Consider the following 57,632-nt stretch of genomic DNA (forward strand, 5'->3'; position numbering starts at 1 on the left):
TTTATGAACGAGCATATCACGCTTCCAAATTTAGTGGCAAGTGGCAACGAGACCTGAATTTGGTAAGTTGCTAAGGCGAGTGAGTAAGATTTTAAAATTTATTAAACTTACCTAAAAATGGAGATAAGGGGGTTTAAACTTTGCTTCACACTGCATGCAGAGATTTCATTAAAATTTAAACTTAAAGCCGTGTATGTCAGCTCAAATTTTAAAATTTAGCAAATATTTCTAAAATGGCAAAAATTTAAGGGACAAATTTATAGATATAGCATCGTTCCAAGGCGAATCATATTTGAGCCACATTTTATCGCTAGTTCGAAGTCGCTACTCATGCCCATCGAGCAGATAGTTGCGCCTTTTGGTTTTAGGCTCTCGTAAATTTTATATGTTAGCTCAAAGCTCTTTTGCACCTCTTTTGGCTCATCCACATGCGCTCCGATGCTCATCACGCCTTTTAAATTTATATTTTTGCACTCGCTTTGGATGCGCTCATAAATTTCAGCCGCATTTGCGACGCTGACACCTTGTTTTGTATCTTCATCGGCCGAGTTTATCTGAAGCAAAGTATCTAGCTTGTAGCTAAGCCTTTTATCAACCTCCACGGCTCTTTCGAAGCTATCGCAGCTTTGCCAAAGCACTGGCTTTAGGTTTATCATTTGATTGATTTTATTGTTTTGCAGGCGGCCGATCATGTGCCATTTGATGTCAGTGAAATCTTGCAGCTCTAGCTCTTTTTTGGCTAGCTCCTGGACTCTATTTTCGCCAAAATTTCTCTGCCCTTGTGCGTAAAGCTCCCTCACTTCAGTGCATGTCACATTTTTGCTAACGGCTATAAGCGTCACATCTTTGCTTAAATTTTCTATCTTTTCAAGTAGCTCTTTTAAAACTATCATCATAAACCTCCGCTTAATCTCATAATGTCATTAAAGGTCGCGAGCACCATTATTCCAAGCAGCAGCGCCCAGCCGCAGTAGGTAAGCGTAACAAGCACTCGCTCATTTATCTCGCGTCTAAAAATTAGTTCATAAATGTTAAATAAAATGTGCCCGCCATCAAGCGCAGGGATAGGAAATAAATTTAAAACACCTAAATTTACAGAGATGAGCGCTACGATGGTTAGGAGCACGCTAAGGCTGATCTTAGCGGCCTTTGAAGTGACATCGGCGATCTGCACGATGCCTCCGACCTCTTTTAGTGGTATATCTCCAACGACTAGCTTTTCAAAGCTTTTAAAGATGAGCTTTGAAGCCTCAACTGTCTCGCCAAAGGCAAATTTTAGGCTCTCTAAACCTGTGTGATAAATTTTCACCACTTCGACATTTGACTTGATGCCGATTAGAGGTTGCTGAATCTTTTCATTAAAAGGATTTATCGTCTCGCCTATCTTTGGTGTTAAATTTATGGTTATTGACGAGCCGTTGCGGTCTATCAAAATGGCGCTAGGTTCAAGCTTTACGTTTTTACTAATATCATCCCACTCGTTTATCTTGACGCCATTTACCGCTAAAATTTTATCGTTTACTGCTATGCCAGCGCTCTCAGCTGCCGAGCCTTCAACTATATATCCAACTATCGGCGCACGTTTTTCAATGCCGATAAATCCAAGCAAAATGTATATAAAAAAAGCTAGGATAAAGTTAAAAAATGGCCCTGCAAAAAGGATGTAAATGCGTTTTATGGGACTTAGCACGTTGTAGCTGTCAGCGTCGTAGTTTTTGGCCTTTGGGTCGGTGTCGTCTTGCCCTTTTAGCTGCACGTATCCGCCAAGCGGGATCGCGCTTAGGCAGTAGTCGGTGCCGCCAACGTTTTTGGTGTAAATTTTCTCGCCAAAGCCGATACTAAAGGTATTTACTTTGACGCCGAGCATTCTTGCTACTAAAAAGTGGCCAAGCTCGTGGAAAAATATGAGAAAACTAATGGCTAAAACGGTCACTAAAAAATAAAACGAATACGCATAAAGCCCAAGGCAAAGCAGAGCCAGCGTGAAGAGAATGCCTTTCAAAACTTACCTTTAAATTTGATTTTACCGCTCGAGTTTATTGCTGAGCAAAACGGCGATAAATTTCGTGCTCGGGTTTGCGTCAAGCGCGATCTTTAGGCTCATGGTAAGCGGTACTGCTAAAAACATACCGCCGATGCCGAACAAAAATCCCCAAAAAAGTAGGCTCAAAAGCACCACAAGCGTGCTTATACCAAGGCCTTTGCCTAGAAATTTCGGCTCGATAAAGTTGCCGATGACGATATTTACGGCTAGATATAGCGCCGCAGTCCAAGCACAAGAGGCTGCGTCGTTTAGCAAAAGCGCCACCAAAAGCGCCGAGACGGCCGCGATAATAGAGCCGATCGTCGGGATAAAATTTAGCACGAAAGCTAAAATACCCCAAAGCGGCGCGTAGGGCACGCCGATAAAATTTAGCCCGATAAATATAAAAACGCCTGTCGCAAACGACGCTGCGGACTTGATCGCGAGATAGCGCTTGAGATTTGATATAAACGTATCTACGATCTGGTTCGTTTGCGGATTTTTGCTCGCAAAATACTCGACTTTTTGAGAAAATACCTGCACTTCAAAAAGCATAAAAGTAACGAGCAAAAAGACGAAAAAGCTCTTTGAAACGAGCTCGGTGCCGCTCCTTAAAAATCCGCCCAGCACGGCAAAAATTTTATTTATATCAAAGTCTGCGGGCGCGGCGATGCTCTCGGGATCGATTAGGCTGCGGCTCGCTAGCATCTGGTGGTAATGATCGGCAAGGGCTTTAAATTTGCTCTGAAGCTCGGGCATGTAGCTAACTAGCCCGTTTATCGTCTTTATCACGGTGTTTGCGATAAATCCCAGCGACAAAAACACCACCGCCGTAACTAGCGCGAAGGCTAAAACGCGCGGAAATTTGAGCTTTTCGAGCGCATTTATCGCAGGCGTCGCCACGATAGCGATAAAAACCGCCATCAAAAACGGTAGCACGACGACGCTAGCAGTCTTTAGTCCCGCCGCGACCACGACGAAGCTAGCTAGATAGATTATAGCGTTTCCGGTTCTCAAATTTAACTCTTTTTCATCGCTTTTACGTAGGCAAAAATGTATTCAAACCCAGAATAAAGCGTGAGTGCAACAGCTATCCAGAGCAAAAGCTCGCCACCAGGCCAGCTCATCAGTAAAAATCCAACCGCAAACATCTGCGAAACGGTTTTAACCTTGCCAGCCATCGAAGCTGCGACTTCGACGCCGTCACTTGCCATCACGACACGAAAGCCAGTTATAAAAAACTCTCTTACCAAGATAAGATAAACAGCCCAAGCGCTCGCTCTGCCAAGCATCATAAGGCCTAAAAATGCAGCCAAAATCAGCATCTTATCAGCTAGTGGGTCAAGGATAGCGCCTAGTTTGGTCTTTTGATCCCAGCTTCTAGCGATGTAGCCATCAAAAAAGTCAGTCACCGAGGCGATCACAAAGATGAGAGCTGCGAAGTAGTTTATCCAGCTTATATGAATTTGCGTAAAAATTTCTGGTGCATTTACGAGCATAAAAAACATAAGCGGAGCTAGCAATATCCTAAAAAATGCCAGTGAATTTGGTAAATTTAAGCTCACAAATATGCCTTTATGCCTAGAAATTTCACTCTCATTTAAAAGTCGTGCCACCATCTATTATAAATGTATGTCCAGTCACCCAGCTAGCCTTAGACGAGCATAAAAATAGACATGCTCCAGCTAGATCAGCAGGCTGTCCCATGCGGTTTAGCGGGCTAAGCTTTGCCGTCATATCGCGCACCTCTTCGTAGTTGGTAAAGGCTCTTAGCGCATCTGTCTCGATGGGGCCGCCGCTTACGACATTGACGCGGATGTTTTTCTCGCCAAGCTCGGTCGCAGCGTATCTTGCCATCGCTTCAACGGCTGCTTTTGCTGTGCCGTGACCTGCGTAGTTTTCGATATAGACTAAATTTCCAGTTGAGCTTAGGCTAATGATACTGCCGCCGCCCACTTTTTCCATGCGTTTTGCAGCCTCTTGTGCGCCTACAACAAAGGCATTTACAGTTGCTGTGAAGATATTGTTTATACCTCTTGGCTTTAGCTTCATAAATTTAGTGTATCCGCCAGCCACTGCGCGACCTGAGATGATAGCGTTTGAGATGAAAAAATCAATCCTGTCAAAGTCCTCATCTATCTTTAAAAATAGCTCCTTATAAGTCTCTGGCTCAAGGATGTTTAGCGCGTAGGCTCTAGCTTTTATCTTGTAGGTAGCCTCAAGCTCTTTTGCCTGCTCTTTGGCAAGCTCCTCGTTTGAGTTGTAGGTAAAAGCGATATTTACGCCAGCTTTTGCAAATTCTTCGACTATAGCTCTGCCGATGCCTCTAGTGCCTCCACTGATGACTAGCGTTTTACCTTTAAATTCGTTTAGTGTGTCCTTCATTAAAATCCCTTTATTTCGTAATTTTTAATAACTTCTTCTATCTTTTTGAAATTTTCTTTGCTCGGTTTGCAAAGTGGCAAGCGATACTCCAAAGTGTCGATCAGCCCAGCTAGATACATCGCCGCTTTGATCGGTATCGGGTTGCTTTCGCAAAAGAGTGTTTTATTGATCGTATAGAGGTTGTCATTTATCAGTTTTGCTTTTTTATACTCTTCGCTCATCGCAAGGTGCGTAAGCTGTGAAATTTGATCTGGTAAGAGGTTTGCAGTGACCGAGATGACGCCCTTGCCACCATATGATAGGATAGGGTAGTTTATCGCATCTTCACCGCTAATAACCACCAAATCAGGCTCGTGAGCTAGCAGATCGACACATCTATCGATGCTGCCTGTTGCCTCTTTGATGCCAAAAATATTTTTACAATCTTTAAAAAGTCTAAAAACGGTCGCTGGCAAGATATCTACGCCAACTCTGCCTGGGACGTTGTAAAGAAGCACTGGAATTTCTATGCTATTTGCGATAGCTTTGTAGTGCTCGTAAAGCCCTTCTTGCGTTGGTTTGTTGTAGTAAGGAGCGACTGATAAGATACCGTGAGCGCCGTGAGCTTGAGCAAATTTAGCGATATCGATGGCCTCGTGAGTGGCGTTGCTACCAGCTCCAGCGAGCACCTTGACATTTGTGCCTTTACATGCATCTACTGCGATCTCGATGCAAATTCTATGCTCATCATGCGTTAGAGTAGCGCTCTCACCAGTAGTTCCAACTGGCACAACGACGTCTATACCGTTTTTTATCTGTCTTTTTATCAGTTTCTCAAAACTGACTTCGTCTATTTTTTGGTTTTTAAATGGCGTAACTAGTGCTGTCATCGCACCTTGAAGCGAATTTTTCACGTCTATTCCTTTTTTAAGATTATTGTCGTGCTAGTTTTTTCATTGAAATATCTATTTGCTATCTCTTTTAAAAGCTTAGCATCTATCCTATCTATATTTTTTTCAAGCTCGTAAAGTGGCTTTATATCGCCTCTAGCAAGGTATGAGCCGTATAAATTTGCCACCTTGCTCGCGCTCTCAAATGAGTAGATAAAATCAGTTTTTATCAAATTTTTAACTCTTAAAACGTCCTCTTTGTCGATTGGCTTTCTCTTTAGATCATCTATGATCTTTAAAATTTCAGTCTCAACTGCGCTAGCCTCGACGTCTGGGTTGCAAACTGCTAAAAATATAAATAAATTTTCATCAACGCAGCTCATATTGTAAGCGTAAATTTGATTTACAAGCATGAGTTCATCGACAAGGCGCTGCTGTAAGATAGAACTTTTGCCGGTGGCTAGATATTCGCTTATCGCATTTAGCCCCACTTGATCAGCATGCCTAAAGTCTGGAATTTTATAAGCGATCGCTAGCATTTGCGTTTGGCTATCTTTGTAGATGATAGCTCTTTTTGCGCCGTCTTGCTCAGGCTCTTTGCAGTGTAGTTTTGGTATAGCTCTTTTGTTTTTTATGCCGCTAAAGTTTTTCTTAGCCAGCTTAAATGCCTCATCTTTGCCGATGTCGCCACTTATCATCAAAATGGCGTTTTTTGGTTGATAATACGTAGCGTGAAATTCTTTTATATCAGCGATCTTCCAGTTTTCGATATCTTTTATGAAACCTATTGGCGTCCAGTGGTATGAGTGGTAGATAAATGCGTGGTTGTAGAGCCTAAAGTAGAGGTATCCCATAGGGTTGTTGTCTGTTCGCCACCTGTGCTCTTCGTGCACCACCTCGCGCTCTGGCTGAAATTCTTTATCTTTTAGGCTTAAATTTTTCATAAGCTCGGCAAAAAGACCAAGCGTTTTGTCTAAATTTTCATTTGATGCTTTTATGAAGTAGTGAGTGTAGTCAAAGCCCGTGCTTGCGTTATTTACGCCGCCAAAGCCCTTTACGATCTCGTCAAACTCGCCTGCGCGTAAGTTTTTGGTTGATTTGAAATTTAGATGCTCTAGCATGTGAGCGATGCCGCTTTTGCCCATCACTTCGTTTCTGGAGCCAACTTTATAAAAAACATCGACGCTTATCACTTTTGAGCCAGGATTTACTGGTACGTGATAAATTTCAAGTCCATTTTCTAGTTTAAATTTATTAAATTTTATCAATCTCTTGCCCTCTATTTTTTAACATTTGCGCCGACTGCTTCGCTGATAGAGGCAAAGCCATCTCTTTTTAAAAGCTCTAAAATTTCTAAATTTATATCTCTTGCGATCATCGGCCCTTTAAAGATAAAACTTGTAAAAATTTGGACCAAATTTGCTCCCATTTTTATGCGCTCATAGGCCTCTGCACCGCTATCTATGCCGCCACATGCGATAAGCGTTGTCTTGCCATAAAGCTCATCTGCCACGGCTTTAAAGATATCTTTTGACTTTTTGGCGATCACCTTGCCGCTTAGTCCGCCAAAATCCTTTAAATTTGACGAGTGAGAGAGCGAATAATCAACGCTTGTATTTGAAACAAGCACGCCGCTAGCGCCGTTTTCTACCGCACAGCTACAAAGTTTGATCGCATCTTCGTGGCTCATGTCAGGAGCTATCTTAAAGATGATGGGCTTTTTAGTAAGTGGCAAAATGACGCTAAAAAGCTCTTTTATAAAGCTCTCATCTTGCAAAGCCCTTAAATTTGGTGTGTTTGGCGATGAGACGTTTATGACAAATGTGTCGCAAATTTCACTAAATTCTCTTACTAAAATTTCATAGTCTTTTATCGCATCTTCGTTTGGTGTAACCTTGTTTTTACCGATGTTTGCCCAGATTGGTATGGTAAAAGGATAGATCTTTTTTACTCTATTTTTGATAGCCTCGCAGCCTTCGTTGTTAAAGCCCATCGCATTTTGGATGCTCTCTTCGTCTATGAGCCTAAAAAGCCTTGGTTTTGCGTTGCCAGGTTGTGGTTTTGGTGTAAATGTGCCAAATTCTAAATGTCCAAACCCAAGAGCTGTGAGCGCTTCAAACATCGTGGCGTTTTTATCAAAGCCACCAGCTATGCCAACTGGGTTGTGGTAGGTGCTTGAGAATAAATTTTGTTTTAGCGCGTTGTCATCGACCACGCATTTGTGCGCCAAAAAGCTTAGCGAGCCAGGGAAGATTTTATTTGCCCCGACCATCGCTACTTCAGCGATCTTGTGGGCAGTTTCAGGATCAAATTTGAAAAATATAGATTTTAAAGTATTGTAGTTTAAGCTCATTTTAACCTCTTTAAAATGCCTAAAATTTCTGCAAATCTTAGCAAAAATCGCCTTAAACTAAGGCTTTGCCCTTAAGCCTTGCATAAATTTCATTTCTCTTACTAAGCTCCTCGTCGCTTCCACTATCAATGATCTTGCCATCACTCAAAACTGCGATCTTATCGGCATTTTCAACCGTGCTTAAGCGGTGAGCGATGACAAAGATGATCTTTTTGCTTCTTAGATTATTTATCGCTTTTGTGATCTCTTTTTCGCTCTCATTATCAAGTGCAGAAGTAGCCTCGTCAAAGATGAGGATTTGTGGGTTTTGATAAAGCGCTCTTGCTATGGCGATGCGCTGTCTTTGACCGCCTGAGAGGTTGGTGCCAAATTCATTTAAGATAGTGTTTATGCCATCATCAAGCTTGCTTACAAACTCATAAGCATTAGCCAGTTTTAGTGCGTTTATCACGGCATCTTCGTTAAATTCTCTGCCGTAAGCTACGTTTTTAGCAACTGTGTCGTTAAAGATATAGACGCGCTGGGTTACAAGGCCGATATTTTGGCGAAGTGAGTGAATTTTGATATCTTTTAAATTTATGCCATTTATCAAAATTTCTCCGTCATTTACGTCGTAAAATCTCATAAGCAAATTCATAAGCGAGCTTTTTCCGCCGCCACTTGAGCCAACAAGGGCTATAAATTCTGACTTGCGAGCCTCTAAATTTATCCCTTTTAAGACCTCTTTGTCGCCGTAGCTTAAGCGGACATTGTTAAATTTGATCAAATTTATCTCTTCATTTAGCTCATTTTCGCCATCTTTTATCTGGCTTACTTTATCCATCAAGAAAAACGTCCTCTCGCTCGCTGCGATGGCATCTTGCATCTTATTGTAGATATTTACGATGCGTTTTAGCGGGGTGTAGAGCATAAAAAGCGCTGTTAAAAATGAAAAGAATGCGCCCATATTTATATGCCCGTCGATGACGTCTTTGCCGCCTATGATGATAACAGCTGCCACACCTATCGAGCCTATGGTCTCCATTAGCGGGCTTACTAGCTGCTCGATCTTGACGCTTTTTAAATTTAGCCTAAAAAATTTATTATTTTCATCAACAAAGCGTGAATGCTCGTATTCTTGGGCATTATTTGCTTTGATTATCTCGATATTTGTAAAAATTTCACTAAGCGCAGATGTGATGTCTGATGTTTTTTCTTGCGACTGCTTTGAAATTTTCTTCATCCTTTTAGCAAGGCGTGAGATCGGATAGATCGCTACTGGCATGACGACAAGAGCGAAAAATGCCAGCTTTGGACTTTGATAGATGACGACGCAAAGAAGTCCGATGATGGTTATAAATTCCCTCGTAAGTTCAGGGATCATGCTTGAGACTATCGATCTTATGCGGTCGATGTCGTTTGTTGTTCTGCTGATTAGCTCGCCAGTTCTAAATTCATTGAAAAAATCCATATCTAAATTTAAAAGGTTTGCAACCATCTTTTCGCGAAATCTTCTAATCGTATCTTGCCCGATATATGCCGTAAAATAGGCCTGCATGAAGGTTCCGATGTTCTTTATAACGTAGATCGCGATGATGGCGCAAGGCAAGATGTAAAGTAGCTTTTCGTTTTTCTCAACGAAAATTTTATTTAGCACAGGCTCCACAAGATAGGCACTTACCGCCGTTCCGCCACTGGCAAGCCCCATGCCGATGATGGCAAAGATGAAGTGTGGGATATAGTCTTTAAAGTAAGGACCAAAGCGCTTTAGCACATCTTTTAAGCCAAAATTATTCATTATTTCTCTCCCAAACTGCGCCATTTGGCGTATCCATGATAGAGATATTCATTTTTGCTAGCTCATCTCTTATCTCATCAGCCCTTGCAAAATTTCTCTCTTTTTTAGCTACCGCGCGCTCATCAAGAAGCCTTTTTATCTGCTCTTTTTGCTCGTCACTTACGCCAAACTGAAAATACTCCACATAGTTTGTGACAGCAATGCCTAAAATTTCGCCTATCAGCTCTAAATTTGCCACCACTTCGGCCTTATAAGCTTTATCTTTTGGGTTGTTATCAAGTCTTTCATTGGCCGTTTTTACAAACTCATCGACGCTTGCAAGTGCTTTTGAAGCGTTTAGATCATCACTTAGCGCCTCAAGTAGCTCACTTTTAAAACTCTCATTTGCTGGCCCTGCTTGCACGCCATCAACCCTTTTTTTGAGGCGGTAAATTTTATCAAGTCTCTTTTTTGAAGCTACTAGATCTTCATCTGAATAGTTAAAATGCGCTCTGTAATGGCTCGTAAGCAAGTAATATCTAAGCACTTCGCCATGAACGTTTTTTAGGGCGTCCTTTACGAAAAAGCTGTTATTTAGACTCTTGCTCATCTTTTCGTTATTTACTTTTATAAAGCCATTGTGCATCCAGTATTTGCTCAAATTCTTGTGATAGGCACATCTGCACTGGCTTGCCTCGTTTTCGTGGTGCGGAAAGAGTAGGTCGATGCCTCCAGCGTGGATGTCGATCTCAAATTTATCATTTTCTTTGTCGCTTAAAAACTCCCTTATCATCGCTACGCACTCGGTGTGCCAGCCAGGGCGACCCTTGCCAAATGGGCTCTCGTACCATTTCTCGTCAAATTTCCAAAGCACAAAGTCTTTTTCATCTCTTTTCTCGCCAAAACTTGCCACGCGCGCGATTAGATCGGTGTTATTGTCCTTGCCGCTAATGCTAAAATATCCACTATCCTTGCTTGTGTCAAAGTAAATTCCATCGCTGGTTTTATACGCTACACCTCTATCCATAAGCACTTTGATGTAGCTAATGATCGCCTCCAAGCACTGCGTAGCCTTTGGTTTAAAGTCTGGATCAAGCACGTTTAAAGCACCCATGTCGCTCTCATAATGCGCTATATATTTGTTTGTGATCTCCTCTAGGCTTTGGCCAGTTTGCGCCATTTTATTTAAAATTTTATCGTCGATGTCGGTGTAGTTTCTTGCAAATTTGACCTTGCAGCCAAGCGCTTTTAAGACCCTTCTTAAAAGATCAAAGCTAACGGCTGACTTTGCATGTCCCAAATGCGCATCGTCATAGACCGTTGGACCACATAGGTAGATGCTTACCTCGCCATCTTTAATAGGGCTAAACTCAACCTTTTCTCTTTTAGAAGTATCAAAAATTCGCATTAAATATATCCTTTAAAAATGTTAAACCAAAATAGAGCAAAACCGCCAAAATAGAGATGGCGGCTATAAATTTAGACTCGATTATAGCTAAAAATCGCTTAGCCCCAAAGGCTCTAACGTATAAAATAAGCTGTAAAAATCCCCCAAGCGAGCTTGCAAATGCAAGGCCAGCAGCTCCAAATTTCTGCATCAAAATGACAGCTAGGATCAAATTTATCACAAGGCAGATGATAGAAATTTTAGCTGCCTCTTTTTGCTTCATATTTGCATAGAGCCAAAGTGAGAAAATTTTAGCCAGTCCAAATGGCGTAAGCCCCACTAAATAGGCACTTAGCACCTTGGCGCATTCAATGGTGTTTGCCCTTACAAAATTCCCTCTCTCAAACAATAGCCAGATGATAAACTCGCTTAGCACTACGCCTGTGATCGTGGCTGCTAGCAGGGCGCAAAGGAGTAGATAAAAGCTCTTTTTTGTCCAAACTAGGGCGTTTGCTTCATCTTTTTGTTTTAAAAGTCTAGTGATCTTTGGAAAGAGTGCCTGAGAGAGTGCGATCGCAAAGATGGCAAGTGGGAGCTGAAAAATTCTATTTGCATAAAAAAGGTAGCTTATCGAGCCACTTACCAAAAAGCTAGCTAGCCAAGTATCCATAAATGCGCTTATCTGCATAGCACTTGAGCCAAGTAAGCCGTGGTAGAAATTTATAAAAAAGCCTTTACTCTGCGCTCTTTTGCCCTTAAAATATCCGCTTAGACCGCCCCAAAAAATTTTATTTAAGGCGTTAAATTTCATAGCGATTAGATGCACCAAAACCTGCAAGATGCCGCCTGCAACGACGCCAAAGCTAAGATAAAGTGCGACCACGCTCTCGCTCTTGCCACGAGCCAAAAGTAGCGAAGCGATCATGGCTAAATTTAGTAGCGCAGTAGAAAACGCAGTCGTTGCAAAGTGCCCTTTATACTGAAGTAGCGCACCCATGAAAGTGACGATATAAACAAGGGCTAGATAGTAGAAATTTATACGCACAAGTGGCACTGCGTCTGTGATATTTTGCTCGCTCAAACCGCTTGCGATGATCTTTATAAAATAGGGTGTAAATAAATTTACAAGAAGCGTCAGAATGCCTATAAAAAGTAGAAATTTGATGAAAATTTCAGCTTGAAAGATCGCTTTTTTCTTGCTATTTGCAAAATTTGGCAAAAATGCCTGCGTAAAGGCACCCTCGCCAAAGATACGGCGAAATAAATTTGGTATCTTAAATGCTATAAAAAAGAGGTCGCTAAATATGCCAGCACCAAGGATAGAGGCCGTTAAAAGATCTCTCATAAGCCCTAAAATCCTTGAAGTCATGATGCCAACTGAGTTTGAAAAAAAGCCTTTTATAAACATCGCCCACCTAGTAAATTTAAAAACGCAATAGTAACAAAAGATGCTTTAAAGCTTACATAACCCAAATTTAATAAAGTTTTAGAGATAATAAGAGCCAAAATTTTATGTGAAATGGATCAAATTTGAGCGAGAACGTGCAAGAAAACGAGAGATTTTTACCGCCAACGCAAATTCAAACTTCTACGCCTTATCTATCGCTTAAAGAGCTAAGCAAACAATATAGCGTGCCGGTGGAATTTGTGGATTTTAGGCTTTCAAACATCCTCACATACTATAAAAACAAAGATAACGTCGAGCCAGTTTTTGTCCCTGAAGAAAATTTAAGCTTTTTTGATGACAACACATTTTATCTCGACGAGACGCTAGAGATCGAGCAGGTCTATGACGTGGAGTTTTTTGACGTTAGACTAAATGCCACGCCAAAGTTGCCAAAGATAGACATCGGCGTAAATTCAACCATCACAAAGGTCATCGCAAAGGTTAGAGCTAGCAAAGAGTGCGAATATGAGCAGCACTACGAAGATAAGCTTTTTGAATACATCGCAAAGCAGCTTATGAAAGCTCAAATTTTAATAAGCATAAGGATCGGCAAGCTAAAAGAAGAACTAAAACAAATCGCCTCAATAATTCACGTAAAGGGCGAGCTTGACAAGGACTACACGCTAAATTTAACCCAGGGCATCAACCCTAAAAAAGCGATCGATGCAAAGATCATCTACTACTACAAAGATAAACTTGATGGGTTAAAAGACGAAGATAAGGTTGATTACGCTGATAGGGGCTTTGTCTTTGGCGTGGCAAAAGATGAAGTGATAATGGAGGAGAAAAAGTCACACGAGGGCGCAAATGGACGCGACGTAAGAGGCAAGCTTATAGAGGTTGCAAAGCCAAAAGAAGAGAGTGAAAAAGAGATAAGCATAAGCGAAAATATCGAGCGCGTAGAAAATGACGAGAGCATAAAATATATCGCTAAAAAAGCAGGCTACGTGGTCGAGAAAAACGGCTCTTTTGATATAGAAGAGCACATAGAGATAAATGAAGCAAATTTTAAAACGACTGGCTCGATCCAAGCAGGCACCGACACAAACGTCACATTAGTAGTTCGTGAGACTGACACGATAAAAGACGCTATCGGCACTGGTATCATCGTGGAGGCTGATGAGATCGAGGTAAAAGGAAACGTCGGCGCAAATGCGATGGTCAAGGCAAATGATGTAAATATCGGCGGACAAACGCACCAAAAGGCTAAAATTTACGCCAAACACGCCAAAATTTCTATCCACATCGGTAAGGTAGAGGCTGAAAGCGTCGAGATAGATAGGCTTGAAGGTGGCACTGTCATAGCAAAAAGAGTGAAGATAAATAGCGTAGTTGGTGGCTCTATAACAGCTCAAAATATCCAGATAGACACGCTTGGCTCAAACTGCACCATCACAGCCTCGCACCTAATTGACGTTAGATATCTAAGAGGCACTGATAATAAATTTATCATCGACGCCAGCAAGATGCCTGAGAGTGCGGAGGCTACGCAAGATCAGCTAAGCAAGATAGAGAGCACCAAGTCTGAGCTGGCTACGCTTCTAAAAAACATAGAGAGCAAGAAAAATGTCATCAACGAGAACAAAGACTCGATATATACGATAAAAGCTAAGATCGAGGAGCTCTCAAAAGCCAAAGTGATACCGCCAGTTACATTTATGAAAAAGCTAAAAGAGTATCAAGGGCTCGTTAATGAATATAACACCTTGCTTAGGATATTTAAAGAGAAAAAAGAGCTTTTGGCTGATCTAAAAGATGAGCTTGAGATCATGCAAAATGGCATATTCTCAGCCAAAGTGATAAACAGAGGCAACTGGATCGAGCTCAATGAGATAAGATTTGTCATCGTCGATCCTCCGCAAAATGTCACCTATATCTCGAAGCAAAACGAGACCGCTCACGTCATCACGCTAGATAAATTTGATAACGGCGGCGAGGTCGAATACAAGATCAAAAAGTCAAACAAACTTGAAGACTACGCGGATATAAATTTCATGGAACAAAAGGTTAAATGATGATAAAAGCAATCGAAGGCGTCGTTACAAAAAAAGAGCCTGCATTTGCCATACTTAAGACAAATAGCGGCGTAAGTTATGGGATTTTCATCTCGCTTTTTTGCTCAGCAAAACTTAGTAAAGGCGAAAAGGCCGAGCTTGCCATAACGCAGATCATAAGAGAGGACGCAAATTTACTCTACGGCTTTTTAGACGCAAACGAGCAAAAGATGTTTGAGATGCTCATCAAGCTAAATGGCATCGGAGCTAGCACAGCGATGGCGGTTTGCTCAAGCCTTAGCTCGCAGGCATTTACAAACGCCATAATAAGCGGCGACGCTGACACTTTTAAAAGCGTGCCAGGCATCGGACCAAAGACAGCTAGGCGAATAATAGCCGAGCTAAGTGATGCAAAACTAATAAGCGACGAAAGCGTGCCAAGCTACCAAAATGAGGCACTTTTGGCACTTGAGGCGCTTGGTTTTAAGCGTGAGAAGATAGTGAAAATTTTGCCTGATTGTAAGAGTGAAAACACGAGCGATCTTATAAAAGAGGCACTTAAAAAACTAGGATAAGGATAAAAAAGATGAATTTAGGCGTGATTTTTGGGGCAAAGAGTTTTGAACATGAGATAAGCATAGTAAGCGCGATAGTTTTAAAAAACGTCCTAAAACAGGAGCTAAAATTTATATTTTGCGATGCAAATAGGGACTTTTACCTGATCGAGCAAAAAGATATGAGGGCAAATTTCTTTAGCTCTGGCAAATATAAAAACTCAAAGAAGCTATCTTTGGCAAAGGGCGGCTTTTACGCGCACTCGCTTTTTGGCGCAAATAAAGTTGAATGTGACGTCGTTATAAATTTGATCCACGGCATGGACGGCGAAGATGGCAAGATAGCGGCACTTTTTGACTTTTACGGGGTCAAATACATAGGTCCAAGGCTTGAAGCAAGCGCGCTTAGCTACAACAAAGAGCTTACTAAATTTCTAGCGCAAAAGGCTGGTGTAAAGGCGCTTGACTATGAGATGCTAACTCGTCAAAGTGAGCCAAAATTTCACTATCCTATTATATTAAAGCCAGCAAGGCTAGGCAGCAGCATCGGCGTGAGCGTCGTGCATGATGATAGTGAGCTTGCCTACGCAAAAGACGTGGCGTTTGAATTTGACAAAGATGTTTTAGTAGAGCCCTTTATAAAAGGCGTCAAAGAGTACAACCTTGCAGGCTGCAAGATCGATGGAAAGATCAAATTTTCTATCGTCGAAGAGCCAAAAAAGAAAGAATTTCTTGACTACGAGCAAAAATATCTAAGTTTTTCAAATGAAAATAAGGTAAAAGAGGCGGAAATTTCTGAAGAGCTAAAACAAAAGCTTAAATTTAACTTTTCTAAAATTTATGATTGCGGATTTGACGGAGCGATCATTAGATGCGACTTTTTCGTGATAGATGGCGAAGTCTATCTAAACGAGGTCAATCCAAACCCAGGCAGCCTTGCAAACTATCTATTTGAAGACTTTGAGAGCACGCTAAACGCCCTTGCAAACTCACTTCCAAAAGAGCGTGAGATAAAGATTGATTATAAATTTATAAACTCGATCACTTCGGTAAAAGGTAGCGGCAAGCTCTAGGCTATTTAGCGATATATAAAGTAGTTTGTGATATTTTACGTAAAATTTTACATAAAGAGCGACAATGGTAACTTTTACAAAAGATGAAATTTATACGGCAACCGAGGTGGTTAGAAATTTTAGCTCAGTGCTTTCTCGTGTGGGAGCTAGCGAGCTAAAGCGCGCTGTCATCGTTAAAAACAATAAATTTGAAGCAGTCCTTTTAAATATGGAGGAGTATGAGCGCCTTTGCGAGGCTGTAAGCGTGCTTGAGAGCATTTACGCTGCTAAAAAGAGAGAAAATGATGGCGAGTAGGGCAGTCAAATACGGCTCAGACGAGTATGAGATCAGCTACGAAGTAGTAAATCCAAAATGCAAAAAGATAGTGCTCTTCTTGCATGGCTGGGGCGCAAACAAAGAGATAATGAAAAAGGCTTTTGGGCACTATCTAAATGACTTTTGTCACGTCTATATCGACATGCCAGGCTTTGGCAAAAGCTCTATTTTTAAGCCTTTAAGAACAAGTGACTACGCAAAGATCGTTGCAAATTTCTGTGACGAGCTACAAATAAAACCAGACATCATCGCAGGACACAGCTTTGGCGGCAAGGTCGCAACACTTCTAAAACCACCATATCTAGTGCTTTTAAGCTCTGCTGGCATAGTTGTCAAAAAGCCATTTATCGTGCGAGCAAAGATAGCAATTTTTAAAATTTTAAAGATATTTGGCTTTGGTAAATTTTACAAACTCTTCGCCACAAAAGATGTGAGCGGCATGAGCAGAGTGATGTATGAAACCCTAAAAAACGTCGTTGATGAGGATTTTACAAAGCATTTTGCTGACTTTGGCGGCAGGGCTTTTATCTTTTGGGGAGAAAATGACAAGGCAACACCCGTAACAAGCGGCGAGAGCATAGATAGACTTATTAAAAATAGCTCATTTTTCCCACTTAGCGGCGATCACTTTTTCTTTTTGCTTCACGCTAAATTTATAAGTGACGAGATAGAAAAAGGGATAAATTTTGAGCCAAATGAAGCAAAAAATGTCGTATTAGATGACGATGAGAGCGGGATCGAGGAGATAAGATGAGTATATTTTTAAGTCTAAGCACAGTTTTATTTATCTTTGCGCTTGCTTTTTATGTGATCACTTGCTTCCAGTGGTTTTCTTATAGGCCTGAGCGCGTACTCTTTCACTTCACAAAGCCCGCTTGGCACGTATTTTTCTTTATAGTGCCTTTGGTACTGTTTTGCACGACTGGCAAGTGGTTTTTTATCTATTTTTACTTTGCGCTTTTGCCAGCTCTTTATCTTTGGCATAAAAAACTTGATAAAAAGCTGGTCTTTACAGCTAGGATCAAGCACTTTTTTGTGATCCTTGCTTGCGCTATCATCTTAAACTACGCTTTAAATTTCATCATCCACAAGGCATTTTTGGCTCCTATGCCACTTTTTGTCTTAGTAGTGAGCCTGTTTTTTAGTGAAATTTTAGAAAAAATCAAATTTCAAGGCTTTAAAAACAAGGCGCTTAAAAAACTGGGCGCAAACAAAGAGCTAAAGATCATCTTGATCACCGCAAGCTACGGCAAAACGAGCATCAAAAATTTCTTATTTGAAATTTTAAAAGATAGCTTTGCCTGCTACAAAACGCCTCGTAGCGTAAATACAATGGCTGGCATCATCAAAGATATCAACGAAAACTTAAGCGAGCAAACGCAAATTTACATCGCAGAAGCAGGCGCTAGGCTAAAGGGCGACATCCTAGAGATCACTAAATTTCTAAATCCACAAATCGTCATCGTTGGCGAGATCGGCGCTCAGCACATAGAGTATTTTAAAACGCTTGATAATATCCGTGCAACTAAGCTTGAAGCACTGCAAAGCACTCGCTTGCAAAGGGCATTTTTACATAGCTCGACAAAAAAAGAGGCAAGCGAAAATGTGGAAATTTACGACGAAAGTCTAAAAGATATAAATGCAAATTTAGATGGAATTTCATTTATGCTTGATGGCAAGAGTTACGCTTCACCCTTGCTTGGCAAATTTAACGCTACAAATTTAGCCGTCTGCATCAAGGTGGCAAGATACCTAAAAATGAGCGATGAGGCGATAAATAGTGCGCTATCTAAGATGAAAAACGTCGAGCACCGCCTAAGCAAGATCGAGGCTGGTGGCAAGCTGATAATCGATGATAGCTTTAATGGAAATTTCTCAGGCATGAGCGCAAGCTACGAGCTTGTAAGCACTTACGCTGGCAGAAAAGTGCTGCTAACGCCTGGTATCGTCGAGAGCGATGCAGAGCAAAATGCAAATTTAGCCAAGGTGATAAATGAAATTTTCGATCTTGTCATCATCACAAGCTCACTAAACGCCGAAGTCTTGTTAAAACACATCGTAAAACCAAAGATCATCATCCTAAAGGACAAGAATAAAATGCAAGAAATTTTAGCCCAAAACACGCACGCTGGCGATCTTATACTATTTTCAAATGACGCACCGAGTTTTATATGAAAAAGATAGTTTTTTTAGCTCTAATCTTAAGCTTAGCCTCAGGCTTTGACATCGACGACTACGACAGGGGCAACGAGGCTAGAAATACCGGAGACTACGCAACTGCGTATGAAATTTTTTATGATGGTTGCGAGCAAAAAGATGTTCTTTCTTGCGAGGCTTTGGGCGATATGTTTGTAAATGAAGAGATAAACGAGCAGATGGATAATGATCTAAAAAAGCACTCAAATATCGAGCTTGGAGTGAGCTATTTTATGAAAAGCTGCGATCTTGGCTATCAAAACGCCTGCGATGACGTACTAAGCCTAAGGGACGATCTAAACATCACCTTGCCATCTGGTGTCTATGAAAACGCAAAGGCTAGATATGATGAGCTTTTTGAAGAGTTTAAAGAGCAAGAAGCGAATAAAACTATCGAAGCTGAAGAGCCAGCTAAAAAGTAAATTTAAGCTTGTGAGATTAAATTTAAACTAATTTTTTCGTGGCATAGAAATTGATCTATTTGCAATAAATTTAATCGATAAATTTACTTGAATGCTAGAGCAAAGCTATTTTGCGTTGCGAACATCTACCGCAAATTTAGCTTTTACTCTAACGATTAGTCAAACAAGCATAAACACGAAAATTTTACTGCTTTCTTCATGATAAATTTCACTCGTCTATCGCCTTTGATATCTTTTCTAAATTTTGCTTTCTTACGCTCTTATCAGTGATAAAAAGATCTATGACCCACCAGATGATTATAATAATTTCAAAAATGTTGATAATCTTAGAATATGTTTTAGCCAAATCCATTAAATATAGCATTTCTTCAGGGGTTATCCATTCGTCCACAGAAATTATTACCTTAGAAAATAAGAAAATAAAAACTATATATAAAATAAAAAGAGCAAGCTTTGCTAGACCAAGGGCAGTTTGTCCTATCATAAAGCGATTTACGCCAAATACTCCAAAGATGAAGCTACCCACCCAAAAGACAATCGTAGGTGATTTTAAGTTAAGCTGTGGGATTTTTGAAACCAGATCATTTATTTTTGTTTCATCAAAAGAGTTGAGCTTGTCTTCTAATGTTTTTAGCTGAGCATGATTTTTTGGCAGCTTATCTTGTAACATTGCTATAACAGAACTTGCGTTCATTTTCTATCTTTTTTGTAAATTTTACTCGCCAGCCAAGTCTTCAGCCACTTTTGCAGCAAGTTTTAGCTTGTCACTATCAAAGTGCGTATAAATTCGCGAGGTGTTTAGGCTTGCATGCCCAAGAGCTTCTTGCACTAGCACAAGGTCTTTTTGCTTTTTATAAAGCATCGTTGCAAAGGTGTGGCGCAGCATGTGAGCGCCGTTTTTCTCTTTTTTGATACCTGCTTTAAATAAAATTTGCTCCACGATACGGCTAACATAAGCCTGCGTGAGCCTTGTGCCTTTTTTATTTATAAAAAGGTAGCCCTCTTTGTTTATGTAGTTTATGGCGATTGCGTTTAGATGAGCTTCGATTAGGTGACGCTTTATCATTACGATGCGGTATTTGTTGCCTTTGCCACGGATCCTAATGATAAAAAGATCGCCATCTTCGGTGATATCTTTTCTCTTTAAATTTAGCGCTTCACTCACACGAATTCCAGTAAAAATGATAGTTTTGATGATGAGCTTGTTGCGGTTTGAGTTTTGCTTAAAGTCGCTCTCCTCGATCGCTTCAAGAAATTTCTTTACCTCCTCTTCGCCCATAAACTCAGGCAGCTTTTGCCCTTTGTTACCACTAACGCCACCCCAGTTTTTTAAATTTATATCAAAAACATGAGCCTTGCCGTCTTCTTCGTTTTGCTTGTCTAAAAAGGCAAAGAAATTTATCACTGAAATTCTGTAGTTTTTCTTGCTCGCATCACTTAGTCCGCCAGTGGTGCTGGCTAGAATTTCACTTAGTAGCTCTTCATCGATCTGTTTTAGACTGCTAAGCTCATAAAATTTCATCGTCTCATATATCTTTTTAAGTGGGTTAAAGTAGGTATTTATGCCAGTTAGCCCCGCATTTCTAGCGCTTTTTACCAGCCCATCAAGCTGCTCTATGTTTTTTATCTCGCGGCTTAGGGCAAAATTTACACTAGCAAGCGCTTTTGGGTCTCTTAGCTCCTTGTTTGAAAGCGAACTAAGTTTAAATTTGACATAGCGAGTTAGCCAAAATATAAATGAGTTTTCAAAACTATCTTTACAGTCAAGTGGAAATTTCATGCTTAAAGCGTTCTCTCTTTTATTACTCTGGCTGTCTCTATGGCGATCTCAAGCTCTTCGTTGGTTGGGATGATGAGCGTTTTTATCTTAGCGCCTTCTTCATCTATGCACCTCTCGCCTCTCACGTCAGAGAAATTTAGCTCGTGGTTTATGTGGATGCCAAGATGTTTTAGATCGTCGCAAATTTTTTGCCTTGTGTTTGGCGCATTTTCGCCGATACCGCCAGTAAATATGAGCGCATCAACGCGCCCCAAAATGGCGTAGTATGAGCCGATGTACTTTTTCACTCGGTAACAAAACATATCAAATGCAAGCTTTGCGCGCTCGTCGTTTTGCATCTTGGCTACGACCTCTCTCATGTCGCTTGAGCCACAAATTCCAAAAAGTCCGCTCTTTTTATTTAAGAAGTTATCGATCTCGTTCCACTTTAAAACGCCGATATTTAGTAGGTAGATGACTACGGCTGGGTCCATATCGCCGCTTCTTGTGCCCATTATGAGACCTTCAAGCGGGCTAAGACCCATCGAGGTGTCGATACTTTTGCCATTTTGCACAGCACAAGCTGAGGCGCCGTTGCCTAAGTGAAGCGAGATAGCGTTAAATTTATCAAACTCTATGCCTAGCATTTTGGCTGCTTGCTTACAGACATATCTGTGTGATGTGCCGTGAAAGCCGTATTTTCTGATGTGATGGGTCTTGCAAACGTCGTATGGTAGGGCGTAGCGGTAGGCGTACTCTGGCATGCTTTGATGAAAAACGGTGTCAAAAACGACCACGTGAGGCACATTTTTGCTCTCTTTCATCGCGTTTTTGATGCCAGCAAGGTGCCCTGGGTTGTGAAGTGGGGCAAGCGGGCTTATCTCCTCGATCTTTTTGATGACGCTCTCATCAACGATCATCGAGCTAAAAAAGCTCTCGCCACCATGCACTATCCTGTGTCCGATGCCGTCAAGCTCGCTTAGATCGTGCAGTGTATGCGAGGTGGTAAAGAGTTCGTTTATCGCCTCAAGTCCGTCGTGGTGGTCTTTTATGAAGCGTTTTATCTCATAAACTTCGCCATTTGCTTTTAGCACGGCTCTTGAGCTGTTACTACCGATTTGCTCGACTAGACCGCTTGCTAGACTTGTTTTTGTCTGCATTTCAAAAAGTTGAAATTTTATCGAGCTGCTACCTGAGTTTAAAACTAAAATTCTCATATCACTCTCCTGCTTGTATCGCGCTTATTAAGATGGTATTGACCACGTCTTCAACGAGGCAGCCGCGGCTTAGGTCATTTACTGGCTTTTTTAGCCCTTGAAGGATCGGGCCAACTGCTAGGGCATTTGCACTTCGCTGAACTGCCTTATAGCAGATGTTTCCGCAGTTTAAATTTGGAAATATAAAGACATTTGCCTGCCCAGCGACATCGGAATTTGGCATCTTTTTGCTAGCCACGCTTAGATCAACTGCCGCGTCAAACTGAATTGGCGCTGCAATCTTTAAATTCGCATCAAGCTCGCTCGCCTTTTTGGCAGCCTCTTTTACAAACTCCACGTCAGCCCCGCTGCCACTATCAGCAGTTGAGTAGCTTAGCATGGCGATTTTTGGGCTAAGTCCAAAGGCACTTGCTGTTTGAGCGCTACTTAGTGTGATGCTAGCTAGCTCGTCTGCGCTTGGATTTGGCGTGACGGCGCAGTCTGCAAAGAGTAAAATTTCTTCTTCAAGTGCCATGAAAAATGCCCCGCTTACCACGCTTACATTTGGCTTTGTTTTTATGATCTGAAGAGCAGGCCTTATCGTATCAGCCGTGCTCATCGTAGCGCCACTTACCAAAGCATCTGCTATGCCTTCATGTATTAGCATCGTGGCAAAGTAAATTTTATCTTTTGCAAGTGCGTTTGCCTTGGCTTCGTCCACGCCTTTATGCTTTCTTAGCTCATAAATTTTCTTTGCAAATTTATCCGTTAGCTCATTTTGTGCTGGGTTTAGAACCTTTGCTTTGCTTAAATTTAGCCCCAAAGTGGCTGCTTTTTTTGAAATTTCACTCTCAAGGCCTAGTAAGATGATATTTGCCGCACCTTTTTCTAGCACGATGTGAGCTGCTTTTAAAATTCTCTCATCATCACTTTCAGGCAAAACGACGGTTTTGTTTGCCGCTTTGGCTCTTTTTAGAAGCAAGCTTTGAAATTTAAATGGTGTGATGATCTCGTGCTTGTAGCTTAAAATTTCATCAAATTTATCAGTTATTAGAAGCTTTGAGTTTAAATTTAGTGCCCTTAGCTCGCTTGCGTTTTTATCAAAGACTGGAGCGTTTAAATTTCTAGCTAGCTTTAAATTTAGCTCGCTCTTGCCAAAGACGCTAAAGCCCTCACAGCCAACGACTATGATAAAGTCGCTTCTCTCCTTTAGCTCTTCAAATTTATCTATAAATTTTAAAAAAAACTCCTTTTCATTTAAATTTATTAGATTTTTTTTGTCATTTTCGTCTGGAGTTATCTTAAAGATCTCAACTTTTTTGAATTTTGTAGCTATAATTTCCTGCAAACATGCTAGATTTTTGTCTGAAAAAATGTAACAACTTTTCATTTGTGACCTTTTTGGGAACTTAAATTGCTTAATCTTAGCACAAAGATACTTATTTTAAGGCATTTTATGAACTATAAAAAGATTTGGCTCGTCACATTTGCGGGCATTTTTTACACAGGTTGCACCCCAAGTGCAGATCCTCATATCAATATGAAACCTCCAGTTTATGTCGAGCAACTCCCTTCAAAAGATAGTGGCAGCGGTCAAAGCAACGCCGGCAGCCTCTTTGGCAAGGGCGAAAATCCGCTATTTTCAGATAGAAAGGCGATGAATGTAAATGACATCGTAACCATCGTCATCTCAGAAAATGCAAGTCAAATTTCAAGCGGCAGCAAAAGCACCAACAAAGATAGCACCGTCTCACTTGGCGGCGGCGTTTTCACGGCTGGAGCCGCACCGCTCTCAACTGTGGCTGATAATCTAAACAAATACGGCGACATCGGCTTTAAAGCAGGTGGTGGTAATAAATTTACAGGTAGTGGCACGAGCAACAGAAGCGAGAAATTTACCGCAACCATCTCAGCTAGGATTATCAAGATTCTAAATAACGGCAACTACTTTATCGAGGGCAGCCGCGAGCTACTTATAAACGGCGAAAAACAGATCATGCAAGTAAGTGGCGTCATCAGACCTTACGACATCTCGCAAAACAACGAAATCGACTCAAAATACATAGCCGACGCCAAAATTTTGTATAAAACCGAGGGCGAGCTAGACAAATCAACCAAAAAACCTTGGGGCACAAGGCTTATGGAGGCTATCTGGCCATTTTAATGCAAATTTAAAAGCCTAAATTTAACCCATTTAGGCTTTTAAAAATTTATACTTCAAATCCCTTTTTTCTTAAAAACACTAAATTATATTTTTTAAAAATTATTAAAATTTAATTGATATTTACTTTCAGAAAAATAAAATTTTTGCCATATCATTTCTCAAAAATAGGATAAAATCTCGCTAAATATTATTTTATAGCATATTTTAAAGATATTGATAAAAGGCATTTAAAATTTTATTATTAAAATTTATTTAAATATAACTACTAATATTATAAAATAATTTTACTCTTTTTAAAACAAAGATACTATACATATAAAACAAATTTCTAACGAAGGAGCTTATATGAATAATGACTTGCGTCAAAAGATAAATAGACGCTTAAGCGAACTTAGTGCATTGCCTAAGATGAAAAATGACACTAGTATTGCGCAGCTTTTAAAAGATAAGGGCTTTACTAGGCGTGATTTTATGAAGTGGGCTGGTGCGATGACAGCTTTTATGGCATTGCCAAGCGCGATGACACCGATGGTTGCTCGTGCTGCTGAGCTAAGCGATAGGCTCCCTGTGATATGGCTTCACATGGCAGAATGCACTGGCTGTAGCGAGGGCTTGCTAAGAACTGACGCTCCAAGCATAGATAGCCTTATATTTGACTACATAAGCCTTGAATACCACGAAACTATCATGGCAGCTGCTGGCTGGCAAGCTGAAGAAAATTTAGAACATGCGATAGAAAAATATAAAGGCAGATACATCTTGCTAGTTGAGGGTGGCGTGCCAACAGGAGCTACTGAGCACTTTTTAACAGTCGGACCTCATGGCACAAGCGGCAAAACTCATGCTGTAAATGCCTCTGCTAACGCTGCTGCTATCTTTGCCATTGGCACCTGTTCTAGCTTTGGCGGTATCCAAGCAGCTAAGCCAAATCCAACAAATTCAGTCGGTCTTTCAAAGGTGACTGATAAGCCAGTCATAAACGTGCCAGGCTGTCCTCCAAGCGAGAAAAACATCGTTGGCAACGTGCTTCACTACTTGCTATTTGGCACCTTGCCTGCACTTGATGTTTATAACAGACCAAAATGGGCTTATGGCTTAAGAATTCACGATCTTTGCGAGAGACGCGGACACTTTGATGCAGGCGAATTTGTCCAAAGCTTTGGCGACGAGGGCGCAAAAAATGGCTACTGCTTATATAAAGTAGGCTGTAAAGGTCCATATACATTTAATAACTGCTCACGCGAGAGATTTAACCAGCACACATCATGGCCAGTTCAAGCAGGACACGGCTGTATAGGCTGCTCAGAGCCAGACTTCTGGGATACGATGGGGCCGTTTGAAGAGCCGATGGCTGATAGGCTATTTGACACTGTTTTAGGGCTTGGCGCTGATAATGTAAGTGATAAAATAGGCATTGGAATTTTAGCTCTAGCAGGTATCGGCATAGCGGCTCACGCTGCACTAGCTTGTATGAGTAAAGATAAAGAATAAGGCGAAAAAATGAGTGAAAAAAGAATAGTAATAGACCCTATAACACGTATCGAAGGGCACTTAAGAATAGAAGTCGTAGTCGATGAAAACAACGTTGTCAAAGAGGCTTACTCTGGCTCAACTCTTTGGAGGGGCTTAGAGCAGATCGTAAAAAACAGAGACCCAAGAGATGCTGGCTTTTTCATGCAAAGAATTTGTGGTGTTTGCACATACTCACACTACCGAGCAGGCATAGTCGCAGTTGAGAACGCCCTTGGCATCAAGCCTCCGCTAAATGCCGAGCTAACTAGAACGCTCATGAACGCAGCTTTATATCTTCACGATCATATCGTGCATTTTTATCAGCTCCACGGCATGGACTGGGCGGACGTCGTCTCTGCACTAAGCGCTGACGTGCATAAAGCTAGCGAGGAGGCGTTTAAATACACAAGCACGCCATTTGCAACAGGCGCAGACAAGCTAAAAGAGGTAAAAGAGAGGGTTGAAGCCTTTGTTAAAAAGGGCAACCTTGGACCATTTGCCAACGCATACTGGGGACATAGCACATATAAATTTACTCCAGAGCAAAATTTGATCGTCCTCTCTCACTATCTTGAGTGTCTTAGTATCCAAAGAACAGCAGCTCAGATGATGGCTATCTTTGGCGCGAAAAACCCACACCCACAAAGCCTAACAGTTGGTGGCGTGACCTGTGTGATGGACCTTATGGATCCAGCTAGAATGGGCGAATATATGAGTAAATTTGCTGAGATCAAAGAATTTGTTGATAGAGCTTACTACCCAGACATTTTGATGGCGGCTAAGGCTTATGCAAATGAGCCAAGCGTTCTAAACGATGTTGGCGTATCAAATTTATTCTGCTACGATGAGTTTTTGATCGGCAAAAATGATCATCTATTTAAAGGCGGTATCATCTTAAATGGCGATCTTAGCAAGGTTTATGACATAGACGAAGACAAGATCACAGAAGAGGCGACAAGGGCTTGGTATAAAAATGACAAAGCGCTTCATCCATATGATGGTGAGACTGAGGCAAACTATACTGGCCTTGTCGATGGCGAGAGCATAGACGGCGAAGGCAAGCTAGCTCACAGCAAGCTTTTTGACACAAAGGGCAAATATAGCTGGATCAAAGCGCCAAGATATGACGGCATGCCTATGCAAGTAGGACCGATCGCAAGCATCGTCATAAACTACGCTAAAGGCAACGAGAGAGTTAAAAAGGTAGTTGATGAGTTTTTGGCAAAGAGTGGCTTGCCACTAAGCGCGGTCTTTTCAACTCTAGGCAGAACCGCTGCTCGTATGCTTGAAGCAAAAGTTGTCGCAGAGCACACGATGGACGCATTTAATGCCCTGATCGAAAATTTAAAGACAGATCAAGAGACCTGCACAAAATATGTAATCGATAACAAAAAAGAATATAAAGGAAATTTTCAAGGCAACGCTCCACGAGGCGCGCTAAGCCACTGGTGCCGCATAAAAGATGGCGTCATCTCAAACTGGCAAGCAGTCGTGCCAAGCACTTGGAATGCCTCTCCAAAAGATGCCAAAGGTCAAATGGGCAGCTACGAGGCGTGCTTAGTTGGTATGAAGATCGCTGATCTTTCAAAACCACTTGAGATAATACGAAAAATTCACTCTTACGACCCTTGCATCGCGTGTGCCGTGCATGTTATGGATACGAAGGGAAATGATTTGAGTACTTATAAGATAAATCCAAATTTGTAAGGAGAAAAGATGTCACATAAAAATCCTGACAGGATCAGCGAATACGAATTCTCCATCGGCGTTAGGCTGACACACTGGATTAGATTTATAGCTATCACGCTTTTGATTGTGAGCGGCTACTACATCTCTTATGTCTTTATGAGTCCAGAGATCACGAGCGAGCCTACAAATTTCATGCAAGCAAAGTGGCGTTTGGCGCACCAGGTCGCTGGCTTTGTGCTAATAGCGGTATTTATCTTTAAATTCTATCTATTTGTCTTTGATAAACACAGCAAAAAAGAGTGGATGAGCGTGCTTGACTTTTTAAGTCCAAAAGTTTGGATAGCGCAGATCAAGTACTACATCTTTATGGGCCCACACCCGCATTTAAGGGGCGTTTATAACCCATTGCAGTTTGCCTCATACTTTTTCTTTTACGTGATCTTGGCGCTCATTTGCCTAACTGGCCTAGTGCTTTACGCTCACGTTTATCACAATGGGCTTGGCGGAGCGATCTACGAGCCAGCGAGATACTTTGAAGAGCTTATGGGCGGGCTAGCAAATGTTAGAACGATACATAGAATTTGCATGTGGATCATCATGATATTTGTGCCAATTCATGTTTATATGGCGATATTTAACGCCGTTAAAGGTAAAAATGGAGCGATGGACGCCATCGTTAGTGGCTATAAATTTGTAAAAGAACACTGATGAGAGTGCTTGTTCTTGGCATTGGCAACGTGATGTTTGCTGATGAGGGCATAGGTGTTCATTTTGTAAATTTGATGGCTAAAAACTATAAATTTACAAGTTCTAAAAACGAGCTTACATTAATGGACGGGGGCACTTTAGCCCTCGCTCTAACTCACATAATAAGCGAATTTGACTATCTTATCGTCGTTGATTGCATTAGCGCAAATGGCGCAAGCGTGGGTGATGTTTATTTTTTTGACTTTCTAAACGTGCCAAATTTTATCAGCTGGGACGGCTCGGCTCACGAGATCGAGATGCTTCAAACCCTTCATCTAATGGAGCTTGCGGGTGATAGGCCGACAACCAAAATCCTAGGCATCGTGCCTAGCCGCATAGAGTCATCAAATTTTAGCCTCTCAGATGAAGTGATAAAAGCTTCTAATATCCTAGAAAAAACGCTACTTGATCACTTAAAAGAGCTTGATTTTAAGTGCGAGAAGGTAGCAAATTTCACCTTAAACGACACCCTCGATGACTACGCCAAAAAAGGTTTAAAATGATACTTGCTTTTAAATTTGACTGCTTTAAAGAGCCAGCATTTTTGGCGCCATTTTTACGCTCATTAGCTGGGGAGCTTAAGCACTCTATAAGCTGTAAAAATGATCAAATTTGCCTAAAAGTAAGTGGCTCAAATGGGGAGCTTAGCGCCCTAGCAGACAGAGCAAGCGCCATTTTGCCTTATAGCCTTTTTATAAAGCATAGCGAGGTCGATGTGGCAGATGAGCTTGACGTGGCAGATGAGATTAAAAAGATAAAATTTGGCACGCTTAGCCCATCTCAAGCGGCGGCATTTTTGGCTAATGGCAAGGCTATTTTAAATGAAAGTGGCACGCTTGCTTGGAGTAAATTTGATGGCGAGATAACGCTTGATAATTTTAATGAAAAGCTAAAAGCCTGCCTAAATTTATTAAAAAACGGCAAGGGCATTTGCGTAGAGCAAGATGAAAATTTATATGAAATTTCTCTTGGGGTGAAATTTGATGCAAATTTCTTGATGCCTGTAAATTTAAAACAGCTACCTAAAATTTTCATCGCCGATGATAGGGCGCAGATCGCGCTTGCTAGCTTTGAAAAGCCACTTTTGGCACTAAAAACGACAGCCATTTACAGGCAAAACCACGAGGACGCACCGCTATTTTTTGACGTGATGGCGCCAAATGACCTTTTTCTTTACGCCCTTTGCGAGCAGCTAAATCAAGATGGCTTTAGCTTTTTAAGCGTTACTGTAAAGGAGCAAAAAAACGCCCTTTTAAGGCTAATTTTGCTTGAAAATAGCGCTCTTTTAAGCCCATTTTTTTACACAAAAGATGAGGAATTTGAGCTTGAGAGTTTTGGCGAAGTGGCTTTGGGGCTTAAATTTAGCAAATTTGGCGATGATGAAATTTGCCTGCTTTCAAAATCAAGCAAAACGCAGCTTCTATTTTTACCAAAATTTAGCAGCTTTGAAGAAATTTATGAGCTCATAAGGGCTGAGGATGGCGGCAAAAGGCTACTTGAAAACTTTAGTAAAGAGCACGCCCTGCCAAGCGGTAAATTTAGCTCAAATGCTAGCTTTTTCTCGCTATTTTGCATAGCTGGACGTTTGCTTGGCTTAAGTGATGAGTTTAAAAGAGCAGGGGAGAATTTGCTTCTAATGGCAAGCGATTTTAGCGGTCAAAAGGGCGTTAGGATAGATTATAAGATGAAAGATGACTTTGGTTTAGACGGGGTTAAGTTTGTAAAAAGTATCATTTCATTTATCCTTGCTGGTGCTGGAGAGAAGAATATCAGCTTTGGTTGCACCGAGTCTTTAGCGCATTTTTTGAGCGATTTTAGCTATGAAAAACGAGATAAATTTAACATTAAAAATGTTACTTTAAGCGGGGATTTATTTTATAATAAGGTAGTTAGCAACTTGATAAAAAAGCACCTAAACCCAAATATAAAAACAAATTTTGACCCCGGATTTGGCGTTGAGATCAAGCTTTAGATATGAGATCAAAGGCTTAGTTCAAGGCGTTGGTTTTAGACCTTTTGTCTATACTTTGGCGGACAAATTTAAGCTTATTGGCGAAATTTACAACGATGATGAGGGCGTGAAGCTAAATTTTAGCGGCGAAGAGGCTAGCTTTTTGGCTTTTGAAAAAGAGCTTTATGAGAAGCTACCAGCCCTTGCTAGGATCGATGAACTGCATAAATTTAAGATAGATAAAATTTATGAAAAGCTTGAGATCATCGCCTCAAAGGCAGCGACCAAACAAGCGCCCATTTTGCCTGATTACGCACTTTGTGACGACTGCTTGCGCGAGTTTTATGACCCCACAAATCCACGCTACAAATACCCATTTATAAACTGCACCAACTGCGGACCGAGATTTTCCATCATTAAAGCATTGCCCTATGACAGGGTAAATACGATGATGAGCGAGTTTAAGATGTGCGAATTTTGCGAGAGCGAGTACAAAGACCCGCTTAATCGCCGCTACCACGCAGAGCCGATCTCTTGCCCAAACTGCGGACCAAAGCTCTATCTAAAAGATAAATTTGGCAAAGTGCTTGCCAGTAAAAACGAAGCAGCCAAAGAGGCGGCTAGGCTCATAAACGAGGGCAAAATTTTAGCCATTAAAGGGCTTGGTGGCTTTCATCTAGTATGCGACGCAACAAATGAAGCTGCAGTTTGCGAGCTAAGAGCCAGAAAGCACCGCCCAAGCAAGCCCTTTGCTCTGATGAGTAAAAATTTACAAAACGCTAGAGAGATAGCGCAAATTTCAGAGGCGGAGGCGAAGCTTCTTAGCTCAAATTTAAAGCCGATCGTCTTGCTTGAAGCAAAAAACGGCTCAAATATCGCAAAAAGCGTCGCTCCAAATTTAAACAAGCTTGGCGTCATGCTCGCATTTAGTGGCATACATCTTTTGCTTTTTGACCACTTAGAACACGACATCATCGCAACTAGCGCAAACATCTCAGGCGAGGTTGTGATAAAGGACGAGAGCGAGCTAAGAGAAAAACTAGGTGAGGTTATAGACTTTTACCTTGATCACGACCGAGAAATTTACTCGCCAAGTGACGATAGTATCGCATTTTGCGTTGGAGATGAAGTGATTTTTACAAGAACAAGCCGCGGGCTAAATCCAAATTTCATCCATACAAATTTCAAGCAAAAAGGGACGTTTTTAGCCCTTGGAGCGGAGCTAAAAAGCTCATTTTGCATCTACAAAGACGGCCTTTTGATGGTTAGTCCATATATCGGCGATCTAAAAAACGTGGCGACTTTTGATAGGTTTAAGGACATTTTCACCCTTTTTGAAACGACTTATGATCTAAAAATAGACAAGGTCATAGCCGATCTGCATCCAAATTTTTTAAATACAAAATGGGCAAAGGATCAGGGCTTTGAGCTAGTTCATTTGCAGCACCACTACGCCCATCTACTAAGCGTAATATTTGAAAACGATCTAGCAGATAAAAAGTACCTTGGATTTTGTTTTGACGGCACTGGATACGGGGAGGACGGCAAAATTTGGGGTGGCGAGGTCTTTAGGCTTGATAAAAATAGTTACGAGAGAGTTTATCACTTTGATGAATTTAGCTTATTTGGCGGCGAAAATAGCATAAAAAATATCTATCTCATCGCTTATTCTATTATTTTGAAGTATGAGCTTGAAGACGAGGGGCGTAAATTTTTAGTAAATTTTGATGAAAAGGTGCTTCGAAATTTCAAAATGATGGAGCAAAAGGGGTTAAATTTAGTAAAAACTAGCTCTGTTGGTAGGATATTTGACGCATTTGGTGCGATAATATGTGGCATTTTTAGCTCAAGCTACGAGGGAGAGAGTGGCATGAGGCTTGAGGCACTTTATGATAAAAATTTAGATGCGTGTTACAGATTTAGCCTAAATGACGGAGTTATAGACTTTAAAGACGCCTTTAAAAGTGCTCTAAAAGATGAGCCAAGAGTGGCTGCAACGGCATTTATAAATGGCATGGCTGATATTATTTTTGAAATTTCTAAAAATGAAAAAAAAGAGATTTTACTAAGTGGTGGAGTTTTTCAAAATAAGACTTTGCTTGAGCTTATTTACAAAAAATTTACTGAAGCAAATTTGAAATTTTATATCAATAAAAAATTCTGCAGTAACGATTCTAACGTAAATTTAGGGCAAATTTATTATTATTTATCCACATTTTCTAATAAGTGATGTATAATGATTATAAACGGTAATCAAACGAGAAAGGAGCAAAAAATGGATAGTGTTATACGTTTTAGTGTCTCTTTGCCTAGTCAATTACTAGACGAACTAGATAGAAAAGTTAGCGAACAAGGCTACGCTTCTAGGAGTGAATTTACAAGGGATTTGATCCGTGAAAAGATCGTAAACGATAGCTGGAAGGACGCTAACGAGGAGTTGATTGGGGTTTTGACGCTCATTTATGTGCATCATCACAACGATTTGGTGAATAAAAAAATGGATATCGAGCATGACTCTGATGTGAAGATCATCTGCACAAATCACGTTCATGTCGATCACCACAACTGCTTAGAAACGATCTCGATAAGAGGTGAGGCTAGCAAGATTGAGCGCTTTGCTGACAGGATTGCTGGCTTAAAGGGTGTTAAGTTTTCTAAACTTACAAAGGCCGCTGTGCCTAAATTTTAAGCTAAAAGCTTTTTTGGCTCTTAAATTTAGGTTTTTTGCAAAATAGCTAGCAGCGTTTACTTGGCTGCAGAGCTTGTCTTATTTTGTCTTTTTGGTAGTTTTTAGCAGTTTTTGTGATCCATTTTTGCAAATTGATAGCGGGTTTTGCTATTTTTTGCTTGCCTGATATCTTTTTTGTGGCGAAAGTTTGATGACCGTTTGTTTTTTTACTTGGGCTTTGGCTAAAGCTAAATTTGCAAAAGCCCGCCCAAGTTTTTTGGCTTTTTAAATTTCTCCCTTTTTTGCTTTATTTTTGTTCTGGCATTTTTGGCGCTTGTATGCTATCATTAGCCACAAAAAAATGTCATTTAAAGAGAATGAAAGATGAATTTTTACAATAGAAATTTTCTAGCCAAAGAGCTAGATCGCTGGCAAAAAGAGGATGTGGTCGATAAGGCCACCGCTTTAAAAATAGCAAATTTATATGATATAGATCTAAACGCTCATAGCGAAAGGACTAGTTTTATCTTAAAGTTGGTTGCTTATCTCTTTTTCGCGCTGGCATTTTTTACCCTTGTTGGAGCTTACTGGGAGGAGATACCAAGGATGGGGCGCCTTGTCATCATCTTTGGCGTGCTTGCTCTTTTAAATTTTGGCGGAGTTTATTATCTCAAAAAGGGCAAAGATAAGCTTGGCACGGCTACGCTCTTTTTGGGAAATTTCTGCTACGGAGCAGCCATAGCGCTTATCGCTCAAATTTATAATATTAGCGACGAGCCAAGTGGCGGAGTTTTGCTCTGGAGCGTTGGAGCGATGGCGCTCTCTTTTGCTAGCAAAAAGCCCTTGCTGGTGGCTCAAAGCCTTGTTTTTGCGACGATCTGGTTTGTTTTAAAGGGCATGGGTGGCGAGTTTGCTTATGAATTTGTCGTCTTTATAGCCCTTGGCGCCTACACGCTTTACAAAAGTGACTCTATTTTTCTTGCCATTGTGCTTTTAGCGGATATATTTTTCTACATCGTTTCACTTTGCGCTAAGATCAGCGGGTTTAATGAATTTTATGACTATGATCTTATGTTTAGAGCGCCGATGGCTGCTACTTTATCGCTCTCATACGCGCTTTTACTTGTCGCGCTCTTTGGCACGTTAGCTGGCTTTAGAGATAGGCTAGCACACCTTGTAAGGGGCTTTGGCAAGTATCTTGGCATCATTATCTTGATCGTTTGTCTGATAGCTTATGCAAATGGCGATATCTACGAGCTAGAAGAAGATAAATTTTGGTTTGCAAAAGCATTTTTTTATAGCAGTTTTGGCAAGGTTTTTGCCGTATTTAGCATCGCTAGCATTGCGCTATTTTTCAAAGAGAAAAACAAAAGTGGCCTGCTTCTTGGCTTGATACTCTTTGCTTTGCCATTTGTCTTTAGCTTAGGCGTTGGATATGCAAATATCTTCTTCTCACTAGCAAACATCATCGTTGCAGCCGTGCTTATCAAAAATGGCGAGCTAACGCTTGGACTATGCATGATATTCTTAGTTGCGGTGGTTAGATACTTTGAACTAATAGGCGATTATTTGGGGGCTACGGCGCTATTTATCGTCTTTGCCTTCGTCGTGCTCGCAGTTGCTGCCAAAAAAGGAGGCAAAAAATGAAGATAAGATCACTGATACTAGCTATAATCTTTCAAATTTTACTAATAATTGCGATGCTTGCATACGCGCTCATGCCACTTTACCTTGGAAAAGAGGTAAAAGTGAGGGTAAATCTCTACGATCCAAGGGATCTCTTTCGCGGAAACTACGTGAGCTTGAGCTATGATTTTTCAGATTTTTCAAATCTGCAGCAGTCTAAATTTGATGAAAAAACTGGCGTTGAGATATATATATATGATAGAAATATCTCAAAAAATGATGAAATTTACGCCATTTTAAAGCAAGATGCTAATGCCACTTACGCTTTTGATAAATTTAGCTTTACTAAGCCAAAAGACGTTCTTTTCTTAGCTGGCAAATTTGATGGATATTTATTTGTAAAATATGGCATCGAAGAGTTTTACATGCCAACTAAAAAGGCAAAGCAAACTGAGCGAGAGATGATGGATCAAGATGTGGATACTGTTGCTGTTTTGATGGTGATGGATGATGGTAGGGCAAGGCTAAAAGATCTCATCATCACGCCAAATGGTAAAAAAAGAAGCAATGATGAAAATTTTGACGAAAATGGCTACACAGATGATAACGAGAGCTTTGAAGAGCCAGTTCGCTTGCAAGATCAAAGGTAAATTTAAAGGATGATTAAAAAACGGGTTAATTTATCTCATTTGCATAAAATGCCCTTAAATTTTAATTTTATTTTTAAATTTAAGCGTTAAAATCTCTGAAAATTAATAAAAAAGGATAATAAAATGTGTAAAGACTGCGGTTGTTCAATGGGTAATCACGCCCACACTCACACTCACGCTGATGGTACCACTCACTCACACCCACACACTCACGATGGGCATACAGATCACGCTCATGACGCACACGAGCATAGCCACGAGGCTCATGCACACCCTGTGCTAAACGAGAGCAAAACCATAGACGTGATAGAGAAAATTCTCTCTGAAAACGACAAAGAGGCCGCTCATAACAGAGCGCATCTTGATGAGAAAAAGATACTTTGTGTAAATTTGATGAGTAGCCCAGGCGCTGGCAAAACTACGCTTTTAGAGGCTACGATAAAGGCTAGTAAATTTAAAATAGGCGTTGTCGAGGGTGATTTAGAAACAAATCAAGATGCCGACCGCATAGTAAAAGCTGGCGCAAAAGCTCATCAGATAAGCACAGGCCAGACCTGCCACTTGGACGCTTTTATGGTGCATGAGGGGCTTCATCATCTGCCACTAAACGAGCTTGATCTAGTCTTTATAGAAAATGTTGGAAATTTAGTCTGTCCTGCAAGCTACGACGTTGGCTCGCACTTTAACGCTGTGCTTCTTTCAGTGCCAGAGGGCGATGATAAGGTTAGCAAATATCCAGTGATGTTTAGGGCTGCTGACGTGCTTTTGATCACTAAAGCTTCGCTCGCACCGCACTTCGACTTTGATATCGAGAGAGTGAAAAACGACGCTAGAAAACTAAATCCAAAGGTCGATATCTTTGTAGTAGATAGCAAAACAGGCGAGGGCATCGATAAATGGATAAGTTATTTGGAATTTAAAAAAGAGCTAAGATAATGTGCCTCTCGATCCCTTCAAAAGTAATAGAAATAGACGAAAACAACGTCGCTACCGTCGAGACTCTGGGCGTTACTAGAAAGGTAAGCCTAGATCTCATATCTGAAGAGGTAAAAGTTGGCGAATACGTGCTAATCCACGTTGGATACGCCATGCAAAAGATCGACACGCAGTTTGCGCTTGAGAGCTTGGAGGTCTATCAAAAGATCGCTGAGGATATGGACGCGGGGAAAATTTGATGGATCTTATCAATGACTTTCGCGATAAAAATTTAATCCTAGCCCTTTCAAAACTGATACAAAAAGAGAGCGTAAAACCGCTAAATATCATGGAAATTTGCGGCGGCCATACGCATAGCATTATGAAATTTGCACTGCCAAGCTTGGTTGGAGAGCATATAAATTTCGTCCATGGCCCAGGCTGTCCAGTCTGCGTGATGCCAAAGAGCCGCATAGACGAGGCCTGTAAGCTAGCCAGCATGGATAACGTTATCTTTTGCACGCTAGCTGACATGCTAAGAGTGCCTGGCTCAAAGACAAGCTTGCAAAAGCTTCGCGGCGAAGGACACGACATAAGGGCACTTTACACGCCACTTGATGCACTAAATATCGCTAAGCAAAATCCAGACAAAAAGGTTATATTTTTTGCCATTGGCTTTGAGACAACGACGCCGATGAGCGCAAATTTGGTTGAAAAAGTGGTGCAAGAGGGCATTAAAAATTTATACTTTCATATAAATCACGTGACCGTCCCAGCGCCAGTTAGAGCTATAATGAGCGATGAAAACGTAAGGATAGACGCATTTTTGGGACCAAGTCACGTGAGCGTCATCACGGGCAGTAAAATTTACAAAGAATTAGCGAGTGAATTTAAAAGGCCCATCGCCATTAGCGGTTTTGAGCCGCTTGACATCATGGCAAGTGTGCTAAATTTAGTCCGTCAGCAAAACGCAGGCACCTATGAAGTCTATAACGAGTACGCAAGAGCGGTCAAAGAAGAGGGCAACGTCAAGGCAAAAGAGCTCATAGCTAAGTACTTTGAGCCGTGCGACTTTGTCTGGAGAGGCCTTGGCGAGATAGCGCAAAGCGGCATGAAGCTAAAAGATGAGTTTGCCTATCTTGACGCTAGAGTGCAGTTTGACTGCAGTGTAGAGAGCGCTGGCGAGAGCAAGGCTTGCATTTGTGGGCAAATTTTAAGGGGGCTGGCAAAGCCGACTGATTGCAAGGTCTTTGGCAAGGTTTGCAACCCACAAAATCCGATAGGATCGTGCATGGTCTCAAGTGAGGGCGCTTGTGCGGCATATTTTAAATACGCAAGAGTTGGTTAAGGAATTTAATGAAAAAGATAATGCTAAGCCACGGCGGCGGCGGCGAGGAGATGAACTCGCTTATAAACGAGACGATATTTAAAATTTTTGATAATGAAATTTTAAGGCAGAGCAACGACTCAGCGATACTAAATTTAAACGGTAAGATCGCATTTAGCTCCGATAGCTTTGTGGTAACTCCCATTTTTTTTAATGGCGGCGACATCGGCAAGATCGCAGCTTGCGGCACTATAAACGACCTAGCGATGGTTGGAGCAAGCGCAAAATACCTAAGCTGCTCGCTCATCATCGAAGAAGGGCTTAGCATAGAAGAGCTTGAAAAGGTGCTTGGCTCGCTTGCAAAAACTTGCAAAGAGAGCGGTGTGAGCGTGGTTTGTGGCGATACGAAGGTCGTGCCAAAGGGCAAATGCGATAAGATTTTTATAAACACAGCAGGCATCGGCGAGATAGTTTGCGAAGGCGTGGAGCTTAAAAATTTAAAAGCAGGGGCTAAAATTTTAATCTCTGGAGATGTTGGCAGACACGGCGGCGTGGTGTTAGCAGCAAGAGAAGAATTTGAGCTTGGGCTTGATCTAAAAAGTGACTGTAAGAGCCTAAAAGAGGTTGTCTTAAAGCTATTTAGCGCTGGCATAAAACCACAAACTATGCGCGATGCGACTAGAGGCGGACTAAGTGCGGTGCTAAACGAGTGGGCTAAATTTAGTAAATTTGACATCTTAGTTTTTGAAGAAAATATCAAGGTTGCAGACGAAGTGATGGGCGTTTGTGAGCTATTTGGTTTTGAGCCTTATGAGCTCGCAAATGAGGGCACTTTTGTTATGGCTGTTGATGAGAGCCAGGCTGAGGACGCACTTGGGATTTTGCGAGAATTTGATAAAAATGCGATGATAATAGGCGAAGTAATGGAAGCTAAAAACGAGCGTGTTATCATCGAAAACGCCTATAAATCAAGAAGATTTCTCGAGCCGCCAAAGGGCGAGCTACTACCAAGGATCTGCTAATGCACGAGCTTAGTATCGTTCAAAATTTAGTTAGTCTTTGCGAGAAAAATGCCGCCAAAGAAAACGCAAAAGAGATAAGCAAGATCGAGATAAAGGTTGGTCGCTTAAGCGGAGTGGAGCCACACTATCTGGAGAGTGCATTTGATGTTTATAAGACTGGCACGATCTGCGAAAACGCCGAGCTTGTCATAAATTTACAAGGCATTGTTGTAGAGTGTTTGGACTGTGGATTTGGCGGGGAGCTTAGCGAAAATGACTTCACCTGTCCAAAGTGTAAAAGCCAAAATTTAAAGGTGACTGACGGCGAGGATATGTATCTCATGCGCCTTGAGATGAAGTAAAATTTTACGTATTATAATGCGTAAAATTTTATGAATTTATTGATTTTTTATGGATAGTGTTAAATTTTTCTCAATCAAATGCCTAAAGAGCTATAAAAACGAGCAAGAGCATAAAAAGAACTTTTTGCTAGTGCAGGCTGGCTTAAAAGCTTGGTATTTTAGAAATTGCCACTAGAAATTTAGCTTTTAAGGCTTTGGTGGATAATAATAAGGTAGATATTTTAAGCTCTTTTGGCGGCTACTTTGAGCTAGATGATCTCTTTGTCTCAAAGCAAACTTTTGGATTTTGGGCAAAAATCATCGATGAAGCCAAAATCCACAATGATATCGTCAATCTTGATAAGCTTGATTTTAAAAAGTATTCTAAATTTAACCGCAAAAATAAACTTTTAAATTATCAAAAAGTAAAGATTTTATATGACCTTGCTGTTAAAATTCGAAACCAAGCATTTTCATTTTGAAAATCTTTATAAGCTAAATGACGATCAAACGCCGAGAATTTCAACTCGTGTTGGTAAAACTTTAGTAGGCATTGATCCGCAAATGTTAGAAGATTTTATTAATGATGCGTTGTTTTGTTTTGATGAGGATCTGGCAAGATACTTAGAATGAGTGGCGGATAATAAGCTCCGCCGTGAACTTCGCCGAAATTATACTAAACAATAATTATTTTTTGCTTAACGCTTTTTACTCAAATATCAAAAACGGAGCCTGCAGAACGTTTCTTATGATCTTTAGTGGCGAGAGTAGAGCATCTTGCAAGATCTGCGTCGAGTATTCTGGCTTTTCAGTTGTGCCACGTATGGCGATGACGGTTGAGAGCGAGCGGTCTTTGCCAAGGATGATTTGGTTGATAAGTGGGATCTTGTCGATGATACCGCTTGCGTCTTTTAGTATCTTTAGCTCAAGATCGATGTTTATCTTTTTGCTCTTTAGATCGATCGTGCCACGTCCGCCGATATCTGCGCTCGTGCCTATCATCTCAATCGCTAAAAACTCGATCACGTCGCCCTTTCTAGTAAGTAAAATTTTACCGTTTTTAACAGTAAAACCCTTGTCGTTAAAGTCAGGCGTTTTAAAGCTAAGAAGCGATGGCACCGAGTTTAAAAAGCTTAAGAGTCTTTGATAAAAGATGTAGTCTTTTAGATACGTGCCAAAAAATCTGACCTCAGCCTTGAAATTTTTAGAGTTTTCTCCAAGCATTTTTAGGCGAAATTTACCGCCCTCAAAGCTCTTGGTGCCTAAAAGACCATTGATAAACTCACCGCTTATATCAGTTGCGTCTAAATTTATGCTTTTCTCATCGCTAAAATATCCAACTCTGCCTTGCTTTGCTAGCCCATTTAGCGAGGTGCTTTTGCCTTTTTTCTCGGCGCTAAAGCTGGTAAATGGCAAGGTTTTGTTTAGATCTTGCAAGATAATGTCGCCATTTTTTGCAAAGAGCTCAAGTGGCGTGCTTTGCGCTTTTGTGCTGTTGTCATCAAGCACAAGCAAATCTAGGTCGTTGCTCTTAGCTTCTATGCCTTTTTCAGCGATATTTAAAGAGAGTTTTTTGCTCGCACTTTGCACTTTTACGCCAGCCTTTGAGACCGTGATCAAAAAGTCGTCACTATCATATTTTGAGCCATTTTTATCCAAAAACGGCATGTCAAATTTAAGCCCTTTTGCCAAAATTTCAAGATTAACAAAGTCCTTGCTTTTTATGCTCACATTTTCAAAGCCAAGCACGCCATTTTGCTTTAAAACTGGGGAGTTTTGCATGATGAAGTTGCTATTTTTTGTAGCTATCACGCTCTCATCGCCAAAGCTTAAATTTAGTCCAAAAGGCTCAATGCTAAGCGTGGTCTCACTTGGCTTACTAAAGTCAAGAAGTGCGGTAAATGGCTCATTTTTAAAGGCTAAAATTTCATCATTTTTCTCTTTTAAATCAAAGCTTTCTATGACGCCTTTTATCTCGCCGGTGCTTTTTTGTAAATTTATATCTGCTTTTGCATTTGCTCTGAAAAAATCAAGCCCAAAGCCGCTTGCATCGATGTTTAGCGTAGAAGTATTTACAAGCTTTACAAGGGCACTTTTAGCGTTAAATTTACTCCCAGCGATATCTAAAACCGCATCACTTATCTTAAAATCGCCATTTGCGATGACGCTTTTTTCATCAAAATTTTCTAAGCTCTTTTCATCAAGCTTTATCAAAATTTTTAAGCCAGCGTCCATTTTGCCGCTTAGCTGCCTAACTGGCACGTTGATCTTATAAGCTCTTAATATCTCATTTATCGCCTCATCGTAAATAGAATTTGTCTTTATAAAAAGCTCTAAATTTGCACTTTTTTCATCAAAGATGTTGTTTATAGCAACATTTGAGCCATCAAGCTTTTTGCCTTTATAAACTGGAGCTGTAAGGTCAAATTTAAGCTTTGAGTTATTAAGCGTGATGTTTGCCTCAGCGACATTTACGGCTGGCAAGCCTTTATCAAATTTAACAAGTAAATTTTTGGCATTTGCAGTCGCATTTAGCTCGTTTAAGAAAAGATCATTTTTTTTAAGGTCAGCCTTGCCATTTATCTCATTTAGGTGATAGTCATCAGCCACGATGTAGCCATATATCCAGTTTTTAACCTCGCTGTTTAGATGTATGCGACTATCAAGCTCAGCGATGAAGTCCTTTATGCTGCCAGCATTTACGTCATAGGCTTTGTAGGTTAAAAGCGTATCTTTTAAGGCAAAGCTAAGCTTGCCATTTAGCTCGTGCGAGGTGAAATTTCCATCAAATTTATAGTCATCCTTGTCAAAATTTGCACTGCCCTCGCCGCTGATGCTTACGTTAAAATCTTTAAGGCTTAAATTTCTTACTATAAAGCGATCGACGCCATCTTGCTGCTCGTTTTGAAATTTGATATCGATGTTTAGATAAGGGCTATCAACGAAAAATATATCATCTAAAAATAAAATTTTGATCTTAAAATCATCGCCGATTTGCACGCTCTCAAGTGAAATTTCTTGAAAAAAGGTCTCAAGATAATCAACGCCTTGACTAAGGTTTAAAAGTCTCTCATCGCTACTTTTTTGCGCCACGTCTTTTTTAAAGCTTGGTAGCTTAATCTGCTTTGCTCTTACAATTAATTTTTTATCTAACTTTATATATAATTGCTCCAACTTTACGCCGTAAAACTCGAAATCGTTAATTTTTATGCCGTATTTTAAAAGCAAAAGAAGCGAAAGAATTAAAATGATAAAAAATTTTATAAAAAAGCCATACCTAGATATTTTCTTTGATATCGTACTCATCGTCGTCCTAAGTGTATTTGTCTATTTGGCACGCCCCATAAACACGAGCAAAGTCGTCTTTGTGCCAAAGGGAAGTGTGGGCGAGATTATATCTTATTTAGCTAATCGCAACTTTAACTTAAGCACGATCGACAAGTATGCCATGCGCTTCATCGGCTCGCCTCAGTCTGGCTGGATCGAGATAGGCAAAGATAAAATTTCAAGGGTTGATTTTTTAAAAAAATTAGCCAAGGCAAAGGCAGCGATGACCGAGATCACGCTAATACCTGGTGAGACTACGATCGTTTTTTTAAACCAGATAGCAGCCCAGCTTGGGCTTGACGGAGCTAAACTAAATAGCGAGTATAACGCCCTTGCGCCAGTCGCTGATGGCTTTTTGATGCCAAATACTTATAAGATCCCAGTTGGCATCAGCGAGAGGCATCTAGCATATTACCTCGTAAATTCATCCAAAAAGGCGCAAAGCGAGATCAGCAGAAAAATTTTTGGCGAATACAACGAGAAAAAGTGGTTTAAAATTTTAACCATCGCTTCAATCATCCAAAAAGAGGCTGCAAATGACGCCGAGATGCCACTTGTCGCCTCAGTCATCTACAACCGCCTAGATAAGGGCATGAGGCTGCAGATGGATGGCACGCTAAATTATGGCATCTACTCGCACGATGTGATCACGGCTGAGCGCATAAGAAGCGATATGAGCGAGTTTAACACCTATCTAAACGACGGCATACCGCCAAGCCCAGTCTGCTCGGTCTCGATAAATGCGATAAAAGCGGCGATAAACCCTGCAAAGAGCGATTATCTATACTTTGTGCTTGATAAAAAGGCGAAAAAACACATTTTTTCAAAAACCTTAAGCGAGCACAATCAAAATATCGCAAAATAGGGCTAAAATACAACTAGCTTTAATAAAAAACGTGATAAATTTCAAAAAATCAAAAGGGCTAAAATGAGTGACATTATCTGGACTAAAACCGACGAAGCACCGCTATTTGCAAGCTACTCTCTCTTTCCTATCGTTAAGAGCTTTTTATCACGCGCTGGCATTAGCATAACTAGGGCTGACATAAGCCTTGCTGGGCGAATTTTATCTCTTTTTAGCAAAGAGCTTGGGCTAAACAAGGCCGACGAGCTAGAGCTTTTGGGTGAGCTAACCGCGCACAAAGAGGCAAATATCATAAAACTGCCAAACATCTCAGCCACGCTCGTTCAGCTAAAAGCGGCCATTGATGAGCTTAGAAGCAAGGGCATAAACGTGCCATTTTATCCAGACGAGATCATCACAGACTACGACGAAGAGGTCGCTAAAAAATATGCAAAAGTGCTTGGAAGTGCGGTAAATCCAGTGCTAAGACAAGGAAACTCAGACAGAAGAGTCTTGCCTCCGGTTAAAGAATTTGCCAAAAAGCATCCACATAGTAATGGCAACTGGGACAAGGCGAATAAAACTAAAATTTGCTACATGCAAAAGGGCGATTTTTATGAAAATGAGCGCTCAATCATCGCAGAAAAAGATGAGAAATTTTATATAAATTTCATAAGTTTAGATGGCAAAAAAGAGCTTTTAAAAGAGCTTGCCGTTCAAAGTGGCGAGGTCGTAGACGCTACCTTTTTAAGCGTAGATGAGCTAGATAAATTTTATGAAAGCTGCTTTGACGAGGCAAAAAAAGAAAATTTAACCCTTAGCCTTCATCTAAAATGCACGATGATGAAGGTTAGTGACCCAGTCATCTTTGCTCACGCGATAAAGAGCTATTTTAAAGAGGTTTTTGAGCTATTTGATGAGGAGTTTAAAACCCACGGCGTTGAGGCGAAAAACGGCTTAAAAGATATGTTTGCTAAAATTTCTCAGCTTAAAAATAAAGATAAAATTTTGGCTAAATTTGATGAAATTTTGAGCAAAAAGGCAAAAATTTGGGCACTAAATGAAAGTGCCAGCAACTTTGACGTGCCAAATGACGTCATCATCGATGCCTCAGTGCCTGCGCTCATTAGAAACTCTGGCAAGGTAAAAGATAGAAGTGGCGAGCTAAATTTCTCGCTTTGTATGATCCCAGATAGGACCTACGCTAGAGTTTATGAGGCCTGCGTGGCGGACTTTAAGGAGCATGGCGCGCTTGATGTAAGCAAGATCGGCAGCGTGGCAAACGTGGGGCTTATGGCTAAAAAGGCCGAAGAATATGGCAGCCACGATAAGACTTTCATCGCAAAAGAGGACGGAGAATTTGTTGTTTGTAACGAAGCTGGCGAGAGTGTCTTTAAATTTAGCGTTAAAAGTGGCGACATTTTTCGGATGACGCAGGCCAAAGAAGACGCGATAAATGCGTGGTTTGAGCTTGCTTTAAAAAGAGGCGAAATTTCAAAAGATGAGCTTATATTTTGGCTAGATAGCAGCCGCGCTCACGATAGAAATTTGATAGCTAAATTTGAAAAATTTAGAGATAATTTTACTAGTGCTGGCGTGAAATTTGAAATTTTAAACTACGAGCAAGCGACTATAAGATCGCTTGAAGCAATAAGAGCTGGCAAAGACGTCATAGGCGTCACTGGCAACGTTTTAAGAGACTATCTAACCGATCTTTTCCCGATATTTGAGCTAGGTGGCAGCTCAAAAATGCTCTCAGTTGTGCCACTACTCGCTGGTGGAGCGATGTTTGAGACAGGAGCTGGCGGAACGGCTCCGACGCTTGTAAAAGAGCTAAAAGAGAGAAATCACCTGCTTTGGGATAGCTTAGGCGAGTTTTTGGCGCTTAGTGCTTCGCTTGAACATTTAGCGTTTTTTAGGCAAAAAAAAGAGGCAAAAGAGCTAAGTGACGCGCTAAATAGAGCTGTTGCTAGCTATTTGGACGAAAATAAAACTCCAAATGCCACTCTTGATACTAGAGAGTCGCACTTTTATTTGGCACTTTTTTGGGCAAGAGAGATGGCAAAAAGTGGCGGGATTTTAAGTAAAATTTTTGAAAATTTAGCAGACGAGCTAGAGAAAAATGAGAGCGAAATTCTAAAGCAGATCAGAGAAAAAGATGGTGCAAGCGTGGAATTTGGTGGATATTACCTGCTAGATGAAGCAAGAGCAAATGAGGTCATGAGACCAAGTGAAATTTTAAATCAAATAATAGGATAAGATATGAAAATAAGTGTAGTTGGAGCTGGAAACGTCGGTGCTAGCATAGCTTATGCGCTTTGCATGAGAGAGCTTTGCGATGAGATCGCGCTTGTAGATATCTTTGGCGACGTGGCGCGCGCAAAAGCGATCGATCTAGCGCAGTCAAGCTGCGTCTTTAACGCTAAAACTAGCGTTTGTGGTGGCGATGATTTTGTGCTAATTGAGGGCAGTGACATCGTCATAGTCACAGCTGGAAGCCCAAGAAAAGAGGGCCAAACTAGAGAAGATCTGCTACTTAAAAACGCCGTTGTCGTAAAGCAAACAGCGCAAAAGATAGCTGAGTTTGCCAAAAACGCAGTGATAATAGTCGTCACAAATCCGCTTGATGTGATGGTCTGGACGGCACATAAATTTAGCGGTTTTAGCAAAAACAAAGTGATCGGCATGGCTGGCGAGCTAGATAGCGCAAGGTGCAGATATGAGCTAGCGCTTTTAAAAGATAAGGACCCTAGCAAGCTAAGAGCAAAGATCGTCGGCGCTCACAATGACAAGATGATCGTATCAGCTAGCAACATAAGCGAAAATTTAAATGAAAATGAGCTAAAAGTGCTCAAAAAAGAGACAAGCACTGGCGGTGCAAAGATAGTTAAGCTTCTTGGCACTTCGGCTTACTACGCGCCAGCGGCTGCAGCTGTGAAGATGTGCGAGATGATCGTTGGCAAGAGCGATGAGATAATAAGCGCTAGCGTGCTAATAGACGATGAGTTAAGTTGCGGCAGGCTAGTAAGGCTTGGACGTGATGGTTTAAAAGAAATTTTAGAGCTAAATTTAGACGAAGACGAGCAAGAGCAACTAAACAAAAGTGAAGCTGAGATTAGAAAAAATATCAAATTTTTAAAAGAAAACTTAGAGTAGGAAGATATATGATCTTAAAAGAAAATGTCCCAGTTTGGGTTGATGAGAGCAGGTGTAAGGCCTGTGATGTCTGCGTGAGCTACTGCCCAGCAGGCGTGCTAGGTATGAGGCTTGAGCCAAAGGCGGTGCTTGGCAAGATGATAGAGGTGGTCTATGCTGACTCATGCATAGGATGCCGTGACTGTGAGCTTCACTGTCCTGATTTTGCCATTTATGTGGCTGATAAAGGCTTTAAATTTGCAAAGCTAACGCCTGAAAGCAAAGAGCGAGCTGCAGCCGTAAAGGCAAATAAATTTGCAAAACTTGGAGAGAGCGCATGAGAGAGGTAGTATCAACTGGAAATGCCCTAGTAGCAAGGGCTGCGGTCGAGTGCGGCTGTAACTTCTTTGGCGGATATCCCATCACTCCAAGTAGTGAGATCGCACACGAGCTAAGCGTGCTTTTGCCAAAACATGGCGGCACATTTATACAGATGGAAGATGAGATAGCTGGAATTTCAGTAGCTCTTGGCGCAAGTGCGAGCGGTGCTAAGGCGATGACTGCAAGTTCTGGTCCTGGAATTTCACTAAAGGCTGAGCAAATAGGCCTTGGCTTTATCGCTGAGATACCGCTTGTCATCGTAAATGTCATGCGCGGTGGCCCTTCAACTGGCCTACCAACCCGCGTCGCGCAAGGCGATATCTTGCAGGCTAAAAACCCAACTCATGGCGATGTAAATATGATAGTGCTAGCCCCTAGTAGCCTAGAGGAGTGCTATACGCAGACGGTTCGCGCCTTTAATCTCGCAGCTAGGTTTATGACACCAGTTATGTTATTGCTTGATGAGACGATAGGTCACATGCAAGCAAGGGTTAGTTTGCCTGAAATCAGCGAGCTAGAAATTTATAAAAGAAGAGAATTTAATGGCGAGCCAAAAGAGTATAAACCCTACGAGGCAGCACCAGACGCGCCAGCTACGCTAAATCCTTTCTTTAAAGGCTATCACTACCATATAACTGGGCTTCATCACGGCGCTACTGGCTTTCCAACAGAAGATGGCAAGATCGTTGAATACTCAATGAATAGGCTGTTTAACAAGATAAATTTACACACTGATGAGTGCGAGAAATTTGAAGAGTTTATGCTAAATGACGCTGAAATTTGTATCATAGCCTTTGGTAGCGTGGCGCTTTCAGCTAAGCAAGCGATACTAAATTTACGTGAAAAAGGGCTAAAAGTAGGGCTGTTTAAGCCACTCACACTTTTTCCAGCTCCAGCTAAAAAGCTAAAAGAGATATCAGATAAATTTAAGAAAATTTTGGTCTGCGAGCTAAATTTAGGTCAATATAGTGGCGAAATTTCAAAGATCATCTTAAGAGATGACTTTGCAAAACTGCTAAAAGCAAATGGCAGACCGATAAGCCCAAGCGAGATCGAGGCGAAGATAGGAGAAATTTATGGCTTTTAATTATGATAAATATTTACGAACAGATAAAATGCCTACTCTTTGGTGCTGGGGCTGTGGCGACGGCGTCATACTAAAGGCGCTCATCCGCGCTATCGATACCATGGGTTGGGACATGAACGACGTTTGCGTGGTCTCAGGCATAGGCTGCTCTGGTCGCTTTAGCGGATATCTTGACTGCAACACCATCCACACAACTCACGGCAGAGCCGTAGCCTACGCGACTGGTGTAAAGATGGCAAACCCAGACAAGCACGTCATCGTAGTAACTGGCGATGGCGACGGACTAGCGATTGGAGGCAACCACACGATACATGGATGCCGCCGAAATATCGGGCTAAATCACATCTTAATCAACAACTTTATCTACGCGCTAACCAACTCGCAAACCAGCCCAACCACGCCAAAGGGCATGTGGACGGTCACAGCGCAATACGGCAACATCGATCCTAGCTTTGACGCCTGTAAGCTCGCAACTGCCGCAGGTGCTAGCTTTGTCGCACGTGGTAGCGTCATCGAGCCAGAGAAGCTTACAAAGCTCTTTGTAGAGGGCTTTAGCCACGATGGATACAGCTTTTTTGATGTATTTTCAAACTGCCATATAAATTTAGGCCGCAAGAACAAAATGGGCGAGGCGGTGAAAAATTTAGAGTGGATAAAGGGCCGCACGACGAGCAAGGTCAAATTTGACATGCTGAGTGACGAAGAGAAAAAGGGCATTTTCCCACTTGGCGTGCTTCACAAAGATGAAGAAAAGATCGAATACACCAAAGCTTACGACAAGGTAAGAAAGGCTGCTATGAGCAATGAAGCGATAAATTTTGAGGAGCTAGCATGAAGTCACAATTAAGATTTGTCGGCGTTGGCGGACAGGGCGTCATACTAGCAGGCGAGATCCTCTCAGCCGCCAAGATAAAAGCAGGTGGATATGGCGTCAAGGCCTCTACCTACACATCTCAGGTGCGTGGCGGTCCAACGAAGGTCGATATCATACTTGATGAGAAAGAAATTTTATACCCTTACGCAAACGAGGGCGAGATAGACTTCATGCTTGCCACTGCGCAGATAAGCTACAACGCCTTTAAAAGCGGCGTGAAAGAGGGCGGTGCGATCGTTGTCGAGCCAAATTTGGTAAAAGTGAGCGATGAGGACAAAAAGCGCTGGAAAATTTATGAAATTCCTATCATCTCTATCGCAAAAGACGAGGTTGGTAACGTCATCACTCAAAGCGTCGTGGCTCTTGGTGTGGCTGTGGCGATGAGTAGGTGCATGGATGAAAATTTAGTGCGTGAAGAGATGCTAGCAAGCGTGCCAGCTAAGGTCAAAGAGGCAAATGCTAAAGCTTACGAGCTAGGCCTAAAATACGCAAAAGAGCTTTTAAAATAAATTTTTGGCTAAATTTAAATTTAGCCAAAACCTCACAAAATGGATCAGATAAAACTAGAAAATTTCCGCAAAGAATATGGCTTTGAGATGCCGATAGTTAGGAGCTTGCCATATGATGAGTGCTTAAAGATAAGAGAAAATTTACTTCATAAATTTAGCCTAGATAATATAGATGAGTTTTTTAAGATAGATAAATTTAGCAAGCTTGATGGCTTTAATGCGGACGAAGAAAATTTTAATCTCAAGACCGCTTTTAGCAAGCTTGGCATCGCCAAGCCAAATGAAATTTGCATAAATTTTAATAAATTTGAGAGTATTGATATTTTACGCTTTGATGATCTCTTTAAATTTTTTAGCGATATCTGGTATCCGTCACTTGATGACATTGAGATATTTGATATAAATTTAAGCTTCATTTTCTCAGTCAGACACTATGGGGCTATCTATTATTTTACTCTCTAGCTATCAAAAATTTACAAATTTATATGATTTTTGATAATCATACGATTTTTATCCCATTTAAATTTATTAGTTTTAATTATTTATTTAATTTTAAGTAATATCCTCAAAGATGCGTAAAATTGGCTATTTTATAACATCTTATCTATTTTTATTAATATATTGCGAGATAATATTATTTTTATCTTTATCGAAATAATAAATTTATAAGTAGTAGCTACAAATACGATAAAATGGTTTTTTACTAAATGATTTTAGCTATTAAATCTCACTATATAACCTAAAATAAATCTTTATGTTTCTTTTAAGTAAATTTTATGTAAAGTTTCATTATTAATTTTTTTATTAATATAGTTGTTTTAAAAAATATTAAGAAATGAACTGGCGGTGCGTTTTTTGACGCTAATAAACTTATTAAAATAGGAAGTTATCAATGAGTGAAAAATTTACCAGAAGAGAATTTCTACAAAGCGCCTGTATCAGTGTAGGTGCATTAGCTACAACAGCTGGTGCGACCAATGTTTTTGCTGGTGAGTTGCCAAAGGGCAATGAAAATGGCTTGCCATCTGTTGATGTGCTAATAATCGGCTCTGGCGGTGCTGGACTTCGTGCAGCAACAGCCGTTCGCAAGCAATATCCAAACTCAACCGTCGTTGTCGCTACAAAGATGATGCCATCACGTAATGCGACCTGTATGGCAGAGGGTGGCATAAACGGCGTTACTGACTTTAGCAACGGCGACAGCTTCAAGCTTCACGCTTATGACACCGTAAAAGGTGCAGCATATCTTGCTGATCAAGATGCAGTTGTGAAATTTTGCGAGGCAGCAGGCGCAGTCATCCACGAGCTAGACTACAACGGCATGCTCTTTTCTCGTAAAGATAATGGCGACGTGGCATTTCGTTTTATGGGTGGCGCTAGTAAAAAACGCTGTAACTATGCAGCTGATAAAACCGGTCACGTTTTGATGCACGCCTGTCTTGACGACGCTATCACAGCTGGAGTTAAATTTCTAATGGACCATGAGCTACTTGAGATCGGTCTTGAGGACGGCAAAGTTGAAGGCGTCGTTCTTCGCAACATCCAAGATGGTCAAATTTACCCAGTTCTTTGCAAATCTCTAGTCATTGCAACTGGCGGATACACTAGAATTTTCTATAACCGCACATCAGTTCCATTTATAGCAACAGGCGATGGCATAGCTGCTGCGCTTAAAGTAGGTCTTGGTTTTGAAGACCCTGAGATGCTTCAGTTTCACCCAACTGGCGTTCAAAATGGCGGTACGCTTATCACAGAAGCTGCTCGTGGCGAGGGTGGTTACTTGCTAAACAACAAGGGCGAGCGCTTTATGAAAAACTATCACGAAAAGATGGAGCTAGCTCCTCGTGACGTCGTCGCTCGTGCTATCGAGACAGAAATTCGCGAGGGTAGAGGCTTTGGCGAGGGTATGAGTGCTTATGTGCTTTGCGATGTTCGTCATCTTGGCAAAGATACTATCATGAAAAAGCTTCCAAAAATTCGCCACACTGCTATGCTTTTCCAAGACATCGACCTTATCGAGCAACCAGTGCCTATCCGCCCAACAGCTCACTACTCAATGGGTGGTATAGAGGTAGCTAAATTTGATGATATGAGCACAAAAATCCCTGGAATTTATGTAGGTGGCGAGGCTTCATGCGTATCTATCCACGGTGCAAACCGCCTTGGTGGTAACAGCCTAACTGACGCAGTTGTAACTGGCGATCTAGCTGGCAAAGGTGCTGGTGCTTACGCTCAAAATGCAAAATTTGCAAGCGGTAAGAAAACTTCTGAGCTAGCAAAAATGTGGCAAGATAAATTTAAATCTATCGCAACAGGCGAGGGTGGCGTAAATGATATGTACGCACTTCGTGAAGAGCTTGGTAAAAATAACTGGGATCTAATGGGTATCTTTAGAACTGGTGCTAAACTTGATCAGCTCTCTAAAAACCTAGAAGCTATCCAAGCAAAATATGACACCATCAAAGTGCCAAATCAAAACCCAGTTATGAACACAGCATTTACCGACTATGTCGAGCTTGGCAACCTTATACTTCTTTCTCGTGCAGCATGTCTTGCAGCGCAAAATCGTCTTGAGAGCCGTGGTGCTCACACAAGAGAGGACTATCCAAAAAGAGATGATGTAAATTTCTTAAAACACAGCATAGTCACACTAAAAGACGGCAAGCTTGAACTTAGCTACAAAGACGTTGTGACAGGCATATTTTCACTTGACGGCAAGAAGCCAGAGTAAGGAGCTAGGATGAAAATTATTATCGACCGTTTTGACGGAACTAAAAAATATGAATCAACTTATGAGCTAACAAATGAAGAGATCAAAGGCAAAACTCTTTTAACGGTGCTTTTTAACATCAAACAAAAAAAGGATGCGACGTTAAATTTCACAGCATCTTGCCGCTCAGCGATATGCGGTGCGTGCGCTGTTAGAGTAAATGGTCACTCATATCTAGCTTGCGATACAAAGATGAACGAGCTTTTGGCTGAGTATGGCAATCCAGATACTATTAGAATTTCACCACTTGGAAATTTTAAGGTTATTTCAGATCTTATGGTGGATTGGGAGCCAAGTATCGAAAATTTACGCAAGATCAAACCAAGCATCACTGCTAAGCCAGAATTTAGCGCTGCAAAAGGCTGTAAGCAAAGCCAAAAAGAGTACGACAAAGTCGCACTTGAATGGGACTGCATACTTTGCGGTGCATGCGCTAGCGAGTGTAATAAACTTGAAGCAGACGCGAGTGATTATATGCAGCCATTTGTCTTTGTGCATGCTTATAGAGCTGCCTTTGACTCACGTAGCAAAGATCCTATGCCACACCTAAAACCAGCTATCGATAATGGCCTTTGGATGTGTGTAAAATGCCAAGAGTGTGCTGATCGCTGTCCAAAAGGCATAAGTGCATGCGGCGACATAACTGATCTTCGTATCATGGCTATACAAAAAGGCTTTAATGAGGGCATGGGACCAGATCACGCTGAGGCGTTCTTAACCGATCTAGTTGATGGCTCAGGCAGACTAAATGAGGTTAGACTTGCGCTTCGTTCAGAAGGCGTTATCAAAAATATGGGCAAACTAGACATCGCTGCAAACTTAATGCTTGCTGGCAAGATGAATCCGCTTCATGTATTTGGCGAAGAAGACATAGAGGGTCATGATGATCTAGTAAAAATGATAAATGCGGCTCGCAAAGCTGCTAGTAAGGAGTAATTATGCAAAATGAATTCGCTTTTTTCCCAGGATGCGTACTCACTCAAGCAGCTAAAGAGGCTAAGATGTCGCTTGAGGCCATCGCTCCAGTACTTGGCTGGAAGCTTCACGAGATAAAGGGCTGGAGCTGCTGTGGTGCTCAACAAGCACAAGACGTAGATCCTATGGCTGCACTTGTAGCAAATGCTAGAAACATAGCGCTTGCAGAGCAGATGAATATGCCGATGCTTACGACATGCTCAACCTGTATGCTAACTCTAACAAGAGCTAAAAGCACGCTTGATAAGGGTGCAAAAGATCGTATAAATACATTTCTAGCTGAAGGCAATATGAAATATAATGGTACATCTGAGGTAACAAGCCTTCTTTGGGAGCTTTACCAAAATGTCGATACGCTAAGAGCAAAGGTTGTTAAACCACTTAGCGGACTAAAAGTAGCGCTATTTTACGGCTGCCACAGCCTAAGACCTGAAAAAGATCTACATAACAGAGAAAGCTCAGTCAATCCAAAGAGCTTTGAAACTGTTGTAAGCGCACTTGGTGCTACTATCGTGCCATTTGAGAAAAGACTTGACTGCTGCGGCTTCCACGCTAGCTATCCAGCTGGAAAATCAGTAAGAAAAATGTCAAGCCAGATCGTAAATAACGCTGATCAAAATGGCGCAGACGTAGTTGTCACTCCGTGCCCACTTTGCCAAATGCAACTTGACATCTATCAAGAGAGATATCAAGATGAGAACCACTCAGATGTTAGAAAACCTATCATCCACCTCTCTCAGCTTGTAGGCCTTGCACTTGGCCTATCTGTCGAAGAGCTAGGTCTTGATCTAAACATCATCGACGCTAGCAAGATAGCGTAAATTTAAATTTGTGTGAGCTTTGGCTCACACTCTACTTTAACGCCAAAATCAAATTTACTTATTTTTAAAATTTCTACTATAATTTGTAAAATTAATACCAAGGATAAAAATGGCTATACCAAAATTTGGCAATAATATTGCTGCAATGATCAGTAAATTTCAAGATGATGCAATGGCATATGCAAGAAAAGGTGATCTAAAAAAGGCAGTTGCAACTGCACAAAAAGCTTACAATATCGCACCACAAAATATAAAAACTCTTGAAATTTTAAATGCTGCACTTATAAGGTTATTTGACTTTGACAAAGCCATAGAATTTGGACTAAAAACCATCAAGTTAAACCCAAATAATTTAAATGCATGTGATACTTTGGCTCATGCATATGGATATAAAGGTGATTGGCAAAAATGTGGAGAATTTGGAAAGCGTGCCCTTGAGATAAGAGATGCAATGGTAATGACCTCACTAGGAGGCAAATTGCCTGCATTGCCGCAAGTAAAAGATGAGTCAAATCGCACAAAAAATATCATTTCTTTTACGCTTTTTGGCTCAAGTTCATATTACTGCGAAACAGCCATCTTGAATGCACAATTAGTAAGAGAAATTTATCCAGAAAATTGGATTTGTCGTTTTTACATTGATGAAAGTGTGCCAGAAACGATAGTTAAAAGATTAAAAGAGCAGGGTAGCGAGATAGTTATAGCTGATGATGAGATGAAGAAATTTCCAAAAATATTGTGGAGATTTTTAGCAGCAGATGATGAAAATGCTAAATTTGTAGTCTTTCGCGATGCTGATAGCGTGATATCTGAGCGCGAAGCATGGTGTGTAAATGAGTGGCAGCAAAGCGATAAGTTATTTCACATAATTCGTGACGGCTCATCTCATACCGAACTTATCCTTGCTGGCACATGGGGCATGAGAGCTGGTTTGTTTAATATGAAAGATTTAATGACTGATTATTTTAAATATGCAAAAATAGATGGCAGATATGATGATCAATTTTTTCTTAGAGGCAAAATTTGGCCTTATGCAAGACAAAGCGTGCTAATGCACGATAGAATTTTTGGTTTTATGGATGCTAAAAAGATAGCGCCACATCTTTTTTTTGATTATGCTATTACACATATAGGATGCTGTGAAGGAAACGCCACTATAAATGTAAATGCACCTACAGGTGTTAAGGATGCAAGCCGTGTCAAATGGCAGTTATTTAGTAGAATTTCTCCAAAATTAGATAAAAATTTAAATATAGTTGATAGCGGTAATGAACGTTTTATTTGCGAGTATGAAGCCGTTGTGAAGAACGCTAAGATAGAAATTTTCTTACCAAGACGCTATGCGTATGGCTTTTCAAATGGATTAAGTCGCATTAATATTGATGTGCTTTAAATTTAAAAATATAAAAGCTAAGTAAAGCCCAAATTTCTTTGGGCTTACAAATTTTATATAGCTTTTATCATCACTTTTGTTAGAAGTTCTGAAAATTTAGCTGGATTTTCTAGGCTCATGCCCTCATTTAGCCTTGCCATATCAAGAAGCAAAGGTGCTATGTCATAAACCATCGCCTCGTTTTTCTCAAGTTTGGCAAAAATTTCATGATCAGCATTTATCTCCAAGATCGGCTTAACTTTTGGAGCATTTGCGCCTTGTCCCATCTGTTTTAACATCTCTTGCATAGCGTAATCAGGGTCGTTTTTATCATATATTAGCACCGCAGCCGAGCTTGAGAGCCTTGAGCTTAGCCTAACGTCTTTAACTTCGTCTTTTAATATCTCTTTCATCTTAATAAGCGTGTTTGCGACCTTGCTCTCATCGACCTTCTCATCGTTTTTGATCTCGTCGTTTATATCAGCGTGTGAGACTGATTTTAGAGGTGTTTTGTCAAATTCATTGACCATTGGTATGACGATCGTGTCGATCTCTTCGTCCATTATTAACACTTCTATGTCGTTTTTCTTAAAGCTCTCAAGAAGCGGTGAATTTCTTAGCATATTTTCGTTGTTGCCGCTGATATAGTAAATCGACTTTTGATCCTCTTTCATCACCTCTTTGTACTCTTTTAGGCTGATAAGCCCATCTCTTTTTGAGCTTTTAAATAGGCAAAGATCCAAAATTTGCTCTTTTTCAGCGTTAAAACCGTAAAGTCCCTCTTTTAAAACCTTGCCAAATAGTTTGTAAAATTTTATGTATTTTTCGCGGTCATTATCTTTTACTTTTGCAAGTTCGCTTAAAATTTTCTTCACACTCTGCTCTTTAACGGTTCGCATGATCGCATTTTCTTGTAAAATTTCACGGCTAACGTTTAGCGGTAGGTCTTCAACGTCGATCACACCTTTGATAAATCTTAGATAAGGTGGCAAAAGCTCTTTTGCATCGTCAGTTATAAAAACCCTCTTCACATAGAGCTTCACGCCACTTTGATAATCAACCCTAAAGAGGTCAAACGGCTCAGTGCTTGGCACATAAAATAGCGTCGAGTACTCGATCTTGCCCTCAGCTTTTGTGTGGATATAAAGAAGCGGATCACTGCTGTCATGTGAAATTTGCTTATAAAAGTCGTTGTAGTCTTGCTCTTTTAAGCTGGCTTTATTTAGTCTCCAAAGCGCATTTGCCTTATTTATCTGCTCGTTTTTAGTCTCATAAGTGCCCTCTTTTTCGCCTTCTTTTGGTGCGACATAGCTCTCTTTATCCATAAATATAGGATAAGGGATGTGGTTTGAATACTTTTTAACTATCTCTTCGATGCGCCAAGAATTTGCAAATTCATCGTCATTTAAATGGAGGATTATATCCGTACCAAAGCCATCTTTTTTAGCATCTTCGATCTCGTAGCTTTTTGCATCAGATGTCCATTTATAGGCCTTCTCACTTAGTGCTCGTTTGCTTATGACTTCGATCTTGCTTGCCACCATAAATGCTGAGTAAAAGCCCACGCCAAACTGGCCGATCAGCGAGCTATCTTTTTTGGCATCGCCGCTTAAGCTTTGCATAAAGCCTTTTGTGCCACTTCTTGCAATGGTGCCTAAATTTGCGATAAGCTCGTCTTTATCCATGCCGATACCGTTGTCGCTGATGGTTAAAGTCTTAGCTTTTTCATCTACTTTGATGTCGATCCTTGGAGTGTAGCTTAAACTTTTATACTTTTCATCAGTCAAGCATAGGTAGTTTAGCTTGTCAAGCGCGTCGTTTGAGTTTGATATGAGCTCTCTTAAAAATATCTCTTTGTTTGAGTAAAGAGAGTGGATCATCAAATTTAAAAGGTCATTGACCTCAGTTTGAAATTCAAATTTATCTGCCATTTTATTTTCCTTGTTTTAAATTTTTGGCAGATTATAGCACAAAGTGATAAAAATATACTTAACCTTGATAGTATTACTATCAAGGTTTTTAACTTTATTTTTTAAAATTTGTGTTATAAAAGTAATAATTATAAATATAAAATTAATGTAAATTTAAAAAATATTATTAAATATGCGTTTTTCTACATTTTTTCATTTAAAATAGGAGTATAATTAAGATGAAAAATTAATAGCATGGAGGGATGAGATGAATTTACGTAGTATTTTGGTAAAAGTTTCAGCAACGATTGCTGTTGTTTTAGCGGTCTGTATGATATGCTTTGTTTTCTACACGTCACATATCTTAGAGCGTGAGATCAAGGAGGGAGTGGTAACTACAGTTAAACAAGACGTTGCACTTGCGATGGATACGGTTGAGCTGTTTGACAGAGATAATGAAAACAACGCTAAGTTATTTTTAAGTGTTTTAAAAGAGCTTGTAGGAAAAATTTCAACCAATCAGCATATGATTAAAACTGCTGGTCATGAAGCACTTGAGCTAATATCGTATAATAAAGGCACATTAAACAATAGCTATGAATTAGTTGATGCATTTGGCAAGGCTACAAATGGTGGAATTTCTACCATATTTGCTAAATCAGAAGGCGGTTTTTTAAGAATTAGTACATCTTTAAAAGATTCTAATGGAAAAAGAGCTGACGGTACATATCTTGATAAAAATAGTGAGGCCTATAAAAAGATAATAAATAAAGAGAGCTATATTGGCATAGCTAATCTTTTTGGACACAGTTACGTATGTAGCTACGAGCCAGTTATCGAAAAAGGCGAGGTTGTAGCAGTTTTATTTATAGGTTATGACTTTACTGAAGGTCTAGAAGACCTTGAAAAAACAATGTCACAAATGAAGTTAGGTGAGCATGGATACTTCTCTATCTTTAATACAAAAACTAACAAATTTGAGATCCACCCAACTCAAGCTGGCAAAGAGCTAAGTAGTGATGTTAAAGCTGCTATGGAAAAAATAGCGAAACAAAAAGAAGGTGTTGAATTTGCTAATACTGGTGGTGTTGAACGCATAGTTGCTTTTGAGCCATTTGACAAGCTAAACTGGATCGTGCTTGGCTCAGCTGTTACTGATGACTTTTTAACACCTCAAAAGGTTGTTAGTAAAAACTTCATCATAGCAAGCATTATAGTTACCTTGCTTCTTATCATAGTATCTATCTTCTTGCTTAAAAAGCTAGTTGCAAATCCTATCGATAGACTAGGAGCAAATTTAAATGCT

54 protein-coding genes are annotated in these 57,632 nt (G+C 40.7%); 37 read left to right on the forward strand and 17 right to left on the reverse strand.

Annotation, left to right across the window (positions count from 1 at the left end; all coding sequences use genetic code 11):
* Positions 1 to 257 precede the first annotated feature (257 nt).
* The 11 genes from UNSWCS_RS05085 to murJ are packed head-to-tail and all read right to left on the reverse strand — an operon-like array spanning position 258 to position 12,181.
* The gene (locus UNSWCS_RS05085) at positions 258 to 896 is read right to left on the reverse strand and encodes a YggS family pyridoxal phosphate-dependent enzyme (RefSeq protein WP_021087603.1); all 639 of its coding nucleotides are present in this window, start codon (positions 894 to 896) and stop codon (positions 258 to 260) included.
* Positions 893 to 2,002, reverse strand: coding sequence for an RIP metalloprotease RseP (gene rseP, locus UNSWCS_RS05090; RefSeq protein ID WP_021087601.1), 1,110 nt, complete (start codon positions 2,000 to 2,002; stop codon positions 893 to 895). Before rseP ends, UNSWCS_RS05085 begins: the two co-directional genes overlap by 4 nt.
* 21 nt (positions 2,003 to 2,023) lie before the next feature.
* The gene (locus UNSWCS_RS05095) at positions 2,024 to 3,022 is read right to left on the reverse strand and encodes an AI-2E family transporter (protein ID WP_414531020.1); all 999 of its coding nucleotides are present in this window, start codon (positions 3,020 to 3,022) and stop codon (positions 2,024 to 2,026) included.
* Between the two features lie 20 nt (positions 3,023 to 3,042).
* Entirely contained in the window at positions 3,043 to 3,588 is a 546-nt protein-coding gene (pgsA, locus tag UNSWCS_RS05100; protein WP_035143555.1) for a CDP-diacylglycerol--glycerol-3-phosphate 3-phosphatidyltransferase, read from the reverse strand.
* 31 nt (positions 3,589 to 3,619) lie between these two features.
* Positions 3,620 to 4,408 (reverse strand): enoyl-ACP reductase, encoded by a 789-nt coding sequence (locus tag UNSWCS_RS05105; protein WP_021087614.1) that lies wholly within the window; start codon positions 4,406 to 4,408, stop codon positions 3,620 to 3,622.
* Entirely contained in the window at positions 4,408 to 5,277 is an 870-nt protein-coding gene (gene dapA, locus UNSWCS_RS05110; RefSeq protein WP_051267829.1) for a 4-hydroxy-tetrahydrodipicolinate synthase, read from the reverse strand. Before dapA ends, UNSWCS_RS05105 begins: the two co-directional genes overlap by 1 nt.
* 26 nt (positions 5,278 to 5,303) lie before the next feature.
* Positions 5,304 to 6,545 (reverse strand): M16 family metallopeptidase, encoded by a 1,242-nt coding sequence (locus tag UNSWCS_RS05115; protein ID WP_021087632.1) that lies wholly within the window; start codon positions 6,543 to 6,545, stop codon positions 5,304 to 5,306.
* Between the two features lie 11 nt (positions 6,546 to 6,556).
* Entirely contained in the window at positions 6,557 to 7,630 is a 1,074-nt protein-coding gene (locus UNSWCS_RS05120; RefSeq protein WP_002942182.1) for a quinone-dependent dihydroorotate dehydrogenase, read from the reverse strand.
* Positions 7,631 to 7,682: 52 nt separating this feature from the next.
* Positions 7,683 to 9,407: an ABC transporter ATP-binding protein gene (locus UNSWCS_RS05125; protein ID WP_021087599.1), complete on the reverse strand. Its 1,725-nt coding sequence runs from the start codon at positions 9,405 to 9,407 to the stop codon at positions 7,683 to 7,685.
* Positions 9,400 to 10,794, reverse strand: a complete 1,395-nt coding sequence (cysS, locus tag UNSWCS_RS05130; RefSeq protein ID WP_021087621.1) for a cysteine--tRNA ligase — start codon at positions 10,792 to 10,794, stop codon at positions 9,400 to 9,402. Before cysS ends, UNSWCS_RS05125 begins: the two co-directional genes overlap by 8 nt.
* The gene (gene murJ, locus UNSWCS_RS05135; protein ID WP_021087631.1) at positions 10,781 to 12,181 is read right to left on the reverse strand and encodes a murein biosynthesis integral membrane protein MurJ; all 1,401 of its coding nucleotides are present in this window, start codon (positions 12,179 to 12,181) and stop codon (positions 10,781 to 10,783) included. Before murJ ends, cysS begins: the two co-directional genes overlap by 14 nt.
* Before the next feature lie 122 nt (positions 12,182 to 12,303).
* On the opposite strand from murJ, the gene UNSWCS_RS05140 reads away from it, so the two are divergent.
* From UNSWCS_RS05140 to UNSWCS_RS05170, 7 genes are all read left to right on the forward strand, one after another.
* Entirely contained in the window at positions 12,304 to 14,235 is a 1,932-nt protein-coding gene (locus UNSWCS_RS05140; RefSeq protein ID WP_021087616.1) for a flagellar assembly protein A, read from the forward strand.
* Positions 14,235 to 14,789: a Holliday junction branch migration protein RuvA gene (gene ruvA, locus UNSWCS_RS05145; protein WP_021087610.1), complete on the forward strand. Its 555-nt coding sequence runs from the start codon at positions 14,235 to 14,237 to the stop codon at positions 14,787 to 14,789. Before UNSWCS_RS05140 ends, ruvA begins: the two co-directional genes overlap by 1 nt.
* An 11-nt stretch (positions 14,790 to 14,800) precedes the next feature.
* Positions 14,801 to 15,841 (forward strand): D-alanine--D-alanine ligase, encoded by a 1,041-nt coding sequence (locus UNSWCS_RS05150; RefSeq protein ID WP_021087634.1) that lies wholly within the window; start codon positions 14,801 to 14,803, stop codon positions 15,839 to 15,841.
* A gap of 64 nt (positions 15,842 to 15,905) precedes the next feature.
* Positions 15,906 to 16,136 (forward strand): type II toxin-antitoxin system Phd/YefM family antitoxin, encoded by a 231-nt coding sequence (locus UNSWCS_RS05155; RefSeq protein WP_002942153.1) that lies wholly within the window; start codon positions 15,906 to 15,908, stop codon positions 16,134 to 16,136.
* The gene (locus tag UNSWCS_RS05160; protein WP_021087608.1) at positions 16,126 to 16,911 is read left to right on the forward strand and encodes an alpha/beta fold hydrolase; all 786 of its coding nucleotides are present in this window, start codon (positions 16,126 to 16,128) and stop codon (positions 16,909 to 16,911) included. The genes UNSWCS_RS05155 and UNSWCS_RS05160 overlap by 11 nt, the downstream gene beginning before the upstream one ends.
* On the forward strand, positions 16,908 to 18,332 hold the full coding sequence (locus UNSWCS_RS05165) for a Mur ligase family protein (protein WP_021087615.1): 1,425 nt from the start codon (positions 16,908 to 16,910) through the stop codon (positions 18,330 to 18,332). The genes UNSWCS_RS05160 and UNSWCS_RS05165 overlap by 4 nt, the downstream gene beginning before the upstream one ends.
* The gene (locus tag UNSWCS_RS05170; protein WP_021087628.1) at positions 18,329 to 18,775 is read left to right on the forward strand and encodes a hypothetical protein; all 447 of its coding nucleotides are present in this window, start codon (positions 18,329 to 18,331) and stop codon (positions 18,773 to 18,775) included. Before UNSWCS_RS05165 ends, UNSWCS_RS05170 begins: the two co-directional genes overlap by 4 nt.
* 208 nt (positions 18,776 to 18,983) lie before the next feature.
* Here the strand turns inward: UNSWCS_RS05170 and UNSWCS_RS12340 are convergent, their stop codons facing one another.
* The 4 genes from UNSWCS_RS12340 to pta are packed head-to-tail and all read right to left on the reverse strand — an operon-like array spanning position 18,984 to position 23,120.
* Complete coding sequence (locus UNSWCS_RS12340) at positions 18,984 to 19,469, reverse strand: NINE protein (protein ID WP_051267827.1); 486 nt, start codon at positions 19,467 to 19,469, stop codon at positions 18,984 to 18,986.
* A gap of 21 nt (positions 19,470 to 19,490) precedes the next feature.
* Positions 19,491 to 20,555 (reverse strand): tyrosine-type recombinase/integrase, encoded by a 1,065-nt coding sequence (locus UNSWCS_RS05180; protein ID WP_021087606.1) that lies wholly within the window; start codon positions 20,553 to 20,555, stop codon positions 19,491 to 19,493.
* A 2-nt stretch (positions 20,556 to 20,557) separates the two neighbouring features.
* Positions 20,558 to 21,751 carry an acetate kinase gene (locus UNSWCS_RS05185; RefSeq protein WP_021087626.1) on the reverse strand — a complete coding sequence of 398 codons (1,194 nt, stop codon included), beginning with the start codon at positions 21,749 to 21,751 and terminating at the stop codon, positions 20,558 to 20,560.
* A 1-nt stretch (position 21,752) separates the two neighbouring features.
* Positions 21,753 to 23,120 (reverse strand): phosphate acetyltransferase, encoded by a 1,368-nt coding sequence (gene pta / locus UNSWCS_RS05190; protein WP_021087613.1) that lies wholly within the window; start codon positions 23,118 to 23,120, stop codon positions 21,753 to 21,755.
* Positions 23,121 to 23,186: 66 nt separating this feature from the next.
* On the opposite strand from pta, the gene flgH reads away from it, so the two are divergent.
* The 17 genes from flgH to UNSWCS_RS12490 all read left to right on the forward strand — a co-directional run bounded on the left by flgH (position 23,187) and on the right by UNSWCS_RS12490 (position 38,803).
* Complete coding sequence (flgH, locus tag UNSWCS_RS05195; protein WP_021087623.1) at positions 23,187 to 23,894, forward strand: flagellar basal body L-ring protein FlgH; 708 nt, start codon at positions 23,187 to 23,189, stop codon at positions 23,892 to 23,894.
* A gap of 345 nt (positions 23,895 to 24,239) precedes the next feature.
* Positions 24,240 to 25,385 carry a hydrogenase small subunit gene (locus UNSWCS_RS05200; RefSeq protein ID WP_002940950.1) on the forward strand — a complete coding sequence of 382 codons (1,146 nt, stop codon included), beginning with the start codon at positions 24,240 to 24,242 and terminating at the stop codon, positions 25,383 to 25,385.
* Between the two features lie 9 nt (positions 25,386 to 25,394).
* The gene (locus tag UNSWCS_RS05205) at positions 25,395 to 27,113 is read left to right on the forward strand and encodes a nickel-dependent hydrogenase large subunit (protein WP_021087605.1); all 1,719 of its coding nucleotides are present in this window, start codon (positions 25,395 to 25,397) and stop codon (positions 27,111 to 27,113) included.
* A 9-nt stretch (positions 27,114 to 27,122) separates the two neighbouring features.
* Positions 27,123 to 27,803 carry a Ni/Fe-hydrogenase, b-type cytochrome subunit gene (gene cybH, locus UNSWCS_RS05210; RefSeq protein WP_021087640.1) on the forward strand — a complete coding sequence of 227 codons (681 nt, stop codon included), beginning with the start codon at positions 27,123 to 27,125 and terminating at the stop codon, positions 27,801 to 27,803.
* On the forward strand, positions 27,803 to 28,345 hold the full coding sequence (locus UNSWCS_RS05215) for a HyaD/HybD family hydrogenase maturation endopeptidase (RefSeq protein WP_012001820.1): 543 nt from the start codon (positions 27,803 to 27,805) through the stop codon (positions 28,343 to 28,345). The genes cybH and UNSWCS_RS05215 overlap by 1 nt, the downstream gene beginning before the upstream one ends.
* Positions 28,342 to 29,814 (forward strand): hypothetical protein, encoded by a 1,473-nt coding sequence (locus UNSWCS_RS05220; protein ID WP_021087633.1) that lies wholly within the window; start codon positions 28,342 to 28,344, stop codon positions 29,812 to 29,814. Before UNSWCS_RS05215 ends, UNSWCS_RS05220 begins: the two co-directional genes overlap by 4 nt.
* The gene (gene hypF / locus UNSWCS_RS05225; RefSeq protein WP_021087600.1) at positions 29,798 to 32,023 is read left to right on the forward strand and encodes a carbamoyltransferase HypF; all 2,226 of its coding nucleotides are present in this window, start codon (positions 29,798 to 29,800) and stop codon (positions 32,021 to 32,023) included. The genes UNSWCS_RS05220 and hypF overlap by 17 nt, the downstream gene beginning before the upstream one ends.
* A gap of 45 nt (positions 32,024 to 32,068) precedes the next feature.
* Complete coding sequence (gene nikR, locus UNSWCS_RS05230) at positions 32,069 to 32,482, forward strand: nickel-responsive transcriptional regulator NikR (protein WP_021085835.1); 414 nt, start codon at positions 32,069 to 32,071, stop codon at positions 32,480 to 32,482.
* Between the two features lie 363 nt (positions 32,483 to 32,845).
* Entirely contained in the window at positions 32,846 to 34,108 is a 1,263-nt protein-coding gene (locus UNSWCS_RS05235) for a DUF2157 domain-containing protein (protein ID WP_021087637.1), read from the forward strand.
* Entirely contained in the window at positions 34,105 to 34,737 is a 633-nt protein-coding gene (locus UNSWCS_RS05240; protein ID WP_021087635.1) for a GDYXXLXY domain-containing protein, read from the forward strand. The genes UNSWCS_RS05235 and UNSWCS_RS05240 overlap by 4 nt, the downstream gene beginning before the upstream one ends.
* A gap of 123 nt (positions 34,738 to 34,860) precedes the next feature.
* Entirely contained in the window at positions 34,861 to 35,673 is an 813-nt protein-coding gene (gene hypB, locus UNSWCS_RS05245) for a hydrogenase nickel incorporation protein HypB (RefSeq protein ID WP_021087642.1), read from the forward strand.
* Positions 35,673 to 35,912: a HypC/HybG/HupF family hydrogenase formation chaperone gene (locus tag UNSWCS_RS05250; RefSeq protein ID WP_009293878.1), complete on the forward strand. Its 240-nt coding sequence runs from the start codon at positions 35,673 to 35,675 to the stop codon at positions 35,910 to 35,912. Before hypB ends, UNSWCS_RS05250 begins: the two co-directional genes overlap by 1 nt.
* Complete coding sequence (gene hypD, locus UNSWCS_RS05255) at positions 35,912 to 37,000, forward strand: hydrogenase formation protein HypD (RefSeq protein WP_021085824.1); 1,089 nt, start codon at positions 35,912 to 35,914, stop codon at positions 36,998 to 37,000. Before UNSWCS_RS05250 ends, hypD begins: the two co-directional genes overlap by 1 nt.
* An 8-nt stretch (positions 37,001 to 37,008) precedes the next feature.
* Entirely contained in the window at positions 37,009 to 38,001 is a 993-nt protein-coding gene (gene hypE, locus UNSWCS_RS05260) for a hydrogenase expression/formation protein HypE (protein WP_021087618.1), read from the forward strand.
* Positions 38,001 to 38,342: a hydrogenase maturation nickel metallochaperone HypA gene (gene hypA, locus UNSWCS_RS05265; RefSeq protein WP_021087609.1), complete on the forward strand. Its 342-nt coding sequence runs from the start codon at positions 38,001 to 38,003 to the stop codon at positions 38,340 to 38,342. The genes hypE and hypA overlap by 1 nt, the downstream gene beginning before the upstream one ends.
* A 49-nt stretch (positions 38,343 to 38,391) precedes the next feature.
* A complete protein-coding gene (locus tag UNSWCS_RS12645; protein WP_021087602.1) occupies positions 38,392 to 38,517 on the forward strand; it encodes a hypothetical protein in 126 nt (41 codons plus the stop codon).
* A gap of 22 nt (positions 38,518 to 38,539) precedes the next feature.
* Entirely contained in the window at positions 38,540 to 38,803 is a 264-nt protein-coding gene (locus UNSWCS_RS12490; protein ID WP_051267828.1) for a hypothetical protein, read from the forward strand.
* 226 nt (positions 38,804 to 39,029) lie between these two features.
* Here the strand turns inward: UNSWCS_RS12490 and UNSWCS_RS05275 are convergent, their stop codons facing one another.
* The gene (locus UNSWCS_RS05275; RefSeq protein WP_235044387.1) at positions 39,030 to 41,414 is read right to left on the reverse strand and encodes an AsmA-like C-terminal domain-containing protein; all 2,385 of its coding nucleotides are present in this window, start codon (positions 41,412 to 41,414) and stop codon (positions 39,030 to 39,032) included.
* A gap of 154 nt (positions 41,415 to 41,568) precedes the next feature.
* On the opposite strand from UNSWCS_RS05275, the gene mltG reads away from it, so the two are divergent.
* The 12 genes from mltG to UNSWCS_RS05335 all read left to right on the forward strand — a co-directional run bounded on the left by mltG (position 41,569) and on the right by UNSWCS_RS05335 (position 54,437).
* Positions 41,569 to 42,513 (forward strand): endolytic transglycosylase MltG, encoded by a 945-nt coding sequence (mltG, locus tag UNSWCS_RS05280; protein WP_021087638.1) that lies wholly within the window; start codon positions 41,569 to 41,571, stop codon positions 42,511 to 42,513.
* A 63-nt stretch (positions 42,514 to 42,576) separates the two neighbouring features.
* On the forward strand, positions 42,577 to 44,751 hold the full coding sequence (locus UNSWCS_RS05285) for an NADP-dependent isocitrate dehydrogenase (protein WP_021087629.1): 2,175 nt from the start codon (positions 42,577 to 42,579) through the stop codon (positions 44,749 to 44,751).
* Positions 44,752 to 44,754: 3 nt separating this feature from the next.
* The gene (locus tag UNSWCS_RS05290; protein ID WP_021087639.1) at positions 44,755 to 45,648 is read left to right on the forward strand and encodes a lactate/malate family dehydrogenase; all 894 of its coding nucleotides are present in this window, start codon (positions 44,755 to 44,757) and stop codon (positions 45,646 to 45,648) included.
* A gap of 8 nt (positions 45,649 to 45,656) precedes the next feature.
* Positions 45,657 to 45,968 carry a 4Fe-4S dicluster domain-containing protein gene (locus UNSWCS_RS05295; protein ID WP_021087617.1) on the forward strand — a complete coding sequence of 104 codons (312 nt, stop codon included), beginning with the start codon at positions 45,657 to 45,659 and terminating at the stop codon, positions 45,966 to 45,968.
* Positions 45,965 to 47,095, forward strand: a complete 1,131-nt coding sequence (locus UNSWCS_RS05300; protein ID WP_021087604.1) for a 2-oxoglutarate synthase subunit alpha — start codon at positions 45,965 to 45,967, stop codon at positions 47,093 to 47,095. The genes UNSWCS_RS05295 and UNSWCS_RS05300 overlap by 4 nt, the downstream gene beginning before the upstream one ends.
* Positions 47,085 to 47,930 carry a 2-oxoglutarate ferredoxin oxidoreductase subunit beta gene (locus tag UNSWCS_RS05305; protein ID WP_009293868.1) on the forward strand — a complete coding sequence of 282 codons (846 nt, stop codon included), beginning with the start codon at positions 47,085 to 47,087 and terminating at the stop codon, positions 47,928 to 47,930. Before UNSWCS_RS05300 ends, UNSWCS_RS05305 begins: the two co-directional genes overlap by 11 nt.
* Positions 47,927 to 48,478 carry a 2-oxoacid:acceptor oxidoreductase family protein gene (locus UNSWCS_RS05310; protein WP_021087611.1) on the forward strand — a complete coding sequence of 184 codons (552 nt, stop codon included), beginning with the start codon at positions 47,927 to 47,929 and terminating at the stop codon, positions 48,476 to 48,478. Before UNSWCS_RS05305 ends, UNSWCS_RS05310 begins: the two co-directional genes overlap by 4 nt.
* A 39-nt stretch (positions 48,479 to 48,517) precedes the next feature.
* Positions 48,518 to 48,940 (forward strand): hypothetical protein, encoded by a 423-nt coding sequence (locus UNSWCS_RS05315; RefSeq protein WP_021087622.1) that lies wholly within the window; start codon positions 48,518 to 48,520, stop codon positions 48,938 to 48,940.
* Positions 48,941 to 49,370: 430 nt separating this feature from the next.
* On the forward strand, positions 49,371 to 51,209 hold the full coding sequence (gene sdhA / locus UNSWCS_RS05320) for an 8-methylmenaquinol:fumarate reductase flavoprotein subunit (RefSeq protein ID WP_021087627.1): 1,839 nt from the start codon (positions 49,371 to 49,373) through the stop codon (positions 51,207 to 51,209).
* A 9-nt stretch (positions 51,210 to 51,218) separates the two neighbouring features.
* Positions 51,219 to 52,184: an 8-methylmenaquinol:fumarate reductase iron-sulfur subunit gene (gene sdhB, locus UNSWCS_RS05325; protein ID WP_021087624.1), complete on the forward strand. Its 966-nt coding sequence runs from the start codon at positions 51,219 to 51,221 to the stop codon at positions 52,182 to 52,184.
* 2 nt (positions 52,185 to 52,186) lie between these two features.
* Positions 52,187 to 53,044: an 8-methylmenaquinol:fumarate reductase membrane anchor subunit gene (gene sdhE, locus UNSWCS_RS05330; protein ID WP_021087619.1), complete on the forward strand. Its 858-nt coding sequence runs from the start codon at positions 52,187 to 52,189 to the stop codon at positions 53,042 to 53,044.
* A 109-nt stretch (positions 53,045 to 53,153) separates the two neighbouring features.
* Complete coding sequence (locus UNSWCS_RS05335) at positions 53,154 to 54,437, forward strand: tetratricopeptide repeat protein (RefSeq protein WP_021087625.1); 1,284 nt, start codon at positions 53,154 to 53,156, stop codon at positions 54,435 to 54,437.
* A gap of 53 nt (positions 54,438 to 54,490) precedes the next feature.
* On the opposite strand, the gene htpG is transcribed toward UNSWCS_RS05335, so the two are convergent.
* Complete coding sequence (htpG, locus tag UNSWCS_RS05340) at positions 54,491 to 56,347, reverse strand: molecular chaperone HtpG (protein WP_021087641.1); 1,857 nt, start codon at positions 56,345 to 56,347, stop codon at positions 54,491 to 54,493.
* 247 nt (positions 56,348 to 56,594) lie between these two features.
* On the opposite strand from htpG, the gene UNSWCS_RS05345 reads away from it, so the two are divergent.
* A partial coding sequence (locus UNSWCS_RS05345) for a Cache 3/Cache 2 fusion domain-containing protein (protein ID WP_035143551.1) occupies positions 56,595 to 57,632 on the forward strand: 1,038 nt, incomplete at its 3' end.

The organism is Campylobacter concisus UNSWCS (assembly GCF_000466685.1).
GTDB classification, from domain to species: domain Bacteria; phylum Campylobacterota; class Campylobacteria; order Campylobacterales; family Campylobacteraceae; genus Campylobacter_A; species Campylobacter_A concisus_A.

Bases quoted from the DNA above. Each gene is read 5' to 3' on its own strand.
- UNSWCS_RS05085 (WP_021087603.1), bottom strand. From the start codon at position 896: ATGATGATAGTTTTAAAAGAGCTACTTGAAAAGATAGAAAATTTAAGC.
- UNSWCS_RS05105 (WP_021087614.1), bottom strand. From the start codon at position 4,408: ATGAAGGACACACTAAACGAATTTAAAGGTAAAACGCTAGTCATCAGT.
- dapA (WP_051267829.1), bottom strand. From the start codon at position 5,277: ATGACAGCACTAGTTACGCCATTTAAAAACCAAAAAATAGACGAAGTC.
- UNSWCS_RS05120 (WP_002942182.1), bottom strand. From the start codon at position 7,630: ATGAGCTTAAACTACAATACTTTAAAATCTATATTTTTCAAATTTGAT.
- UNSWCS_RS05125 (WP_021087599.1), bottom strand. From the start codon at position 9,407: ATGAATAATTTTGGCTTAAAAGATGTGCTAAAGCGCTTTGGTCCTTAC.
- cysS (WP_021087621.1), bottom strand. From the start codon at position 10,794: ATGCGAATTTTTGATACTTCTAAAAGAGAAAAGGTTGAGTTTAGCCCT.
- murJ (WP_021087631.1), bottom strand. From the start codon at position 12,181: ATGTTTATAAAAGGCTTTTTTTCAAACTCAGTTGGCATCATGACTTCA.
- ruvA (WP_021087610.1), top strand. From the start codon at position 14,235: ATGATAAAAGCAATCGAAGGCGTCGTTACAAAAAAAGAGCCTGCATTT.
- UNSWCS_RS05150 (WP_021087634.1), top strand. From the start codon at position 14,801: ATGAATTTAGGCGTGATTTTTGGGGCAAAGAGTTTTGAACATGAGATA.
- UNSWCS_RS05155 (WP_002942153.1), top strand. From the start codon at position 15,906: ATGGTAACTTTTACAAAAGATGAAATTTATACGGCAACCGAGGTGGTT.
- UNSWCS_RS05160 (WP_021087608.1), top strand. From the start codon at position 16,126: ATGGCGAGTAGGGCAGTCAAATACGGCTCAGACGAGTATGAGATCAGC.
- UNSWCS_RS05165 (WP_021087615.1), top strand. From the start codon at position 16,908: ATGAGTATATTTTTAAGTCTAAGCACAGTTTTATTTATCTTTGCGCTT.
- UNSWCS_RS05170 (WP_021087628.1), top strand. From the start codon at position 18,329: ATGAAAAAGATAGTTTTTTTAGCTCTAATCTTAAGCTTAGCCTCAGGC.
- UNSWCS_RS12340 (WP_051267827.1), bottom strand. From the start codon at position 19,469: ATGAACGCAAGTTCTGTTATAGCAATGTTACAAGATAAGCTGCCAAAA.
- UNSWCS_RS05180 (WP_021087606.1), bottom strand. From the start codon at position 20,555: ATGAAATTTCCACTTGACTGTAAAGATAGTTTTGAAAACTCATTTATA.
- UNSWCS_RS05185 (WP_021087626.1), bottom strand. From the start codon at position 21,751: ATGAGAATTTTAGTTTTAAACTCAGGTAGCAGCTCGATAAAATTTCAA.
- pta (WP_021087613.1), bottom strand. From the start codon at position 23,120: ATGAAAAGTTGTTACATTTTTTCAGACAAAAATCTAGCATGTTTGCAG.
- flgH (WP_021087623.1), top strand. From the start codon at position 23,187: ATGAACTATAAAAAGATTTGGCTCGTCACATTTGCGGGCATTTTTTAC.
- UNSWCS_RS05200 (WP_002940950.1), top strand. From the start codon at position 24,240: ATGAATAATGACTTGCGTCAAAAGATAAATAGACGCTTAAGCGAACTT.
- UNSWCS_RS05205 (WP_021087605.1), top strand. From the start codon at position 25,395: ATGAGTGAAAAAAGAATAGTAATAGACCCTATAACACGTATCGAAGGG.
- cybH (WP_021087640.1), top strand. From the start codon at position 27,123: ATGTCACATAAAAATCCTGACAGGATCAGCGAATACGAATTCTCCATC.
- UNSWCS_RS05215 (WP_012001820.1), top strand. From the start codon at position 27,803: ATGAGAGTGCTTGTTCTTGGCATTGGCAACGTGATGTTTGCTGATGAG.
- UNSWCS_RS05220 (WP_021087633.1), top strand. From the start codon at position 28,342: ATGATACTTGCTTTTAAATTTGACTGCTTTAAAGAGCCAGCATTTTTG.
- nikR (WP_021085835.1), top strand. From the start codon at position 32,069: ATGGATAGTGTTATACGTTTTAGTGTCTCTTTGCCTAGTCAATTACTA.
- UNSWCS_RS05235 (WP_021087637.1), top strand. From the start codon at position 32,846: ATGAATTTTTACAATAGAAATTTTCTAGCCAAAGAGCTAGATCGCTGG.
- UNSWCS_RS05240 (WP_021087635.1), top strand. From the start codon at position 34,105: ATGAAGATAAGATCACTGATACTAGCTATAATCTTTCAAATTTTACTA.
- hypB (WP_021087642.1), top strand. From the start codon at position 34,861: ATGTGTAAAGACTGCGGTTGTTCAATGGGTAATCACGCCCACACTCAC.
- UNSWCS_RS05250 (WP_009293878.1), top strand. From the start codon at position 35,673: ATGTGCCTCTCGATCCCTTCAAAAGTAATAGAAATAGACGAAAACAAC.
- hypD (WP_021085824.1), top strand. From the start codon at position 35,912: ATGGATCTTATCAATGACTTTCGCGATAAAAATTTAATCCTAGCCCTT.
- hypE (WP_021087618.1), top strand. From the start codon at position 37,009: ATGAAAAAGATAATGCTAAGCCACGGCGGCGGCGGCGAGGAGATGAAC.
- hypA (WP_021087609.1), top strand. From the start codon at position 38,001: ATGCACGAGCTTAGTATCGTTCAAAATTTAGTTAGTCTTTGCGAGAAA.
- UNSWCS_RS12645 (WP_021087602.1), top strand. From the start codon at position 38,392: ATGGATAGTGTTAAATTTTTCTCAATCAAATGCCTAAAGAGCTATAAA.
- mltG (WP_021087638.1), top strand. From the start codon at position 41,569: ATGATAAAAAATTTTATAAAAAAGCCATACCTAGATATTTTCTTTGAT.
- UNSWCS_RS05285 (WP_021087629.1), top strand. From the start codon at position 42,577: ATGAGTGACATTATCTGGACTAAAACCGACGAAGCACCGCTATTTGCA.
- UNSWCS_RS05290 (WP_021087639.1), top strand. From the start codon at position 44,755: ATGAAAATAAGTGTAGTTGGAGCTGGAAACGTCGGTGCTAGCATAGCT.
- UNSWCS_RS05295 (WP_021087617.1), top strand. From the start codon at position 45,657: ATGATCTTAAAAGAAAATGTCCCAGTTTGGGTTGATGAGAGCAGGTGT.
- UNSWCS_RS05300 (WP_021087604.1), top strand. From the start codon at position 45,965: ATGAGAGAGGTAGTATCAACTGGAAATGCCCTAGTAGCAAGGGCTGCG.
- UNSWCS_RS05305 (WP_009293868.1), top strand. From the start codon at position 47,085: ATGGCTTTTAATTATGATAAATATTTACGAACAGATAAAATGCCTACT.
- UNSWCS_RS05310 (WP_021087611.1), top strand. From the start codon at position 47,927: ATGAAGTCACAATTAAGATTTGTCGGCGTTGGCGGACAGGGCGTCATA.
- UNSWCS_RS05315 (WP_021087622.1), top strand. From the start codon at position 48,518: ATGGATCAGATAAAACTAGAAAATTTCCGCAAAGAATATGGCTTTGAG.
- sdhA (WP_021087627.1), top strand. From the start codon at position 49,371: ATGAGTGAAAAATTTACCAGAAGAGAATTTCTACAAAGCGCCTGTATC.
- sdhB (WP_021087624.1), top strand. From the start codon at position 51,219: ATGAAAATTATTATCGACCGTTTTGACGGAACTAAAAAATATGAATCA.
- sdhE (WP_021087619.1), top strand. From the start codon at position 52,187: ATGCAAAATGAATTCGCTTTTTTCCCAGGATGCGTACTCACTCAAGCA.
- UNSWCS_RS05335 (WP_021087625.1), top strand. From the start codon at position 53,154: ATGGCTATACCAAAATTTGGCAATAATATTGCTGCAATGATCAGTAAA.
- htpG (WP_021087641.1), bottom strand. From the start codon at position 56,347: ATGGCAGATAAATTTGAATTTCAAACTGAGGTCAATGACCTTTTAAAT.